At 43.6% G+C, this 57,671-nt stretch carries 45 protein-coding genes, 1 other RNA gene and 1 pseudogene (2 of these 47 cut by a window edge); 21 read left to right on the plus strand and 26 right to left on the minus strand.

The annotated features are described in order from the left end of the window. Positions 1–121, minus strand: a pseudogene (locus tag J5X94_RS01120) (SLC13 family permease); it reaches 1,305 nt to the left of the window's first position. 331 nt (positions 122–452) lie between these two features. Here J5X94_RS01120 and J5X94_RS01125 point away from each other — a divergent pair. Continuing rightward, positions 453–617 (plus strand): hypothetical protein, encoded by a 165-nt coding sequence (locus J5X94_RS01125; protein ID WP_189581845.1) that lies wholly within the window; start codon positions 453–455, stop codon positions 615–617. A 28-nt stretch (positions 618–645) separates the two neighbouring features. On the opposite strand, the gene J5X94_RS01130 is transcribed toward J5X94_RS01125, so the two are convergent. Together J5X94_RS01130 and J5X94_RS01135 are read right to left on the minus strand one after the other, a co-directional pair. After that, on the minus strand, positions 646–1,356 hold the full coding sequence (locus J5X94_RS01130; RefSeq protein WP_210539465.1) for a YoaK family protein: 711 nt from the start codon (positions 1,354–1,356) through the stop codon (positions 646–648). 178 nt (positions 1,357–1,534) lie between these two features. Then, a complete protein-coding gene (locus J5X94_RS01135) occupies positions 1,535–2,344 on the minus strand; it encodes an enoyl-ACP reductase FabI (protein WP_010196229.1) in 810 nt (269 codons plus the stop codon). Between the two features lie 492 nt (positions 2,345–2,836). Between J5X94_RS01135 and folE the strand changes: the two genes are divergently transcribed. Then, complete coding sequence (gene folE / locus J5X94_RS01140) at positions 2,837–3,433, plus strand: GTP cyclohydrolase I FolE (RefSeq protein ID WP_010196233.1); 597 nt, start codon at positions 2,837–2,839, stop codon at positions 3,431–3,433. Between the two features lie 112 nt (positions 3,434–3,545). On the opposite strand, the gene msrB is transcribed toward folE, so the two are convergent. The 12 genes from msrB to ffs form a co-directional block, all read right to left on the minus strand. Beyond that, a complete protein-coding gene (msrB, locus tag J5X94_RS01145; RefSeq protein WP_210539467.1) occupies positions 3,546–4,760 on the minus strand; it encodes a peptide-methionine (R)-S-oxide reductase MsrB in 1,215 nt (404 codons plus the stop codon). 181 nt (positions 4,761–4,941) lie between these two features. After that, a complete protein-coding gene (locus J5X94_RS01150) occupies positions 4,942–6,258 on the minus strand; it encodes an iron-containing alcohol dehydrogenase (protein ID WP_210539469.1) in 1,317 nt (438 codons plus the stop codon). 212 nt (positions 6,259–6,470) lie between these two features. Next, positions 6,471–8,135 (minus strand): ABC transporter ATP-binding protein, encoded by a 1,665-nt coding sequence (locus J5X94_RS01155; RefSeq protein ID WP_210540021.1) that lies wholly within the window; start codon positions 8,133–8,135, stop codon positions 6,471–6,473. A 7-nt stretch (positions 8,136–8,142) separates the two neighbouring features. Beyond that, a complete protein-coding gene (locus J5X94_RS01160) occupies positions 8,143–9,174 on the minus strand; it encodes an ABC transporter permease (RefSeq protein ID WP_373299613.1) in 1,032 nt (343 codons plus the stop codon). A 50-nt stretch (positions 9,175–9,224) separates the two neighbouring features. Further along, positions 9,225–10,295: a microcin C ABC transporter permease YejB gene (locus tag J5X94_RS01165; RefSeq protein WP_210539471.1), complete on the minus strand. Its 1,071-nt coding sequence runs from the start codon at positions 10,293–10,295 to the stop codon at positions 9,225–9,227. Positions 10,296–10,402: 107 nt separating this feature from the next. Beyond that, the gene (gloB, locus tag J5X94_RS01170) at positions 10,403–11,182 is read right to left on the minus strand and encodes a hydroxyacylglutathione hydrolase (protein ID WP_210539473.1); all 780 of its coding nucleotides are present in this window, start codon (positions 11,180–11,182) and stop codon (positions 10,403–10,405) included. A gap of 93 nt (positions 11,183–11,275) precedes the next feature. After that, positions 11,276–13,108 (minus strand): extracellular solute-binding protein, encoded by a 1,833-nt coding sequence (locus tag J5X94_RS01175; protein WP_210539475.1) that lies wholly within the window; start codon positions 13,106–13,108, stop codon positions 11,276–11,278. Positions 13,109–13,379: 271 nt separating this feature from the next. Beyond that, a complete protein-coding gene (serC, locus tag J5X94_RS01180; protein WP_210539477.1) occupies positions 13,380–14,489 on the minus strand; it encodes a 3-phosphoserine/phosphohydroxythreonine transaminase in 1,110 nt (369 codons plus the stop codon). A gap of 163 nt (positions 14,490–14,652) precedes the next feature. After that, on the minus strand, positions 14,653–15,531 hold the full coding sequence (locus J5X94_RS01185) for a hypothetical protein (RefSeq protein WP_210539479.1): 879 nt from the start codon (positions 15,529–15,531) through the stop codon (positions 14,653–14,655). Positions 15,532–15,662: 131 nt separating this feature from the next. Then, positions 15,663–18,497 carry a M48 family metalloprotease gene (locus J5X94_RS01190; RefSeq protein ID WP_210539481.1) on the minus strand — a complete coding sequence of 945 codons (2,835 nt, stop codon included), beginning with the start codon at positions 18,495–18,497 and terminating at the stop codon, positions 15,663–15,665. A gap of 40 nt (positions 18,498–18,537) precedes the next feature. Beyond that, a complete protein-coding gene (locus J5X94_RS01195; protein WP_010201928.1) occupies positions 18,538–19,134 on the minus strand; it encodes a LemA family protein in 597 nt (198 codons plus the stop codon). Positions 19,135–19,361: 227 nt separating this feature from the next. Beyond that, an RNA gene (gene ffs / locus J5X94_RS01200) (signal recognition particle sRNA small type) lies at positions 19,362–19,458 on the minus strand. A gap of 256 nt (positions 19,459–19,714) precedes the next feature. Here ffs and J5X94_RS01205 point away from each other — a divergent pair. Continuing rightward, a complete protein-coding gene (locus tag J5X94_RS01205; protein WP_189581806.1) occupies positions 19,715–20,431 on the plus strand; it encodes an SIMPL domain-containing protein in 717 nt (238 codons plus the stop codon). A gap of 312 nt (positions 20,432–20,743) precedes the next feature. On the opposite strand, the gene J5X94_RS01210 is transcribed toward J5X94_RS01205, so the two are convergent. Together J5X94_RS01210 and glnA are read right to left on the minus strand one after the other, a co-directional pair. Next, positions 20,744–21,508 carry a DUF4124 domain-containing protein gene (locus J5X94_RS01210; protein WP_210539483.1) on the minus strand — a complete coding sequence of 255 codons (765 nt, stop codon included), beginning with the start codon at positions 21,506–21,508 and terminating at the stop codon, positions 20,744–20,746. 203 nt (positions 21,509–21,711) lie between these two features. Beyond that, positions 21,712–23,121, minus strand: coding sequence for a type I glutamate--ammonia ligase (glnA, locus tag J5X94_RS01215; protein WP_010201934.1), 1,410 nt, complete (start codon positions 23,119–23,121; stop codon positions 21,712–21,714). 778 nt (positions 23,122–23,899) lie between these two features. Here glnA and J5X94_RS01220 point away from each other — a divergent pair. The 5 genes from J5X94_RS01220 to J5X94_RS01240 all read left to right on the plus strand — a co-directional run bounded on the left by J5X94_RS01220 (position 23,900) and on the right by J5X94_RS01240 (position 28,413). Beyond that, a complete protein-coding gene (locus J5X94_RS01220; RefSeq protein ID WP_026037396.1) occupies positions 23,900–24,523 on the plus strand; it encodes an anthranilate synthase component II in 624 nt (207 codons plus the stop codon). 83 nt (positions 24,524–24,606) lie between these two features. Then, the gene (trpD, locus tag J5X94_RS01225; RefSeq protein ID WP_210539485.1) at positions 24,607–25,728 is read left to right on the plus strand and encodes an anthranilate phosphoribosyltransferase; all 1,122 of its coding nucleotides are present in this window, start codon (positions 24,607–24,609) and stop codon (positions 25,726–25,728) included. Between the two features lie 72 nt (positions 25,729–25,800). Then, the gene (gene trpC / locus J5X94_RS01230) at positions 25,801–26,676 is read left to right on the plus strand and encodes an indole-3-glycerol phosphate synthase TrpC (RefSeq protein ID WP_210539487.1); all 876 of its coding nucleotides are present in this window, start codon (positions 25,801–25,803) and stop codon (positions 26,674–26,676) included. A 104-nt stretch (positions 26,677–26,780) separates the two neighbouring features. Continuing rightward, complete coding sequence (locus tag J5X94_RS01235) at positions 26,781–27,512, plus strand: Smr/MutS family protein (RefSeq protein WP_210539489.1); 732 nt, start codon at positions 26,781–26,783, stop codon at positions 27,510–27,512. A gap of 268 nt (positions 27,513–27,780) precedes the next feature. Beyond that, positions 27,781–28,413 carry a DNA-3-methyladenine glycosylase family protein gene (locus J5X94_RS01240; RefSeq protein ID WP_210539491.1) on the plus strand — a complete coding sequence of 211 codons (633 nt, stop codon included), beginning with the start codon at positions 27,781–27,783 and terminating at the stop codon, positions 28,411–28,413. A gap of 55 nt (positions 28,414–28,468) precedes the next feature. Here the strand turns inward: J5X94_RS01240 and J5X94_RS01245 are convergent, their stop codons facing one another. Then, complete coding sequence (locus tag J5X94_RS01245; RefSeq protein ID WP_228293101.1) at positions 28,469–30,412, minus strand: mechanosensitive ion channel family protein; 1,944 nt, start codon at positions 30,410–30,412, stop codon at positions 28,469–28,471. A gap of 406 nt (positions 30,413–30,818) precedes the next feature. Here J5X94_RS01245 and J5X94_RS01250 point away from each other — a divergent pair, with 406 nt between their 5' ends. The 8 genes from J5X94_RS01250 (at position 30,819) to J5X94_RS01285 (ending at position 45,417) form a co-directional block, all read left to right on the plus strand. Continuing rightward, complete coding sequence (locus J5X94_RS01250; protein WP_210539495.1) at positions 30,819–32,744, plus strand: TonB-dependent receptor plug domain-containing protein; 1,926 nt, start codon at positions 30,819–30,821, stop codon at positions 32,742–32,744. Between the two features lie 355 nt (positions 32,745–33,099). Next, positions 33,100–34,524 (plus strand): adenosylhomocysteinase, encoded by a 1,425-nt coding sequence (ahcY, locus tag J5X94_RS01255; RefSeq protein WP_210539497.1) that lies wholly within the window; start codon positions 33,100–33,102, stop codon positions 34,522–34,524. A 13-nt stretch (positions 34,525–34,537) separates the two neighbouring features. Further along, positions 34,538–35,386: a methylenetetrahydrofolate reductase gene (locus J5X94_RS01260; protein ID WP_194618616.1), complete on the plus strand. Its 849-nt coding sequence runs from the start codon at positions 34,538–34,540 to the stop codon at positions 35,384–35,386. Positions 35,387–35,591: 205 nt separating this feature from the next. Beyond that, on the plus strand, positions 35,592–36,464 hold the full coding sequence (locus J5X94_RS01265) for a 16S rRNA (uracil(1498)-N(3))-methyltransferase (protein ID WP_210539499.1): 873 nt from the start codon (positions 35,592–35,594) through the stop codon (positions 36,462–36,464). 195 nt (positions 36,465–36,659) lie between these two features. Beyond that, positions 36,660–38,372 (plus strand): putative bifunctional diguanylate cyclase/phosphodiesterase, encoded by a 1,713-nt coding sequence (locus J5X94_RS01270; protein WP_210539502.1) that lies wholly within the window; start codon positions 36,660–36,662, stop codon positions 38,370–38,372. Between the two features lie 399 nt (positions 38,373–38,771). Continuing rightward, complete coding sequence (locus J5X94_RS01275; RefSeq protein WP_210539504.1) at positions 38,772–40,565, plus strand: acyl-CoA dehydrogenase C-terminal domain-containing protein; 1,794 nt, start codon at positions 38,772–38,774, stop codon at positions 40,563–40,565. 307 nt (positions 40,566–40,872) lie between these two features. Then, on the plus strand, positions 40,873–42,657 hold the full coding sequence (locus tag J5X94_RS01280) for an acyl-CoA dehydrogenase C-terminal domain-containing protein (RefSeq protein WP_189581771.1): 1,785 nt from the start codon (positions 40,873–40,875) through the stop codon (positions 42,655–42,657). Positions 42,658–42,927: 270 nt separating this feature from the next. Next, the gene (locus J5X94_RS01285) at positions 42,928–45,417 is read left to right on the plus strand and encodes a site-specific recombinase (protein ID WP_210539506.1); all 2,490 of its coding nucleotides are present in this window, start codon (positions 42,928–42,930) and stop codon (positions 45,415–45,417) included. 53 nt (positions 45,418–45,470) lie between these two features. On the opposite strand, the gene J5X94_RS01290 is transcribed toward J5X94_RS01285, so the two are convergent. The 6 genes from J5X94_RS01290 to J5X94_RS01310 all read right to left on the minus strand — a co-directional run bounded on the left by J5X94_RS01290 (position 45,471) and on the right by J5X94_RS01310 (position 50,039). Further along, entirely contained in the window at positions 45,471–46,307 is an 837-nt protein-coding gene (locus J5X94_RS01290) for a symmetrical bis(5'-nucleosyl)-tetraphosphatase (RefSeq protein ID WP_194618627.1), read from the minus strand. 249 nt (positions 46,308–46,556) lie between these two features. Continuing rightward, positions 46,557–47,420, minus strand: a complete 864-nt coding sequence (rsmA, locus tag J5X94_RS01295; protein ID WP_201593554.1) for a 16S rRNA (adenine(1518)-N(6)/adenine(1519)-N(6))-dimethyltransferase RsmA — start codon at positions 47,418–47,420, stop codon at positions 46,557–46,559. A gap of 286 nt (positions 47,421–47,706) precedes the next feature. After that, positions 47,707–48,042: a hypothetical protein gene (locus tag J5X94_RS01300; protein ID WP_227669829.1), complete on the minus strand. Its 336-nt coding sequence runs from the start codon at positions 48,040–48,042 to the stop codon at positions 47,707–47,709. 12 nt (positions 48,043–48,054) lie between these two features. Then, a complete protein-coding gene (locus tag J5X94_RS13990; RefSeq protein WP_265087649.1) occupies positions 48,055–48,180 on the minus strand; it encodes a hypothetical protein in 126 nt (41 codons plus the stop codon). A 227-nt stretch (positions 48,181–48,407) separates the two neighbouring features. Continuing rightward, positions 48,408–49,730 carry an MFS transporter gene (locus J5X94_RS01305; protein ID WP_189581759.1) on the minus strand — a complete coding sequence of 441 codons (1,323 nt, stop codon included), beginning with the start codon at positions 49,728–49,730 and terminating at the stop codon, positions 48,408–48,410. A gap of 30 nt (positions 49,731–49,760) precedes the next feature. Continuing rightward, on the minus strand, positions 49,761–50,039 hold the full coding sequence (locus J5X94_RS01310) for a metal-sensing transcriptional repressor (protein ID WP_189581756.1): 279 nt from the start codon (positions 50,037–50,039) through the stop codon (positions 49,761–49,763). 196 nt (positions 50,040–50,235) lie between these two features. Here J5X94_RS01310 and J5X94_RS01315 point away from each other — a divergent pair, with 196 nt between their 5' ends. Together J5X94_RS01315 and J5X94_RS01320 are read left to right on the plus strand one after the other, a co-directional pair. Beyond that, on the plus strand, positions 50,236–50,976 hold the full coding sequence (locus tag J5X94_RS01315) for a HupE/UreJ family protein (RefSeq protein ID WP_194618631.1): 741 nt from the start codon (positions 50,236–50,238) through the stop codon (positions 50,974–50,976). Positions 50,977–50,992: 16 nt separating this feature from the next. Continuing rightward, positions 50,993–51,631: a transmembrane anchor protein gene (locus J5X94_RS01320; RefSeq protein WP_189581738.1), complete on the plus strand. Its 639-nt coding sequence runs from the start codon at positions 50,993–50,995 to the stop codon at positions 51,629–51,631. A gap of 220 nt (positions 51,632–51,851) precedes the next feature. Here the strand turns inward: J5X94_RS01320 and J5X94_RS13855 are convergent, their stop codons facing one another. Further along, a complete protein-coding gene (locus J5X94_RS13855; protein WP_227669830.1) occupies positions 51,852–52,241 on the minus strand; it encodes a DUF6122 family protein in 390 nt (129 codons plus the stop codon). 331 nt (positions 52,242–52,572) lie between these two features. Next, positions 52,573–53,661, minus strand: a complete 1,089-nt coding sequence (gene pdxA, locus J5X94_RS01325) for a 4-hydroxythreonine-4-phosphate dehydrogenase PdxA (protein WP_210539509.1) — start codon at positions 53,659–53,661, stop codon at positions 52,573–52,575. 334 nt (positions 53,662–53,995) lie between these two features. Between pdxA and dnaB the strand changes: the two genes are divergently transcribed. The 3 genes from dnaB to argF all read left to right on the plus strand — a co-directional run. Then, entirely contained in the window at positions 53,996–55,399 is a 1,404-nt protein-coding gene (dnaB, locus tag J5X94_RS01330; protein WP_010198448.1) for a replicative DNA helicase, read from the plus strand. Between the two features lie 151 nt (positions 55,400–55,550). Then, the gene (gene alr / locus J5X94_RS01335) at positions 55,551–56,657 is read left to right on the plus strand and encodes an alanine racemase (RefSeq protein ID WP_210539511.1); all 1,107 of its coding nucleotides are present in this window, start codon (positions 55,551–55,553) and stop codon (positions 56,655–56,657) included. A 204-nt stretch (positions 56,658–56,861) separates the two neighbouring features. Then, positions 56,862–57,671, plus strand: partial view of an ornithine carbamoyltransferase gene (argF, locus tag J5X94_RS01340; protein WP_210539512.1) — the 5' portion only. Its footprint extends 108 nt past the window's final position; 810 of the gene's 918 nt are visible here — the first part of the coding sequence; the start codon lies at positions 56,862–56,864; its stop codon lies beyond the right edge, outside the window.

Raw genomic sequence — 57,671 nt, forward strand, 5'->3', positions numbered from 1 at the left:
TAACAATGGCAGCGATAATAACCAGTATCAGCCCTTTACCCGTACCCTTTGGAAAGGTATCGGTAAACAAATACTCATTGCCATCATTAGGAAGATGGCTGTCTAACTTTTGCTCTGACATAACATATCCTTATTGTCCTCAAAGACGTTATAAAAAACTAAAATATAAAGATGATTTTGAATCGCGACTGTTTTTTAACGATAACCTTTTAACGATAACCTTTTAACGATAACCTTTTAAAGATAACGTTATCCTACTAAGAAATTTATGTGGTTGAATGGCAGCCCCAATGATATTCCGTTACATATCGTCACTAAACAAGCGCACATCGCATATGTACAACGAGGTAGCGCTATCACATACTTGATGGGTAGAATAAAAATGAAACGCCAATGAATATTTACTATTCACCTCTTCGTTGGCAGTCAATAAAAATAATCAGGAGCATGCTATGACAGACTCAAATAAAACAGACGCAACCACGAAGATGGCACCAACAGATATCAACCAAGATGGTCTCGATAAAAAAGACCAACAGCGTACGGATGATTCTGCCCTAGATATGATGCAAGGTATGCACGAACATGAAGACCATGATTCAGAAGACGATAAATAATTCGGTATAAATAGCTATAAAAAATAGCCTAAAAGCGCTTATCTGATGATAAGCGCTTTTTTAGTTGTGGTGGTCTCTGTTCTGGCAGATGATCTGAGGCATAGTTATAGACGAATGCCGCTGTCAGTACGATAGTGATCGGTACAAACAACGCGCCATAGCCGATCTTGGCATATAAAAACGCGCCCACTACCCCGCCACCGCAAAAGCAATACCAAATAATCGCTTGAAAACCCAATGTCGGTTTACTGATCGAGCGTCCTGCTAGCCAATTACCAATAGCAGCACCCATATCTGACGTTAGACCGGTTAAATGGGTGGTACGAATAACAGCGCCGCTATAGGTCGCCACCATCGCATTCTGTAATCCGCACGCCATTGCCGCCGCCAATTGTCCAAAGTAATCATGTTCTTTATACAGCAGATAGCTGATCAGCAGTAATGCTGCTTCAATATACAGCGCCCGCCCATAGCGCCTTCCTAACTTCAATGAGGTTTGCCCAATGACAAAACCGCTCAATATTGCCCCTGCCAAAAATGACAACAACGACGCGCCAATATATAAAATACTGCGGGCATCAAAATGAGCAATAGCAGCAGCAAACAGACTCACGTTACCTGTGACATGCGAGACAGACAAATTGGTAAATCCCATCAACGCTGCCGTATTGAGGCAGCCCGCACTGAACGCCAGTACAGCCCCGCCCCACAGTATCCACCTTGGTAATTTGGTTATCATATCCACCACCTAAAGGCTTGTTACCGAAAAGCCCGTAGTATAACCAAAAAAGACAGCCGGTTGGCTGCCTTCTCTGTCATTACGCTAAGGGTTTATTATAACCAATGGCTCTTATGGCTTTTATAGTTCTCAAGAATTCATAAAACACAATAAATGCCAATTAAGACTTTTTGAATAATTACTGCTGTGGCTCATCAAGCATCATTAATTGTTCACTGATGGCGACAGTATTGAACCCAGCATCAACAAACATAATCTCACCAGTGATACCTGACGCCCAAGGCGATAGTAAAAACAAGGCCGCGTTGCCCACTTCTGTTTGGCTGACATTACGCTGTAGTGGTGCGATTTTTTCGCTGATATCGAGCATCTTGCGGAAAGACTTAATACCACTGGCAGCAAGCGTGCGAATAGGTCCTGCAGATATAGCATTAACACGTATGCCTTCGCCGCCCATAGAGGTCGCTAGATAACGCACGCTGGCTTCAAGACTGGCTTTTGCCATACCCATGACATTGTAGTTTGGCAATACTGAAATACTGCCTTCGTAAGTCAATGTCAACATAGAGCCATGGCGCATTGCTAATAATTCACGAGCTTCTTTAGCCAAAGCAACAAAACTGTAGCTCGATATATCATGGGCGATATGACTGCCTTCACGCGTCGTGGCGCTAACAAAATCTCCGTTCAGCTGATCCATCGGTGCAAAACCAATAGCGTGTACCACGCCATCAATACCATCACCCCAATGGGCAGTCACTTGCTCAAAGCAAGCAGCAATAGACTCATCAGAGGCAACATCACACTCCAGTACCAAATCTGCTTCGAATTTTTCAGCAGCCATATCGACGCGCTTCTTAATTTTGTCATTTGGGTACGTTAGGATTAGCGAAGCCCCTTCACGGTGTAACGCTTCTGCGATAGCCCAGGCGATAGAGAGCTTACTTGCGATGCCAGTGACGACGAATCTTTGTCCTTGAAGTAGCATAATATTTCCTTTTTGAATCGATAGAAATTATCTAGAATCGATATTTATTTAGAGTTTTTAAGTGAGAAGTAGCAAGTGATAAAAAATGTAAACCAGAAGATGGCCCATTATACATGAATTGATTTAAGTAAACAGTCGTAAACTGTACTTGAATGCCGTTATTCAAATACACTCATATCAAAATATGATGCTGACAATGATGGTCAGTATATTTTAACAGGCAACATTGATAATAAAACCCATATACCGTTATCTTTTTACTGCTTATTTTCAAAAATTCAGCCATTAGACACAATTGCCATAGTGGCTTCGATGGCACAATCGGCACCCCTCTTGCGATTAAACGCTTAACTGCTCGCCACAGCAGTATGAAGTTAAGCAGATTTCGAGTATAATCACAGCCCTTCCCAGCTTGCATAATTTTTATAAGAATCCTTACATGATAGGATTCAACGTTAAGCTACACCCACATTTTGGATGGCTGCCAAACCTATGAGTAACACTCCCATCATAACCCCAGATTATAAAGAAAGTACCGAATCTTATCGCCAACTGATTGAATCAACTGGCGAAGACTTAGATCGTCCTGGATTGCAAGATACGCCTATTCGGGCGGCAAAAGCCTTTGCTCATTTAACCCAAGGCTATCATCAAAGCTTAGATGAAGTGGTCAATGACGCAGTATTCCCATCGACCAACCGCGAGCTGGTGCTGGTGCAAAACATTGAGTTTTATTCGTTATGTGAACATCATATGCTTCCTTTTCATGGGGTTGCACATATTGGCTACCTACCGAATGGACAAGTATTAGGACTGTCAAAGTTTGCGCGTATCGTAGACATGTTTGCCCGTCGTTTACAAATTCAAGAAAACTTAAGTGAACAAGTGGCACAAACCATTATGGACGTGACGGGCTGCCGCGGTGTAGCCGTGGTGATGGATGCATCGCATATGTGTATGATGATGCGCGGTGTTAATAAGCAGCATTCAACCACACGAAGCACGGCGATGCTGGGCGAATATGTTCATGATAATCAAGCACGAAATGAGTTTTTGGGTGCTGTGCCTAAGCGCCAACCGGCATTTTAAAATGGTATTTTAGAATATTAAACATAAAAAAAGGACACTTATCAAGTGTCCTTTTTTATGCAATTTAGATATTTTTAAGACAAAAATACTGTTAGCGCGTAGTAAACCAGCCTTAGCTAACTGGTTTTACATCATCTACCCAGTTGCCATAACCAGCAGCTTCCATCTCAGCTAGTGGAATAAAGCGCATTGCCGCTGAGTTCATGCAATAGCGTTTACCCGTTGGGGCTGGACCATCGTCAAATACATGACCCACGTGCGAGTCAGCGTAGCGGCTGCGAATTTCGGTACGGGTTGAAAAAATACCACGGTCTTCTTTTTCGACGACCACGTCAGCGCTCAACGGACGAATAAAACTAGGCCAGCCTGTGCCAGACTTGAACTGATCACGAGAAGAATACAGTGGCTCGCCCGATATCACATCGACGTATAGCCCGGGCGCTTTATTGTCCCAATATTCGTTATCAAATGCGCGCTCGGTACCCTCTTTCTGAGTGACTTTATACTGAAGGTCACTCAGCGAGTTTTTCAGCGTTTCCTGTGTTGGCTTCACAAATGTCTTTGGATTGAAGCCAGCACTTGCTTTAGTAGTTGATGACTTATTTGATGTTAGTTGCTGTACGCTACTAGCAGTGGGTTTGAACTGGTTAAAATCTAGCTCATAATCTTTGCCATAGACGCTTTCGATAAACTGGTATCGACCAGAATTAAAAGTATAAGCCTTATAGCGTAGCGGATTCTTTTTGTAATAGTCCTGATGATACTCTTCTGCCGGATAAAAGGTGCTGGCAGGAACAATCTCAATCACTACTGGTTTTTCATATACACCAGAGTCTTGCAATGATTGCTTGGCAGCTTCTGCTATCTGCTTTTCTTGGGCATTATTATAGAAAATAGCGGGGCGATATTGCGTGCCTCGATCGACATACTGACCTTTATTATCAGTTGGATCAGCGATTCTCCATAGCGCCTGTACTATACCGTTATAGGTAATCTTCTTAGGATCATAATATACTTGCGCCGCTTCCGTATGACCTGTGCCACCTGCTGATACCTCTTTATAGGTCGGATTTTCAGCACTGCCACCTGTATAGCCAGACACTACTTCTACCACACCAGGAATTTTCTCATAGCCTGCTTCCACACACCAAAAGCACCCACCAGCAACCGTAGCCACTGCCAATCCTGGGGTTGTCGGTGCATAAGGATTAGCAGCAGTAGTGTCTTTCACAGTGGGGCTGGTTTCAGTCGAGGCACAGCCTGCATAAAAAGCACTGCTCGCCATGATTACTAACCCAATGACTTTAGACGGTAATATACGATTCATAACTATCTCCTAAAAGGACTTCATTCAACTATCATAACCTTTAGGTCTCACCGAAGTATTCCTATATTGTTATATATATATGTACAGCACGTCCAATTATTTTTCAAAAAAAGTCTACTACCTTATGGTAATAGACTTTTTTTAATTTATCAGTCGATGATTATAAGCAAACTACAATAGTCTATGCTGCTTTATCGCTACTTTTATTTTTACTAGCACGACCTTCACTGGCTTGCATAATCTTAGTCAAGATTTCCTTGATACCAGACGCTGGCATATAAGTCGGAACTGCATAAGTATCGCTGACTTCTTTTGCAGCAGCTTTAGCAATACTGTCAAAATCACTGGTTTTCATGCCTTTAACCGTTGGATCAATGTTTAAACTTTTGATCAACTCTCGTACTTGGGCGATTAAGTTATCTGCTATCGCACCGTTGCCACTGCTGGCTTGACCATGTTTGACCATGCCTGTCTTCTTTGCCAATTCTGCCAGTCGTTTTTCACTCGCTTTACGATTTAGGTCAAGCACATAAGGCAAAACGATGGCATTCGCGCGACCATGAGGAATACTATAATATGCCCCTAATTGGTGAGCAATAGCATGAACATAACCTAGGCCTGCTTTGTTAAAGGCAATACCACCGTAGTGAGCTGCGATACCCATCTCTTCTCGTGCTTTTAGATCGCCGCCATCTTTATAGGCCAGCGGTAGATAGTGCATGACTGATTTGACAGCTGAGGCCGCATAGTAATCAGTTTCTACACTTGCGTTTACGCTCATCCATGCTTCGAGCGCGTGTGTCAACACATCGATACCAGTATCCGCTGTGATGTGCGCGGGCATACCTTTCATAATAACTGGGTCTATAGCTGCAGCTAATGGCACCATTCTTGGGTCGATAGACAAGGCTTTCTGATGGGTTTTATCGTCTGATACCACTGCACCAAGCGTTGCCTCTGAGCCTGTACCTGCGGTAGTAGGAATGCAATACAATGGCATAGAAGGTTTTCTTGCTTTGAGAATACCGATAAGTTGTCTAGGTTTACAGTTATTACCTTGCGACATTGCAATCATCTTAGCCGCATCAATGACTGAACCGCCACCGATGGCCAGTATCGAGTCACACTTAGCGTCAACTGATTTGCGTAGTCCTTCTTCGACGACCTTAAAAGTAGGGTCTGGCGTGATACCATCATAGAGCTGGTAGCTGATGTTTTTACTATCTAAATAATCGGTGACTTTGGCAGGTATACCAAGCTTATTTAACACTGCATCAGTGACGATAAATACATTGGTACTGCCTTCGTTAATGAGCATATCACATATCTCATCACAGGCAGTCTCACCAACGAATAGCATTGGTCTTCTTATCGGTATCACATAAGAAAAGGCTTTTAGCACTTTGGCTCGCGTTTTGGCAACCGCCAAGTAACCAGCGTGCTGTAATGGATTGTTATTTACTAATTTAGAAAGACTGCTTTGCTTTTTACTGGGCATAAAAAATCCTTTTTTAATAATGCTTTAATGGCAATGATGACCATTTTGATCCGCTAACGATAAGCGATGCCAAAATAGGTAAATATATGGGTCACAAAAATATATCGATAGAGCAAACGAGTGTCTAAACTTATTGTACCACTGCATTTTTTAGGATGTCGCTATTATTATGAACTGGTATGTTCTGATTTTTGAGCCGTTTTTAGTTCCTGTTAAGTGGTACTCGCTTTTAATAACTGCTGAGCATATGGATGCTGTGGGTTATTAAATATACTTTCGGTGTGACCATACTCCACGCATGTGCCTTCTTTTAATACCATAATGTGCTGACACAGTGCGCGTACTACTTTTAAATCATGACTGATAAAAACATAGCTGATTTGCAGTTTGTCTTGGATTTCACGTAGTAAGCTGACCACTGTTACCTGCGTGGTACTGTCCAGCGCCGAGGTAGGCTCATCCAATATGAGTAGACTCGGCTTCATAATCAATGCGCGCGCCAATGCCACGCGTTGACGTTGTCCACCTGACAGCTCATGCGGATAACGCTGCACAAAATCCGCCGGCAAATGCACAGTAGCCAGACTCTCCATGACTGCCTGCTGGCGCGCGACCTTGTCCACGCCTTGTACCAATAGCCCTTCTTCAATAATTTGCATAACTGTCATGCGCGGGTTGATACTGGCAAATGGGTCTTGAAACACCATCTGAATCTGTGAGCGGAACTTACGCAGCTCGCTCTTGGACAATGCTGAGAGGTCTTGCCCATTGACGACTATCTGCCCATCCACACGTGCTTGGTTGCTCAGTAATTGACTGAGTGCGAGTGCGATGGTGGTTTTGCCAGAGCCAGACTCACCGACGATGCCCAGCGCCTGTCCTTTTTGTAACGTCATATCGACATTTTTTACCGCATCGAACCAGTGTTTTGTACCACCGAATAGGCTTTTTTCAATCGGGAACTGTACTTTCAGATTCTTCACTTCTAGTACGCTTGATTGCTTATCTGCATTATCATCGACTAAAGTTAAGGCTTGACCAAAGTCTTGCTGAATAAGCGTAAGGGTATAGTCGGCTTTAGGCTGACTAAATACCGCTGACGTTTGCCCCTGTTCAATCGTTTGGCCTTGGCGCATGACGACGACATCATCACTGTAACGCCTGACTAAATTGAGATCATGACTGATTAATATCATCGCCATATTATGCTGGCGCTTAAGATCATCTAATAGTGCCAAAATCTCGTGCTGCAAAGTGACATCAAGCGCGGTAGTCGGCTCATCGGCAATTAAGATATCAGGCTGCTGAGCTAATGCCATGGCAATCATCACTCGCTGACGTTGACCACCTGATAGCTCATGTGGATAACGGTTCAACTTGTCAGCAGGATCCGTAATATTGACATCATCTAGCAAAGCGATGCTGGTTGCTCGCCATTGCTTTTTTGGCACGCCGCTTAGACGCAGTGATTCGGCAATTTGTTTGGCGACCGTATGTAATGGATTCAATGCGGTCATCGGTTCTTGAAACACCATGCCAATACGCTGCCCACGAATAGGTCGTAGTGCAGCATTACGCCCTTTGTCATTGGCTACCGGTAATTTAGACATGCCTGCTGTGCCTGCCAGCTGAACCGCACCCGTGATAGTTAAACTATCTGGTAGTAGACCTAATAGCGCAAGACTGGCAATCGATTTGCCAGAGCCAGACTCACCAACGATGGCCAAGGTTTGCCCTTGCCGCAGCTCATAAGACAGTTCGTTGACCAGTTGGACGCCTGTAGCAGTTGTGATACTTAGACTATCTACTGTCAACATGAGCTTATCTTGTACACGGTCGAGCTTTTCATTCGACGTGCTATTTTTTTTATTAATCATGGTCATATTAAGAGCGCCTCGGATCAAACGCATCACGCAGCGCTTCGCCTACAAAGATGAGCAATGACAAGATAAAAGTCAAACTAAAGAAGCCTGACAAAGCCAGCCAAGGCGCATCAAGGTTGTTTTTCCCTTGCACCATCAGCTCACCTAGAGACGGTGAGCCGGGCGGTAATCCATATCCCAAAAAGTCCAGCGCGGTCAGAGCAATAATATTGGCCGTTAAGATAAACGGTAGTTGCGACAAGCTTGACGCTAAGGCATTGGGCAAGATATGTCTTAGCATAATCTGACTGTCCGACACCCCAAGATTGCGCGCGGCTCGCACATAGTCAAAGTTGCGGGCGCGCAAGAACTCTGCCCGCACCAAACCAACCAGACCCATCCAGCCAAATAACAGCATTAACCCAAATAACATCGTAATACTGGGGCTGAATAAGCTAACCAAAATAATAATCATAAACAGTTGAGGCATACCGCCCCACACTTCCATGAAGCGCTGCCCTGCTAGATCCACCCAGCCACCATAATAGCCTTGTATTGCACCGACGATAATACCAATTAATGCGCCCGCGAGCGTCAGTGCTAGACCGAACAATAACGATACCCGCATACCATAAAGTATCCGCGCCAGCACATCACGCCCCATGTCATCAGTGCCAAGCCAATTCTGAGCGTTTGGTGCTGCTGGATAAGGCAGACCCAACTCAACATTCGGCGTCTGATCGGCAAACGGAATAAGCGGCATCACATAAAAGCCCTGCTCATCAATCAGCGTTTGCACCGCAGGATCTTTATAATTGGTTTCGGTCTCGAACACACCGCCAAACGTCGTTTCAGGATAGGCTTTTAATACAGGAAAGTAATAGTCGCCTTGATATTGCACCAGCAGTGGCTTGTCATTGGCAATGACATTGGCCGCCATACAAATGACAAATATCACCGCAAAAACAAACAGTGATATCACCCCAAGCCTATTTTGGCGAAAGCGGTTTAGGCGTGCTTGCCAGATAGGGTTCAGCCGACGTTTTTTTGGCATAGAGACAGGAGATGCAGATGAAGGCGTTGAAGGTAATGGATGACTTGACATTAGCGCCCCTCAAAATCAATACGAGGATCGATTAAGTGATAACTCAAATCACTGATTAACTGTAATAGCAGTCCGACCAAAGTAAAAATAAACAGTGTGCCGAATATCACTGGATAATCGCGCTGTTGAATGGCTTCGAAACCTAACAATCCCAAACCATCAAGCTTAAAGATAATTTCAATGAGAAAATTACCGGCAAAGAAAATCCCAACGATAGCAGCTGGAATACCTGCGATGATAATTAACATGGCATTACGAAACACATGCCCATACAACACTTGCCGCTCTCCTAAACCTTTGGCACGTGCAGTAAGTACGTATTGCTTGCCGAGCTCTTCTAAAAAACTGAATTTGGTTAGATAGGTCAAGCCAGCAAACCCACCAACCGTACTTGCCAACAGCGGTAAGGCCAAATGCCAAAAATAATCTTTCACTTTACCAAGTGTGCTTAATTGGTCAAAGTTTTCGGACGTTAGCCCCTGTAGAGGAAAAATATTCCAGTAACTGCCCCCAGCAAAGAACACCAGTAAAATTACTGCAAATACAAACACGGGTATCGCATGTCCGATAGCAAGCAGCATGGCAGTGACTTTATCAATCCCTGAGCCATGATGCATGGCTTTATAGACTCCAAGCGGAATGGCTATCATATAAATCAGCAGCGTGCTCCAAAGCCCAAGCGAGATTGAGACTGGTAGCTTTTCTATGATGAGATCAGTCACCGATTGGCCTTTAAAAAACGACTCACCAAAATCCAGTTGGGCATAGTTTTTTAGCATAAGCCAAAATCGCTCGGGGGCAGACTTGTCAAAGCCATATTGGGCATTGATCGCAGCAACCATCTCCTCAGAGAGACCACGCGTCCCTTGATAAGTGCTGTCATTACCACCTGCACTGCCCGCGCCAATATTACCACCGAGCGCATTGTCTTTTGCACCTTGCTCGATAAGCGCCATTTGCTGCTCAACAGGCCCTCCAGGTGCCGCTTGCACAATCACAAAATTCGCCAGCAATATCAAAAATAGCGTCGGTAATATCAACAGTAATCTTTTTAAGATATAACGACCCATAATGGCAGCTTCCTAAAATAAACAAATATCGGAACAGAAAAATGAGCAGCTAACACTTAGTTAAAAAGCAATGATCTAAAAAACAGCTATCAAAGATGCATGAGGCTTTAAAAGTTGTTTTTCAGCTCACGTAGCGCCGCAAATACCGTCAAAGACTTGTCATCATCGATCGTCACTTTGGATTTAACTCCTGCTATCACGCTCGGTTCTTGTGTGCGTAAAAATACATTTATTGCGCGCTCATGCTCTAGGGTCACTGGTAATGTCGGCACATTTTGTGCGGTTTTCGACTCTGCTTGCGCCAATGCTTGCTGCATCGTTTCGTTGTCAGGCTCAATAGATAGCCCAAAACGTAGATTGCTGGCTGTGTACTCGTGTGCAGGATATAGCAATGTCTCGGCAGGCAGTTCATTTAAACGTTTAAAGCTATCATGCAACTGCTCAATCGTACCAGTAAAAACACGCCCACAACCGCCACTGAATAAAGTATCCCCACAGAAGCAATGTTTTTGCCCATCAATATCCAAGATATAAGCCATATGGCTGGCGGTATGCCCTGATATATCCCAAACTTGTGCAGAGCAGCCCCACGCACTGACTGTACTACCGTCTTTTATCGTTTGATCCTCATCCACTGTATGTTCACTATGTGCGACTAAATGCGTCATCGGGTAGGATTCTTGCAACTCTGCAACGCCCCCAATATGATCGTGGTGATGATGAGTCGTCCAAATCGAGGTAAGTTCTAACTGGTTGTCTTCTAGATAGCCAACGACAGGTTCAGCTTGACCGGGATCAATGACAATCGCTTGCTTATTGTTTTCATTGATTAATGTCCAAATATAGTTGTCGCTAAATGCTTTAATTGGGTGAATACGAATACTCATATTAAATCCTTACAGATGATTGTCTTTATTGCAAATATCTTTTATTGATTCTCTTAACATCAAATAAAACTTCAAGATTAAGCGTCATATCATTTATTGTTTTAAGTACTGATTGACGCGTGCTTCTGCTTCTTTATCAACCCACCAGTAGTCAATACCGACGGCATTGGTTGGCAGTTTTTTAGTATGACGATATTGATCCCAATAGGCGACATTGGTGCCAGATTTACCATATAGCGGCACTAAATAATGCCCTGCGCGTAGCAAGCGATCAAGTACCTGAGTATACAACACAATCTCTTCACGATTTTCAGCGCCGCCCAACGCTGCTACCACTTCGTCGATAGCGGCGTTTTTTATACCAATCGTATTATGATTACCAGGCTCATCGGCAGCAGCGCTGCCCCAAAATGCTGCTTGCTCAGCACCAGGAGACAGACTTTGGGCAAATACATCGACAACCATATCATAATCGAAACGTCGCATACGCTCATAATATTGTGGCCCATCGACTTGGCGCAAAGTCGCATCAAATCCCAGACGTTTTAGATTACGAATATAAGGCAGCAATACACGGCCCATGGTCTCGCCTGTCATCAAAATCTCAATCTGAGCAAGCGATCCATTAGGTTGATACAGTTTCATATCGTTATAATAAAACCCAGCATCTAACAAAAGTTGCCGCGCTTTTAGTAACCCTTCACGGTTAAAGCCGTTACCATCACTGGTGGGCAGCTGCCATTCTGCTAATACGGCTTTACGTTGAATCGGCTCAAGTTTAGATAATAATGGACTTAGCACCTGCATTTCTTGACTAGACGGCGTACCCGTTGCCGCTAGTTCTGAGCCATGAAAAAAGCTCTGCAAGCGCTCATACTGCCCATGAAATAAGGTCTTATTCATCCATTCAAAGTCATAAGCGGCGGTCAGTGCTTGACGAACTCTAATGTCCTGAAAGATTGGGCGGCGCATATTCATGACCAAGGCTTGCATCGGTACTGGGTTTTGACTGGTGATCGTTTCTTTATTAATAAGACCCGCTTTTACTGCTGGAAAATTATAACCCGTTGCCCAATTAGAGGCTTTGTTCTCAGGGCGGAAGCGATATTGACCAGACTTGAAACCCTCAAAAGCAATCTCATCGCTTTGATAATAGACAAACTTAATCATATCAAAGTTATAACGACCACGGTTGACCATCAGATCACGTCCCCAATAATTGGGATCACGTACATAGCTCACCGAACGCCCTGCATCGACCCGACCTAGCTTATAAGGCCCACTACCCATCAATGGCGTTAAGCTTATCTTTTCAAAATCAGCATCGATAGACGACTTTGAAAAGATAGGAAACTGTCCAACCGTCAGTAAGATTTCTTTGTTTTCAGTAGAAGCAAAGACAAATTTGACTTGCTGATCATCAATGACTTGAATGTCTTGGATATCACTTAGATAACTGCGAATGTACATCGGGCCTTTATTCAATATTGCCTCATAAGTCGCTTTGACATCGCGACTGGTCACTGGCGATCCATCCCAAAAACGGGCAGCAGGATTGAGGTGATATATAATCCAACTGGTGTCATCAGGATCATACGTTACCTTGCTTGCCAACTGCGGATACATCGTAAAAGCTTCATTTAGTGAGCCCGTCATCAAAGTATCATATAGGTAATCGGTACCAATCATCGCCACACCCGTGGTCATCCATTTATTGGCAGCATTAAAGGTGCCACGCGCATCGAGCGATAGCGTACCCCCTGTCGGCGCGTTTGGATTGGCATAAGGCATATAAGGCGCGTTGACATATTCAGCAGTACTATTATGTGCAAGCGCAGTAATGGTAATTGGTGTCGCCATACTGGCTGGTATCCAACTCGCCATTGCCACTAATAGGACGGTTTTTAGCATGGTATTTTTTATCATAATAAAGTTATAACAAACCCCTCTGCTAAACCAAATGGATGTATAGAGAATTTACCTAATGACTGAAAACTCATCGCAGCTTAAATGAGACGCAAACAAAAACATAAGCTATCACAACAGCTGAAAATTTTATCATAACAAACTTAGGTTTTTTAACCTAATAGTTTGCAGTGTTAGGTATAGCGCATCATCTGCCCTAAAACAATAATAATTCTCATAAAAAAAGACGCAGCTCATAAGGTTGCGTCTTTTTTCTCAAACCCGTACTGACTTAGGCGTGTTTTTTTTCAAATTCAATCATAAAGTCGACCAGTTGCTGTACCCACTCAAGCGGTACAGCATTGTAGATACTGGCACGCATACCGCCGACATCACGATGACCTTTTAGATGCAGTAAGCCTGCTTTTTCTGACTCTTCTAAGAATACTTTATCAAGGCTACTGTCTGCTAAAGTAAACGGCACATTCATGATAGAGCGATACTTAGGCGCAACTGGATTGTTATAAAAACTGCTGTCATCAATCGTTTTGTAGAGCAGGTCTGCTTTTTGCTGATTAATTTTGCCGATAGCAGCAACGCCACCCTGCTCTTCCAACCACTCAAATACCAATCCCGCCAAGTACCAAGAATACGTCGCTGGCGTGTTTGACATAGACTCTTTGTCAGCTTGATGCTCATAGTTCATTAGCAGCGGACACCACTCGCTTGCCTGCCCTAATAAATCCTCACGGATAATCACAATGACAAGTCCTGCTGGACCGATATTTTTTTGCGCACCCGCGTAAATCATCCCAAATTTTGAGACATCAATTGGCTGTGACAAAATGCAAGAAGACATATCAACGATAATTGGTGCAGCAACGGTTGGCGGCTCAAATATCTGCAAGCCATGAATCGTTTCATTGGCGCAGTAATGGAAGTAAGCTGCATCTTCACTCAGATTCCAATCGCTTTGATCAGGTACATCGGTAAAGTTGCTTTCTTTGCCTGTTGCAACCACATTAGTCTCGCCAAGACCTAGTTTGGCATAGCGCGCTGCTTCTTTGACTGCTTTACCTGACCAAGCACCTGTCGTTAGATAATCTGCGCGCCCACCGTTTAATAGGTTTAGTGGAATCGCTGAAAACTGTAAGCTAGCGCCGCCTTGTAAAAATAGCACCTTATAATTATCTGGAATGTCCATCAACGAACGCAATTTAGACTCAGCTTTTTCAGTAATCGCCAGATACTCTTTACTGCGATGGCTTACTTCCATGACCGACAGTCCACGTCCTTGCCAATCCAGCAACTCTTCTTGAGCGCGTGATAATACGGCAGTTGGTATCGTAGCAGGTCCCGCTGAAAAATTAGGTACACGGTTAGGAGCAGCTTGGGTAGTCATAATCATTATCCTAAATATGATGAAATCATCGTTGTTTGTTGGAGCGTAAAAGTTGCCTATCAAAATTATTTTAAAAGTAATTTTAGTTGTCTTTATTTGCTAATGGTTATTTTATTTATACAAATAATTTACCGGCATACCAATGAGCAATTGGGCAGATAGCTTAACCAGATAATTTCTCCCAAAGCTGCCGCTTTAAGCTGCTATCAGCAAGCATTTCCTCTAACGTGGGCACAGTCGTAAAGTGAGGATGCTCAAGCCCTTCAGGCAATGCGGTTAATGCTGCTACTTTTATCTCCTCGCTACGACCAATCTTAAAGACATATCCAGCAAGACTGGCATTGGCAAGTTCGGCGGTGTCCATACCTTCACAGATAGGAAAAGAGGTAGTCTCACAAGTGATTGATAGCGATTGAGTGATATTTTTCCATAGCTTTTGACTGTCATTATTAAGTGCTTGGATATCAACCAAAATCACCCAATCGCCATAGCGACCACCTTGCAAATCAAATGGGGTGACTTTTTTAAAGCTATCATCACTATTTATATGAGCAATAGGACTTTGCCCGATAGCGGCAGTAGTTTGCTGAGTTATCTCGTCTACGAGAGACTTAACAGGTACGTCACCTACAGCTTTGACACTAGTATCAAAGCTATAGGTAACGGGGCTTTGTTCGTTGGGTTGTTCTATCTCTATATTACTAGCATCATGGTGATAGTGACGAATAGGCTCATCATTGACGAGCGCTGATACAGAATCAGCAAACGATATATTCGACATATCAACGTTCGCAGCAGCATTACCTTGCTGTTCTATACTTGGTTGTTCGATGTTTATATCAGATGGTACAGCCTGAATGCTAGTATTATCTTGAGTGCTAGTATCATCTGTAGGATCAGGAATAATAGGCACAGAGATATCTGCCATATTAGTAGTAGCTGAGCTTGGCTGTACCCATTGATTGATACCCATCATTGCTAAAATTTGACGCTGCTGCATACGATGTTGCAATACAATTAGCGGGTCTTGGATATCACTCATTCGACTCTACTATCCTACTTATCTTAAATGGGTTTACAGATTTTTAATGCTAAAAACACGTTAAAAAAGAGTTTCAAACATCTCGCTCTTTGTCAGCCGCATAGACATAGCGCTTCAATCAATTCAATTTATTAGAAAAGCTGCCGAACGCCTAGCCAATGCTCTGCTAGTAGCATCAAGCAATCGTGCTCATCTTGACTGACTATCGTATCGTGTAACATCACCGTATGCAATGTACTCAGCCATTGCCGATATTCATTATAATCTATTTGACTGCTATCCTGTTGCTTCTCTCGATAATTATCCTCAATCTGAGTATCTGTGATGGACACCCTAGAGGTGGATTTTTGAAAGCTAGGTACAGCGTCAATGATGGCCAGTAGCTGGACGCTATTCAAACCTTGTGCCGTCAATAATAGCCATTGCAAATTTGCATCACTGACTTCGGTCAAAGTAATGTCAATCAAGCGCGCATGTCGTCTCAAATCCACAATATAGTGGGCAACACTGTCATCATTATAACCAAATAGCGAGCTATCTAGCCTCGATATCATTTGACCTTTGACATCTTTCGTTAAGCGATAAGCCAACAAAGTAAGCATCGTTGTATCAGAAGCCCTAAGACCATCAAACACCTGACCTGACGGATCAAGCTGAGCAACGATACTGTCCGTGCCAGCCTGCAATGTTTGCTGCCATGCAGTCTGTCTATCTGTACTTTTATCATTTAAAACTTTAGACAATATCGGCAACAGTTTCTGTAAATGCAGCGCCTGCCATAGCGATAAAATCGATGGTACTTGAGACACTGCATTCTCTGAGTGGGTGAATCCTGACTTAGCTGTATCAGCAGAACCATCATCATTGACGATACTATCAGCAAAATTTTGGCTTAAATCAGCCGTCAAGCAGCCCTGAAATAACTCAAATATGCCCTGCTGATAGCGCAACAACATCGTACGGCACTTTTTTTTCTGGACATAATGCTGGTAACTTTGATTGCTATGGCTGCTCTCATGCTTCAGACGTAGCTCTGCAATCACGCTTTCTGATAGGTCGTGCTGACTCAAGTTCTTTATGGCAGTCGTGATTAGAACACTGTCCAATCGTCGATCAACACTCGCCACGGTTTCTATCAATTTATGGTCGATGGCATGCGGTAGAATTTGCGATTGGCAATTATTATCGGCTTTGTTAGTAGAAATCTCGTACCAAATGTCAACCAAGTCATAAGTACTTGTCGTTGCTAGAGCTAGAGCTTGACCCTGATGACAAAGCATCACAGCTTCGATCAATGCTTGTGCGCCTAAAGGATGATGACTGTGATCAAGAATGTACTGTGGCAATGAGATTTTTTGCATATCATCAGTGCTAATGAGCGCTGCCAATGGCAAATCGCTATCAGGTTTTGCCTGCCAAGGTTTTAATAGTTGATGAGTGCCAGCATCTTGCGACTTTACCTGCAACCGTCCATCAATGATTACATCTTCTGCTACAACAAAATCTAGCCCTTTTTCTTCTTCTTTCTCTACTCGACTATCCAAGGCTTGAGTAGAGAGTGGTTCTGCGTAGAGCGATTGTTTGTTAGCATTTTCCTTTTTATTAATGCTTAGGCTATTTTCTTTTACTTTCCCCACATCCCCGAGTCGACGCTGCTCATATATTTCTTTTATTTTTTGCTGATTTATCTGTTTATCTTTAGCGACTTGTACCGAAAATTGATGATACGCATCAGCATTAATAGCACCCATACGCTCAGTCAAGCTTGGATGGGTAGCAAACCATGACACATCGCCCAAATCCGCCCCACTACTGGCAAAGAAAAAATGACTGAGTCCATTGATATCAGCGATGCCAGATAGACGCGAGCCAAGTGAGTCTTGATGGATGGCTTTTAAGGTTTCTACAATCGCCGGCGAACGTGTCAATTGCACGCTAGTGGCATCAGCAAGTAGCTCACGCTGGCGGTTGAAGCTGTGCTTAATCAACTGAGCACTTGCCATACTAGAGAAGCTCAAGCCATGTAATAACAATGTCCAAACACTACGCGGTGCTTGACGATCTATCACAGGTCTATTTTGCACCCATTTCGACTGACGCTTGGCTGAGGACTGCTTTTGTTGTGGTTGCTGCTGCCAGTAAGCGACCCACTCACTATGCGTGGTAAAACTGGCGGTTTGCGCCTCGGTACTGCGTGCAAAATTATCAACTTGTCTCTGTGATAGAGACTGATGGGAAGTGATATCAGTATCAAAGGAACGATGATTGGAAATTGGATCACTCCAGTCATATAGTATTTGCAAGCCTGCCAATATCACCATCAGCTGTAGATTGAAGGTGGCATCACCATGCAGTATATGACCATATTCATGACCAATGAGACCATACAACGCTTCATCAGACAATTTATCTAGCGCGCCTTGGGTAACGACCAGCACCATATCTTGGCTATGACGACCAGCGACGAAGCCATTGATACCCTGCTCATCAGGTAATACATATAAGATCGGTGTATTCAAGCCCGAGGCAATCGCCAACTGCTGGGCAATTTCACTATAACGACGATAGACTGGTGGAAAGTCACGCTCATCACGCACGGCTATATGGCGTGAACTATAGCGAACTTTCTCCTTAGTTTCGTGTTGATGCGCGACCCCGTGGCTGTGCTCCCATGCTTCTTGACTATTATCGATGAACAGCCTAACCGCTCCTATTCGCTGAGCAATAGCGCGGCCACCTGCTCTCAGGCGGCGATACTCTAAGAAACTACCACCAATGAAACTACCTAATATCAAGATAATGACCAGAACCAATACCCAGTGAGATATACCGCCCGTAAATACAGTTAATAGTAGCCCCATGACAGCCAGTCCTACCGCCATATGAGCAAGTACAATCAGCAAAAAAAGCCCATAAAGGAATAGACTGCGCCGCGTACGTATCCGCTGTTCACCGAAAAAATCCATCAGTTTAGGCTGCCTAAAGTTCACCAAATTTATCTAAACCTCAGCCCATATTGACAATCGGTGCCTGAGCAATCGCTTCTCTATCTTCGAACACTAAAGGACTGAGTGGACGAAAGCCAAAAGTCGTACTGACGAGGTTATTGGGGAATATTTCGCGGTCGTTATTATAAAACATCACGCTATCATTATAATGCTGACGAGCAAAACCAATACGATTTTCCGTATTGGTTAACTCGTCCATTAATTCCTTGATCATACTATCGGCTTTTAGCTCAGGGTATGCTTCAACGACAGCAGAAAACTGACTCAACGCTTTAGACAACATACCTTCTGCTTTTGCAAATAGCGCCATATGATCAAGCGATTCTGGCTGATGCTTATTAGAGTCTTGTAGCTCTTGAGCATGATTACGCGCACTGATGACGCGAGTAAGTGTTTCTTGTTCATGGCTCAAATAACGCTTGGCTGTTTCGACCAAATTAGGAATCAAATCATGACGACGTTTAAGCTGTACATCTATCTGTGCAAAACCATTCTTTGCTTGGTTACGTGCGCGTACCAGCTTATTAAATATCGTGATGCCAAAGACTACTGCCAACACTACAATAATAATGAATAGCCAAACAAACATCTTCATAATCGAACCCCAGAGTGTCTAGAATGTTAATAAAAGTTAATACATTGTATTTTAACCTATATTAATCAATGAAGCTTTGAAATTAAAGAAATTAAAGAAATTAAAAAGTAAATCGAATGAAATTTTGGACAAAAAAAAGCCCTTTACAATGAAGGGCTTAATACATCATAAAAGCGTCTTTGATACTTCGTCAAAACTAATATCAAATTTTAGGCAAAAAAAAGCGACTCCATCAGCACATCCTCGGCACACATCATAACTATTACCGTTGCTACCTTCCGGTCCTGGCGGGATTCATAGAACAATGTTGCGAGGCTACCAATGGAGCCACCAGATGCAAATTATACAAGGATTTTTTAATTTTACAACCCCTATCTTAAAACTGTTTGTTTTAGACGGGAAAATGACCCTGTAACTTAAGTCAGCAACTTAGCCCAGTAACTTAGGTCACAAAATTCTCACAGCAACTCACAGAAATTTTGCTATTTTAGTGAATGAAGTTGCACACATATCAATATTTAGAAAATAAGAGGTACAGCTTCTCATATAAAGACCATTAAAATAAACTTAGGAGATAATAATGAAAAATACTTTACTTAATAAAGCAGCACTGGCTTCTGGTACGGTTTGTCTCATGACCGCAATGATGGGTAGTGCCCATGCAGAGCCAACAGGCTATGACCAGCTAACGTTTCAAACAGAAGTAAAAGAAGAGATCCAAAACGATGAAGTAAGAGCCAGCTTGTACAAAAAAGCACAGGCAGCAGATTCTAAAACTCTAGCCACAACGCTCAATACATCCATTAATAATGCTATGAAAATTGCCAAGCGCTACCCTAGCGTCACTGTCAGCACCGGACAGCAACGCACTTATCCACGCTATGACAAAAACGACAAAATCATTGGCTGGACAGGTCAGGCAAATATAGATTTGAAGAGTACAGATTTCTCAGCGACCAGCCAGCTCATTGCTGATTTACAAGAAACATTGGTTATGGACAATCTGAACTTTGGTGTCTCGGATACCAAAAAAGATGCTTTAGAGCAAAAGCTAATGACCGAAGCCTCTCGCGCTTTTCAACAGCAAGCCAAGAGCCTCACCCGTGCTTGGGACGCTCGTGGCTACCGCGTCGTTAATGTTAACCTGAATACAGGTAGCAACTATCCACGTCCAATGTATAGCGCCATGAGTATGAAATCAGGAATGGCAGACGAGGCAGTGCCAAGCCAAAGCTTTGAATCTGGTAATAGTACTGTATCAGTCACTGCTAACGGTACCATTGAGCTGACTAAATAATTGAGCAAAGTTCGTCCAATGTAAGATGACTGAACAAAAATAAAGGAGCATTCACTTATCACAGTGACTGCTCCTTTTTTAAATTCTCAACAACAAAATAGCTTAAATAGTTTTATTACTCTAGGGCGTGTCTTCATTTCAAAAATGGCGATAAAAATGCGATAAATTGCCGTCAAACAAGAAAAATAGCGTAGATAATATCGGGATATTAACCAGCTATTTGACGATGTTTGGCAAGATTTAGCCATTTTTAGCCCATTTAGATGACTATCGATTGAATTGAAGACACGCCCTAATCAGCACCTATACAGATTATTTGGTAAAAGCATCGTTAGCGATAGATTGACTGCTCTGTACTTTTTGTAGACTACCGTCCTGTTGGCGCAGTTTTAACATCACTTTTTGATGCCAAGGTAAATTCTGATAAGCCAAAAGCTGTTTTGCAATCTTCTTATTGTTTTGCAAAGTTGTATTGTTTTGAATCACATAAACCGTGCGCGCGGCTTGTTGCAGCGTTTGACCTTTCACGCTTTGAATGACCGCCGTTATCGTATGAGCGCCTGGCAACGCATCTATCGTAGCAATCGTCGCATTTAGACCTTGAGCGACTTCGTTGCCGTCAAAATAAATACGGACACTATCACCTGCTTGCAGCGCAGGCTTAATTTGTAGTGCTACATTAATACTTTGCGCTGGACGCCGATAAGCACGTTCTTCGCTGGGCTCAGTGATAGCCAGTTGATAGTTGATTGGTGCTTTGACCGTTGCATCGTTGGTAGCAGGTATAGAGGCGGTTTGCGTGGCATTCGTAGCAGTCTGATTATCTCTAGTGCTATTATTTGAGCCACTCGTTTCATTACCTGTCGTCACTGTCGTCTGACTGACTTGTTTACCCACCTGCTGCTCATAGCTTTGCGGGCGATCAGTGAAGGTCACCTGACCTGTTTGCTCGTCGACCACTTTATAAATGGGTGCAGCATTTGCTAAAGGCGCACAGAGACTGGCTATGGCAGTGATCGTCAATAGCCCTACCTTCGCATGGCCTTTCGAAACATTCAGTTTTGATGATGAAATCATAGTCAGTCAACCTAATTAGTGTCTACTATTAATATACTTTTACAGTAACCATTATGCGATACTTTCAAGTCGAAATCAGTAGTGATTTTGGAGAAATGTTATTCATTTATCTTGTGCGCTTTATCCGCAGACATAAAAAAACCAGCTAAGAGTTACTTAACTGGTTTTTATTCATTAAAACAATATTGAGTCTATGCTATAAATTAGCAGCTGTAATACATGTCAAATTCAACAGGATGTACAGTCACGTTCAGACGTTGTACTTCTTCTTCTTTCAAAGCAATAAACGCTTCTAGCATGTCTTCAGTGAATACATCACCTTTTAATAAGAAGTCATGATCGTCACGCAACGCTTGTAACGCTACATCTAAGCTTTCTGCAACCGTTGGGATTTGTGCTTCTTCTTCTGGTGGCAAGTCATATAAGTTTTTGTCAGCGGCTTCACCTGGATGCATCTTGTTCTGGATACCGTCAAGGCCAGCCATCAACAATGCAGCAAACGCTAGATATGGGTTAGCCGTTGGATCAGGGAAACGGGCTTCAACACGTACCGCTTTAGGGCTGCTCACGTGTGGAATACGAATAGACGCTGAACGGTTAGACGCTGAATAAGCAAGTTTAATAGGTGCTTCATAATGCGGCACTAGGCGCTTATAGCTGTTGGTTGATGGGTTGGTAATGGCGTTCAATGCACGAGCATGCTTGATAATACCACCGATGAAATACAATGCTGTTTCAGACAGACCCGCATACTCATCACCTGAGAATGTGTTTACGCCGTCTTTTGAGATAGACATATGTACGTGCATACCTGAACCGTTATCACCAACGATTGGCTTAGGCATAAAGGTAGCTGTTTTGCCAAACTGATGCGCAACGTTATGAACAACATATTTCAATTGCTGAACTTCATCTGCTTTACGAACCATGGTGTTGAATGCCACACCAATCTCAGACTGGCAAGAAGCAACTTCATGATGATGCACTTCAACTGTGCCTTCGCCAACGATTTCTTCGATGCGTTCACACATGACAGCACGCATATCGTGTGAGCTATCGATTGGTGGTACTGGGAAATAGCCGCCTTTAACACGCGGACGATGCGCCATGTTGCCCCACTCGTAAGTCTCGCCAGTCGACCATGCTGCTTCTTCAGCAGTGATTTTATGACTAACGCCAGACATATCGATTGACCATTTAACGTCATCAAATACAAAGAATTCAGGCTCAGGACCGAAGTAGGCAGTATCACCAATACCAGTAGATTTCAAATACTCTTCAGCGCGGCGAGCGATAGAACGTGGGTCACGATCGTAGCCCTGTAGCGTTGATGGCTCGATGATGTCACAAGTGACCACAACAGTGACCGCATCAAAGAACGGGTCTAGAAAAGCCGTTTCTGGATCAGGACGCAAGATCATATCTGACGCTTCAATACCTTTCCAGCCAGCGATAGATGAGCCATCGAACATTTTGCCATCTTCCATCACATCTTCGTCAACGCTATGCGCTGGGAAGCTGATGTGCTGCTCTTTACCGCGTGTATCGGTGAAGCGAAAGTCAACCCATTTAGCATTAGAGGATTGGATAAGATCTAATAGTTTATTCGACATGAATAGTCTCCGTTGTGTTGATCACGTTATTGCGATTTAAAATTATGAGTGCAGTATTCTTGTTCAAGAATGTTAGATGTGCTTTTGAGACTGAAATAATGCATACGATATTCTGCTTATTATCAGCACTATTCAGCGTATTAGTCAAGATACTCATCTAAAGCGTTTTTTCAATCAGACCAACAGTCATCTCAATGGTCTAAAAATACGCCAAGTCAATTCTAACGTTATTCTAGCAATATATAACTCATAATGCTGAACTCTTCAGGCACTTGTTAATAATTATTTTTAGACCTGTCTCTTTGTGGTCACAAATAATCATAACAGCATAACTGCAAGGGCTATGCCAACTCTCTAAGAACCGAATGGTATTAATGGCTAAGGCAACAGCATTACTGATAGCAAATACAATAACTTATCATAAAAAATACACACATATGAAGACTGTTATTCCGATGATTATCTTTTTAACACTCCTTATATAGAGCAATGAACCGCACTACCATTGCACCAAATTAGTGTGATTATTAATGTAATGGTAATAACTCGCTCTATTTTGGTGCGATTTAATATCTAGAGTTATTTAGTAATCTCATCATCATGCGCCATATTTGATAGAGCACGAAATAATGGTAAGATAACGGCATCCCACAGCAGCAGCTGTCACTCTTATAGCGGTATGGCATCATGCATGGACAGTAGCCCATAGCAGTGCAGGCAATAGTAGCGCAGACAAATTCAACTATAGAAACACCTAAAAATCAATAAGTTGAACACAATGATTCTAATGATCGATAATTACGACAGCTTTACGTACAATATTGTACAGTACTTCGGTGAGTTGCAGCAGGACATCACTGTGTGGCGTAACGATCAGATCACCATCGATCAAATTAAGGTCTTAGCTCCCGATGCCATTGTCATTGGCCCAGGACCGTGTGACCCATCCCGCGCTGGTATTTCGTTAGCCGTCATTGAGACTTTTAAAGGCATTATCCCTATACTGGGCATTTGCTTGGGACATCAAGCCATTGGGCAGGCATTTGGCGGACAGGTCGTCAAAGCAGGTGAAGTGATGCACGGACGTTTATCCGCCGTTTACCACAATGGCACAGGCGTATTTTTAGGCCTACCTAATCCCTCACAAGTCACGCGTTATCATTCACTCGTCATTGATAAAATCAGTTTACCCGAGTGTCTTGAGCTGACCGCATGGACACAAAATGTTGATGGCAGCATTGAGGAAATCATGGGTATCCGTCATAAAAAACTTGCTATAGAAGGTGTACAGTTCCATCCTGAGTCTATCTTGAGCGAAGCTGGTTATCAGCTACTCAACAACTTTTTGCAGACTCATAATCTGGCTGTACTAGCCTCAGACAAGCTACCGCAAGTCGGTTAGTTTTGACTAAAGTACTTGCTTTGATTACTCTATTCCAAATTCCTTATAGATCCATATAAAAAATAAAATTAAGCGAGACCATAATGAGTACGACGAAAATAGAAGAAACGCATACGCCAGATAGTATTGAGAGACTGTCCGATACAGAAACGCACAAGCTGCTGACGACCGCATTGGGTAGAATCTTTCAGCACATTGATTTGACCTTTGATGAGATGTATCAAGTGATGCTGATTATTATGCAAGGCAGATGTAGCGACGCTATGATGGGCGCTATTTTGACTGGTCTACGCATGAAAGGTGAATCCATCGATGAGATCACGGCATCGGCCAGCGCCATGCGTGCATTGGCGGCAAATATCGAACCAAGGAATTGTGACCATCTAGTCGATATCGTTGGTACTGGCGGTGATGGCGCGAATTTATTCAACGTCTCTACGGCATCGGCTTTTGTTGTGGCAGCTGCGGGAGCACAAGTCGCTAAACACGGCAATCGCGGGGTCTCTACTAGGTCTGGTAGCTCAGACTTACTTGAGCAGGCAGGTATCAGTCTGTCGCTCACCCCAGAGCAAGCAAAAGACTGTATCGAAAACCAAGGCATCGGCTTTTTGTTTGCGCCCAATCACCATAGCGCCATGCGTTATGCCAATCCTATACGTCGTGAGCTAAAATCGCGTACTATCTTTAATATTTTAGGGCCATTAACCAACCCTGCTGGCACACCCAATTTGGTCATTGGTGTCTTTACCGCTCAACTGTGTGAACCTATCGCCAAAGTCATGAAAAACCTAGGCGCACGTCATGTCATGGTGGTTGGCGCAAAAGATGGCTTAGATGAAATCAGCCTTGCCACCTCTACCACTGTCGCTGAGTTAAAAAACGGTGAGATATCCGTTTATGAGATGATGCCAGAAGATGCTGGCATCGAATCACAGACGCTGATTGGGCTCGATGTAGATTCACCAGAGCAAAGCCTTGAGCTGATACAGGCCGCTTTATCAGGCGCAGAAACCAACGACCGCTCAGTACTCAAAGCCCGCGATATGATTGCCCTGAATGCAGGCGCAGCGATATACACCGCAGGACTTGCTAGCAACTATCCTAATGGAGTTAGCCGTGCTCAACAAATCCTCCAAAATGGCGATGCGTTAATCAAGCTTGAGTCTTTAGCCAAATACACACAGCAGCTAGTGGCGCAGGATTAATTTGCAAGCACTAATATAGTGCATTCATTACCATCACTGTCTATTTTCATCTAACGATATTCGGATACCAGCATGACCACAACCCATTCAGACATACCTTCAGTGCTACAGCGCATTGTCGCTACTAAAATAGAAGAAGTAAAAAAGGCTCAAGAGGTACTATCTCTTGAAGATTTACAAGCCAAGGTCGCAGCTGATAATAAACCGCGTCGAGGTTTTGCTCAGGCATTGCGAGCTATCAGCACTGAAGAGAACGGTATTGGTATCATTGCTGAAATTAAAAAAGCCTCTCCCTCTAAAGGCGTTATCAATCATAACTTTGCCCCAGCGTTATTTGCTCAGCAGTACGAGCAAGCTGGTGCAAGTTGTTTGTCAGTACTAACTGATCGCGATTATTTTCAGGGCGATGACAGCTACCTTATTCAAGCAGCTAATACCTCAAGCCTGCCGATACTGCGCAAAGATTTTATGATTGATGAGTATCAAATATATCAATCCTATCTAATGGGTGCAGATTGCATATTATTAATCATGGCTTGCCTCGACGATGAGCAAGTACAAGAGCTCCATGCCTTGAGTATCAAACTGGGCATGGACGTATTGATTGAAGTACATACCAAGGCCGAGCTTGAGCGCGCCTTACAATTGCCACGCTCTGATCATAATATCTATGGTATTAATAATCGTGATTTGAATACTTTTGACGTTGATCTACAAACCACGCTCGACCTAAAAAATATTTTGCTCGAAGCATTGGCTACCGATGCTGATAGCACAGCACAGAAACCCCTTATCGTTACCGAGAGTGGCATTCATAGCAGCGGTGACATCCGTTTGATGCTGGAGCAAGGCATTCAGCACTTCTTGATCGGTGAACAATTTATGAAAACCGATCACCCTGGACAAGCGTTACAATCCTTACTTGCGGGCAGCGCAGCAGACGGGTAAAGTAATTCAAGCTTCAATAGACACTAGATCGCTTGAACAATGCGTGTGCTATACGGATTGTTCAAGCCTTTATTTATTCATCAATCAACGATACGTTAACTTTTATGTCAAATTCTCTATTTTCAAAAGAAATGCAAGACCAACTCAAAGAGTTAAAAGGACAGCTGACCAAAGGCCGTGATACCGATTCACCTGAAGGTGAAGATCAAAAGCCTACAGAACCTGTCTCGTTACTCACCCAAAAGCAAGTCAAAAAGACTGTCAAACAGTTGGACAGTGAGCATATCGACGACGATAAAGTTCTGTTTATGCAAGCGATGCATGGCGTCAATCAGCTCGATGACAAAAACGTCCGCTCCCCTGCCAACGCCGCAAAAGCGCGTAAACCTGATGCCGCCACACTTTCGAAACGTGCTGCCGCGCAAGGTAGTGAAGCTAGTGATTTAGGCGCTGGCTTATCAGATATGCAGGCGCTACTCAATCCTGTGGCTGGCGAAGCTTATTTGTCTTATAAGCAGCCGACCCTACAAAATAAAATTTTTACCCAGCTCAAACAGGGCAAGCTGCGTTGGTATGATGCGGTAGACATCCATGGCTGCACCATTGATGAAGCACGCGCTGCCATGACTCAACTGTTGAGCCAAGCGAAGCAAAATAATGAAACCATGGTAAAAATAGTCCATGGTAAAGGTAGCGAAGCTATTTTAAAAACTTGCGTCAACGGTTGGCTACGTCAATTGCCAGAAGTATTAGCATTTTGCTCTGCCCCGCCAAAAGATGGTGGAAACGGCGCGGTATTAGTACTGCTTAAAAAGCCTAAAACTGATGGTGAATAAGCTGCATCGTTAAACATAAAAAGGACTGCTTATTGGCAGTCCTTTTTGTTATGCTCATTATCAAAACGACTATTTATAGTCAGTGAAAAGTAATATCGATACATCATGCACTATTGATATCAATTTTTCTTGCTTGCTGTGCCTACGCAAACAGAGGCTACAAAAAATTGATATCAATAGTGCAGTAGCGTTTCTAGGGTGTTTTGACTATACATCATTTTCAGCGTCCAACTTCAGCGGCAAGGTACTCACTTAGGATAAGACATTTATGAGCCTACAAACTATTGAAAACACTGAAGAATTAGAAGAGCATATCATTGCTTTGATTGCCATCGAACCAAGATTTGCTCCTGTTTATGAGCAAGTTGGTGTGCCCAGTCTCAGGCACAATGCAGGTGGGTTTGAGCAACTAATGAGAGCGATGGTGGGTCAACAGCTATCAGTAGCAGCCGCGGCCAGTATTTGGAAAAAGCTGGTTGCGGCAGGTTTGACAACCCCTCAGGCTATTGCTGAAGCGCAGGACGAAACGTTACGAGCACAAGGCTTATCTAGGCAAAAGATGCGCTATATCCGATCCTTAGTAGCGCATGATATAGACTTTGCTACCTTAACAACCATGCCAAATGAAGCGGCTATAAAGACACTCACAGCCGTCACTGGCATTGGCCGTTGGACGGCTGAGATGTATTTATTGTTTTCTCTAAAACGCGATGACATACTGGCAGTCGATGATTTAGCGATTAAAGTCGCAGCGATGACAGTATTAGGTCTGGCAGAACGCCCGACACCGAAACAGCTAAAGGGATTGACCGAAAGCTGGTCACCACATCGTAGCGCCGCCAGCCTGCTTCTATGGTCATATTACGGCTTACTACGTGATAAAACTGCCGTACCTTTATAGTTCCCTATAATAGCTCTCCATACAGAATATCTGCCCATATAGAGAAAACTCATTTTTAAGGCTGGTTCCATATAGAAAAACCAAATTTTCTTTTGGTGTGCTTAAACTTACTTTTTCTTAGCATACGACTTTTGTGTTTCAGTGCTTTGAGTGCACCTTCCCTACTTACTGTTGCCATCGATGATTTCTGGTTATCACCTCTCGCTTTGTTGCTGCTTTTATTAATATCAACACTGCCGTTGCTACTAGAGTGATCATGATTGTCTAAGCTTACATTCGTTTCACCATCATCCGTATTGCTACTGCTGTGTGATGTATCTTCTTCTACCGATTCAACTGTATTACTTTCCATATGATGTTCAAGTTCAGCTTGATTGACAATCAACTGCTGTGTTGGCAAAGCATGCTCAACCTTATATTTTGCAACTTGGTTTAATACATCAACGAATACCACGTTTTGCTTGTCGTAAAACTCCATCACGTCGTTGGCATTAATATAAGCTTGTAATTGAATCACATAGCAGTCTTGGCGCAGCTCTAAAATGTTCACTTGGTTCCATTCATTATTGGTTAAATAATGCTCATTCAAAAACTCATCCAAATCCTTGACCATCTTAAAGACCACGTCGATATCAGCGGTACGCTTAAGATACAACTGATGAAAGAAGCGGAACATATCGCGTGAGGTAAAGTTCTCAATTTGCATGGACGAGAAGTCGCCATTGGGTACGGTGACAATGGTGCGGGTCAATGTGCGGACGCGTGATGAGCGAATACCAATATCGATAACGGTGCCTTCATAAGTACCGAATTTACAATAATCACCGATACGTACTGGCGAATCCGCCACAACTACAACGCTACCAACAAGGTTCTCAATGGTTTTTTGTGCACCAAGAGCGAAAGCCAGTCCACCCACACCCAATGCAGCAATACCGGTCGTTAAATCAAAACCCAAATTACCAAAGAAGACAATGACCGCAAATATAAGCAGCAATGCTTTGACGACTTTGCGTAGCAGTCCTAAGATTGAGACACGTTCAGTATGGTTTTTCTTATAGCTTAAGTTGACGGCACGCGTGAATATCGCATCGATGACACGCAGTAATAACCACGTTGTCGCTAGCCATGATGCAACCTCGGTAAACCGATTGATAGGCTCACGTAATGTGACTGACACGCCTGCATAGACCATGACTTCGGATAATATCAACGCCATAATGACGACAGCAAGTGGCAATATCACCTTATCAGGTAATGGTAACGGTACACCGCGTATGTGAGGATAAGTGATTCTCAATAGATGGTACAACAGCCAAACCATAATATAAGTGAGTACAAAGCTGCTCACAATCATGGTTAGCGCTGCAACCAAGTCAGCCAATTGATAACCAAAAACCTTTTTGCCGTCCAGTGAATCAACCGTATAGCGAGATACCAAGGTCGGCTCAGTATTTTCTATCACTTCTGGCACTGAACTGAGCGTATCACTTGAGAATTGCCAGTACTGATCATTGTTATTAGACACCACTCTTTCTAATAATAACGGCACGCTTTTTTCACCGATATTGATGACACCGACGTTTTCTTGGCTGGGTGGCAATTGATCGGTTAAATTGCCTTCAAGCGTATTATTGAGCTGCAAGTCAGGTAAAAAACGCCCACCAGCATCGAGTGCTTGCTTAAATTGACGCACCACGGTAGTTGGGTTGTCAGACTTTGATAAGTTAAGGTAATTGCTCGCCAATAAATAATCGTTTTCGCTTAAAGCACTAATGAATCCTTGCACCGTATGTCGAGGCGTATCTCGCCCAAAGGAATCAGGTATCGGCTCACTGCTCGCCTCACTAGTCCCGCCAAGTCCCAACACGCCAGCTTCAGCCGCGAAGGCAGCATTCGGCAGTATCAGGCTACACAATAAAGTCAGCAACAAGGTGGCCACTACCATGACTCTTGATAATGATGCTTTTAAGGGTAAAGGTAAGCTAGTAGGACTCATACGACGCTCAATAGACAAAACAAACCTCTTAATTTATAGATAGACATAGGCATAAAGAGAAAATTGCCTAAATAGCCAATGATCAACACAACCTGCCGCCATGATAGCAATTATAACTAACTGTCGTGTTTTTGATTACAAATTTTTATACCGAAGAATGTTTCTATTGATAAGCAATTATTGATACTGAGCACGGTTGCTAAGCAATAAATACCCTGTACATCGCTTTAGAATGGTTCAATGATCAGTCATCATGAAAATTCCTCAGCTTATCATGAATAAATATTGGCTAAAACTGGTTTATAAAGCGCGCATATTTATAGATAATGAACCCTGTGTAACTTGTCTACTGTTTTTTGTAAATTTTACCTTCTTAACTTTTGCTTTTGTAACCTTGGGAATCATTATGTTGTTAACACGCTCTTCTTCGTCTACTTATTTGCGGTGCTGTATTTTAAGCGCACTTGGCGTATTTGCCGTAAATACAGCCATGGCTGTCACGCCATCTGACCCTGACTTAGAGACAGTCAATGATAGTGAGCTGCCACAAGTCGAGCTTGATAAAATCGTTGTGACAGCGACGCGTACGCCTACCAAAACCAGTAACGTAATCGCCCAAACTCGCGTGATTGATAGCGAAGAATTGCGCCGTTATCAAGGGCAGACAGTTTTAGAAGCACTGAAGCGTCAGCCTGGCATCAGTCACTATACAAGCGGCGGCATGGGCACCGTTTCCAATCTTTATATGCGCGGTTATGATGGTAAGCAAATCTTGGTACTTATTGATGGCATACGTTATAGCTCGTTAAGCACAGGTAATAGTGCCCTAAATTTACTACCAGCCGACCAGATCGATCGTATCGAAATACTATACGGTGCGTCAGGATCTAGTATTTATGGTGCAGACGCGATGGGTGGTGTGATTCAAGTATTCACCAAAGGCAGCAATGTAGATCAAAGCAGCATGTCGGTTACTGCTGGTGTTGGCTCAAATGATCAATATTTATACGGTGCTAGCGCACAATTCGTCAATGATACTGGCACCGCTTTGAGCCTTTCAGCCAGCCACAACGAAACAGATGGTATCAATGCAACGCTACCCGATCCTAGTAATGAATACGCCCCTTACAACAAGGACGATGATGGTTTCGAAAGTGATAATTTTAGCATTGCTCTAAATCAGCGTATCAATGATCAATTGTCAGTAGGGGCTAGCGCTCTGTATAGCGAGTCAACGACTTATTTTGATAATGGCGCTGCAGAGAACGTGTATTCTGATCAAGAAACGGGTGCGGCTCAAGCGTTCGTTGATTGGCGCTACCAGCCAGGCGCTTCGGTGAAGCTACAGTATGGACACTCTATCGACAACATAGACACAGAAACCTATAGCAGTAACTATGATACAGAGCAAGATCAAGTCAGCCTAGTCGGTCAGTATGCTCTACCTATCGGTACAGGCATTTACGGTGCAGAGTATTTAAACCAAAGTATTGATACGACTGATTATGACGTTGATGACCGTGATGTGACCAGTGCATTTTTGGGTTATATATTGGCTAATGATCAATTCGATGCACAAGCAAACCTACGTTATGATGATAACTCACAGTATGGTGATGAGACTACTTACAACCTAGGTGGTGCGCTACACATCAATCCTAATCTACGTATCGGCGTTAGTTATGCTAAAGGTTTCCGAGCGCCGAGCTTCAATGACCTATACTCACCTTTCGGTGGCAATGCTGAACTAACACCAGAAACCAGTGATAACTATGAAGCTTTTATTGAATACGATACTCCTATTCAATCTACTCGTTTGACAGGCTATCACAACAAAGTTGACGACTTAATCAGCTATGTCGCAAGCCCCACGCCTAGCAATCCTTATGCAGGCTCTAGCGAAAACGTCGATGAAGCCAAAATCGAAGGACTCACACTAACATCAGATTGGATAGTCGATAATTACTTATTTGGTGGTAGCTATGACTACCAGCAGGCAGAAGACAATAGTGGCGGGAACAACGATGGTAATTTTCTTGCCATTCGTCCTGAGCATAAAGGTCTGATTTACTTAGGCTATCGCTTATCAAGCTTTGACATTCGTGCCGAATATGAATATGTCGGTGACTACTATAGCAACGTTGCCAATGCAGAATCGCAGTTTGTCGATCATTATGGATTGTTTAATATCAGCGGTAACTACCAGCTAACAGACAGCCTAACCATGGCAGCACGTTTAGACAATATTACTAATGAAAAGTATATTACTCTACCCGGTTACGACACTGATGGTATCAACTATTTCACCTCTTTGACCTATAACTGGTACTAGGTTTTTCTTAGTACCCTTCAGACAGTCTGAACTGAGAATAAAAAAGGTCATCAATATCGATGGCCTTTTTTTAGTGCTTTATATTACCGCTCGACATTTTACAGACCTAAACCGTCAGCTATTTATGTTATCCAACAGGTGACAATTCATGGATCATCTATTACAATAACGACCTCCGAGAGGTGTTGCGCCATGACCATAGATATTGCATTGAGAGACTAAAATCATGCAAATTATAAGTTATGTTAGGCTCGGTTAACTGTCGAGCGCCCTATTTTGGTCGCTCACAGCGCAAACAACGGCACCTGCGTTTTTATTCTTTTTATCATACGTTAACCACTGATAGGAGCATATTATGGACGCAGTGTCTACTACACCATCTGCCCATACGATCGATCCCTCTTTCACTGACTATAAAGTCGCTGACATCAGCCTTGCTGATTACGGCCGCCGTGAAATCACCCTTGCCGAAGCTGAAATGCCTGCCCTTATGGGTCTGCGTCGTCGCTACGAAGCCGATCAACCGCTTAAAGGCGCGAAAATCGCTGGCTGTATCCACATGACCATCCAAACTGCCGTACTTATCGAGACATTAGTCGCGCTAGGTGCTGAAGTACGTTGGACGTCATGTAACATTTTTTCAACTCAAGATCATGCTGCTGCGGCGATTGCTGCTGCTGGTATTTCTGTCTATGCTTGGAAAGGCGAAACAGAAGAAGAGTATGAATGGTGCTTGCGTCAACAAGTTCACGTTGGCGGTGAAACCTCAGGTCAGCTTTGGGATACTAACTTAATCTTGGATGATGGCGGTGATTTAACTGCATTGATCCATAATGATTATGCTGAGCTTCTTGATAGCATCCACGGTATCTCAGAAGAAACCACTACTGGCGTGCATCGCTTAGTTGAGATGTTAAACAAAGGTACGCTTAAAGTACCTGCCATCAATGTCAACGATGCCGTTACTAAGTCTAAAAATGACAACAAATACGGCTGCCGTCATAGCTTAAACGATGCGATTAAACGCGCTACCGACATGTTCCTTGCTGGTCGCCGTGCTTTAGTCATCGGTTATGGCGATGTGGGTAAAGGCTCTACGCAAAGCTTACGTCAAGAAGGCATGATCGTACGTGTATCAGAAGTTGATCCTATCTGTGCCATGCAGGCATGTATGGATGGCTTTGAAGTATTGTCACCTTACATCAATGGCGATAACACTGGCGGCGCAGAAAACATCAACACCCGCTTGCTAGAAGATACGGATATGATTGTTACTACTACTGGTAACTACCATGTATGTGATAGACATATGCTTGCAGCACTGAAACCTGGTGCAGTCGTTTGTAACATCGGTCATTTTGACACCGAAATCGACACCCAATTCATGCGTGACAACTGGCGCTGGGTTGAGATTAAACCACAAGTGCATCAAATCTTCCGCTCAGACGACGAGAATGATTATTTGATTTTGCTTGCTGAAGGTCGCTTAGTGAACCTTGGTAATGCCACTGGTCACCCATCACGCGTGATGGACGGCTCATTTGCTAACCAAGTATTGGCGCAAATGTATTTGTTCGAAGAAAAATTCGCTGACTTGCCAGCTGATGAGCGCACTGACAACTTATACGTCAGAGTATTGCCGAAGAAGCTCGACGAAGAAGTCGCTGCTGCTATGGTTGCCGGTTTTAACGGTACATTGACGAAGCTGACGGATAAACAAGCGGAATATTTGGGTGTACCTGTCGAAGGTCCATTTAAGCCTGACGCTTATAAATACTAAGAGGAGCCAGACTGTGACTAAGCCTGCTTTTTCCTTTGAGTTTTTTCCGGCCAAAACCGAACTGGGTCATGAAAAGCTACTCAGCACTTATGATGAGCTGAATAAGCTATCACCTGCGTACTTTTCGGTGACCTACGGTGCTGGCGGTTCAACCCGTAACCGCACTTTAGATATCGTTCAAGCACTATGTGCACGCGGCGATACTGACATTGCGCCGCATATGTCTTGTATTGGTGATGATAAAGCAGAAATCGCTGAATTGCTTGAGCACTACAAAAGCTTAGGTATCAAGCGCCTAGTCGCGCTACGTGGTGACTTGCCTTCAGGTCAGGTGGGTATGGGTGAACTACCATTTGCTGTCGATTTGGTAAAATTCATTCGTGAGCACTCAGGCGATCACTTCCATATTGAAGTGGCCGCGTATCCTGAGATGCACCCACAAGCGCGTAGTTTTGCGTTTGATGTTGACAATTTGGTCAATAAATATCAAGCTGGCGCCAATGCGTCGATTACCCAGTTTTTCTATAACGCTGATAGCTACTTATATTTGCGTGATACCTTAGAAAAGCGTGGGATTGATACAGTGGCTCAGCCATTGGTGGCTGGCATTATGCCCATTACCAACTCAAGCAATTTGGTACGCTTTGCTGATAGCTGTGGCGCTGATATTCCGCGTTATGTGCGTAAGCAGTTGGCTGACTTTGGTGATGATCGCAAAGCCATTCGCGAATTTGGTTTTGATGTGGTATATCGTCTATGTGAGCGTTTAATCAATGAGGGTGTACCTGCCATGCATTTTTATAGCATGAATAAGGTTGAGCCGAATAAGCGTTTGGTTGAAGCGTTGGGACTTACCGCTTAGACCTTTGTTGAACTTCTTGTTAAATGACTGGCATTCTTCGGAGTGCCAGTTTTTTCGTTTTACTTATTATCTATCTTGTCTTAACAACTGCTCTACACGACCTGTTTTACTTCCCAAATACCTGTGACAATACCTTTCCCTCCACCACTCATATTCTGCTAACATGTTGAGAGGGATTATTGTTCAATTAAAGGACTAAACGACTGTGCGACGTTTTTTTTATGCTATCAGTAACGATCTGAACACCACCTTTCCTACCCTTAGTACATTATCTATTGGTGCTAGTGTCGAATTAACAGACAGCATCGTTCATCATTGGTGCCGAGTATTACGCGCAAATATCGGTGATCAAGGTATTTTGTTTGATGGCTTTGGCGGCGAATATCAGGTAGAGCTACAAGCGATTAGTAAAAAAAATGCAACGGCTACTTTGCTCAGTCATTCAACGGATGACCGCAGCGCCCCTGTATTGACTAAAATCGCCCTAGTGATGAGTCGCGGTGAACGAATGGATTATGCCATTCAAAAGTCCACTGAGCTTGGTGTCACTGCTATTCAGCTCCTCAGCAGTCATCATGGTGAAGTCAATCTCAAACCCGCCCAAGTCGAAAAAAAGCTGGCACATTGGCAACAAATCGCTATCGCTGCCTGTGAACAATGCGGCCTCAATCGCCCTCCTCTTATCCTTGCACCACTGTCTATCAATGACTGGTTACGTGATTCAGCGACCAACGCTACAGACACAGCAATATCTGTCAGCGCTGCGGTTAGCCCTATTGTCGTGGCCCTCAGTGAAGCCCCTTATTATCAAGTATTAAACCAGCCAGCAGATAGCCGATTAATGATGAGTGTGCCAGCAGCGGGACAACCTCTGCAACCAGAGACACTATCAACCGCACTAACACAAGACAAACCCTACATTGAGCTGCTAATCGGTCCTGAGGGTGGTCTCAGTAATGACGAGTCAGTGCAAGCACAAACAGTAGGCTTTGCGCCTTGGCAGATCGGTAATCGCGTGCTACGAACAGAGACCGCGCCTGTCGTCGCATTGGCAACGTTGCACGCGCTTAGCCATTAATCACCGAACACCATTCTGTATATATGCTGATGGCTAGGTTAAATGAAATGCTCTGATACAACGCTTCTTATTGCTTTGCAAACTGGGAGATAGCTTGAGCCGCGGCACCTAGGTGATACATATGACTGACGGTGGTTATTGCTAGCAATAACTGACCAATTTTTTAGACTTGACGTTGACTTAGTGAGTCCAATTATGACTACTTTTACCACCCTACCGCTCTCAGATAAGCAGCAACTGCTGACACAATTATGTGAGCAATATGAAGACGCTATCTTTATTTTAGACGCAAACTTTCGTTATCTATCGGTCAATGCTATTTACGAAATTATGATTGGTTACAGTGAATCTTTTTTGCTGGGGCGACCACTTGGTATATATGCGGCTGAATTCTTATCAAAAGAAGAGCAAGCTATTTTAAATGATCTTACCAAAGCATTAGACAGCGAAGGATTTCATGAAATCGATTTTTCGATGGCGACTCGCTATGGACAAGTTCTGAATTGCCATGTCACTTACCGAAGCATCTACGTGGGAGAAACGGGTTATTATATCGGTGTGGTTCGCGATATGTCATCGGTCGTGAAAGATAGAAAACAAATGACTCATCTACTCAATTACGATCAACTAACAGGGTTGCCCAACCGCAAGGTTTTTTTGAGTCAAACCAGTGAGCTATTGTTAGAGAGTTATCAAGAAGTCGTGATTGTACGCCTCAACATTGATCGTTATCGTAACCTCGCAAGCCTACTCGGCCCCGACGGTATTAATACTCTCATAGAAAGCTTCGTACTACGGATCAAAACCCTAAAGCTCGAAAATTTGCATTGTTTTTCACACTTTGGTGGTGATGACTTTGCCTTATTATTTGAATGCACTGATGCCAATTCCGTACGTAATCAGTTAGACCTCTTGATGCAAATGTGTGAGCACCCTTTTTTCGTCAATAATGAGCCAGCAGAAGATACAACCATTTATTGTCATATCTCAGTTGGGGTCAGTTTTTTCCCTGAAAATGATCACGAAATGATAGGGCTGTTGACCAAAGCTGAAAAAGCCCTACAGTATGTTAAACAGCAAGGTGGTGACGACATCTGTTGGTACAACAAGACCATCGATGAAGCGACTGCCAATAGTTTACAGTTGGAAGCAGAGCTTAGAGCTGCCACCAATGATGTTCAGTTTGTACCCTATTATCAACCGAAATTTTCCTTAGATACTGGGGCTATTACTGGCTTTGAGGCGCTGGTACGCTGGCAGCATCCCACTCGCGGGCTGCTAAAACCTGTCCACTTTATGAATGCCATCATCACGCACAAACTGTCATTTGAGCTGTTCTCACAAATGGCGACTCAAATTGCGGAACAGTTGTCTATTTGGCAAAAACTTGGCTTTGATCAACATATTTGTATCAACGCCGATGCTGCTGAATTTAGCCATCCTGATTTCTTTGAGATGGTGAGCAACTTATTTGTGCAGCACGACATCCATGCCCATCAATTGCATATCGAAGTCACAGAGTCCTCATTAATACAGCGCCATGCTAATGTCAAGAAACAGCTCAACTTACTGAAAGAGTTGGGGATTTGTTTAGCGCTGGATGATTTTGGTACGGGTTATGCCTCTTTAAGCTATCTACAAGAGTATCCTTTTGACTTTATCAAAATCGATAAAAGTTTTATCTCTAAGATTGAAATGGATCGTACCCAATATGCGATCGTCAAGGCTATTTTAGAGTTAGCGGTGGCGCTTGATATGCAGGTCATCGCTGAGGGTATCGAAACCAAGCAACAACGCGATTTACTGTTAGACATGGGTTGTAAATATGGACAAGGCTATTGGTTTAGCAAACCCGTGACTGCTGATATCGCAACTGAAATGTTAACGCAGCAATATTTGTCTAAATGATAAGACTCAGTTTTTAATTGCAACTGACTAATCAGTATTTTAATCGAGAATCAGCCAATCATTTTTTAGTCGATCATTATCATTATTTTTTTCGCCTAACGTCGATTGCATAACGGATGCAAGGTAGGTTCATGACTTATCAGTGCTGTTACCAAACTTGTATAATCGCCTATGAAAGCCTATCTTTTATAGTGAATTTGTTAGAGCTTACTAAATATCAAACTGACTCTAACAATCACCATTCTTTTCAATACTATTTTATGCAATCGATACCTTAGATAGGTCTGCGACTTCAACAGACCATCTGGATATAGTCAATCCTGCATCATGCGCTAAACCCTAGCGCTGTCATAGGACGACCAGCTATTATTGATTGCATTACAAAAAGGACAGGAAGTTATGCAATACAAAGCACCTTTACGTGATATTCAATTCGTTATGCATGAGCTGCTCGATAGCGAAAGCCATTACAAAACGCTACCTGCATTTCAAGAAGCAGACCGCGAGCTAATGGATAGCTTGTTTGAAATGGCTGCAAGCTTTGCTGAAAATGAGCTGTCACCATTGAATCAAAGCGGCGATGCGGAAGGCTGCAAGTTTGATAACGGCAAAGTAACGACACCAAAAGGCTTTAAAGAAGCCTATAAAGCGTATTGTGAGCTTGGCTTCCCTGCTTTATCTGCTGAAGAAGCGTTTGGTGGTCAAAACATGCCGTTTTCATTATCAACGGTCATCAATGAGATGGTTGGTACGGCTAACTGGTCATTCTCAATGTACCCTGGCCTATCGCATGGCGCTATCCAAACCATTGAGCATCATGGTACTGATGAGCAGAAAAACATCTATTTAGAAAAAATGATCAGCGGTGAATGGTCAGGTACGATGTGTTTGACCGAAGCACACGCTGGTTCTGACTTGGGTATTATCCGTACCAAAGCTGAGCCAAAAGAAGATGGTAGCTATAGCATTACTGGTCAAAAAATCTTCATCTCAGCTGGTGAGCATGATTTAACCGACAATATTATTCACATTGTATTGGCGCGTTTACCAGGCGCACCTGCTGGCACAAAAGGCATCTCATTGTTTATCGTTCCTAAAATGACGGTTCAAGAAGATGGTAGCGTTGGCGAAAGCAACAATGTCGTTTGTGGCTCTATCGAGCATAAAATGGGCATTAAAGCCTCTGCCACTTGTGTCATCAACTTTGATGGCGCAACAGGTTACCTAATTGGCCCAGAAAACCGCGGCCTACAGTGCATGTTCACCTTTATGAACGTTGCCCGTATCGGTACTGCTGTTCAGGGCTTGACTGCAGCAGAGTACGCATTCCAAGGCTCATTGACTTATGCCAAAGATCGTTTGGCCATGCGCTCTTTGTCAGGTACCAAAGCACCAGAAAAAGTAGCTGACCCGATCATTGTACATCCAGCGGTTCGCAACATGCTATTGACCGAAAAAGCCTTTGCTGAAGGTGGCCGTGCATTGGTCTATTATCTCTCACATTTTGCGGATACTGTCGCAAAAGGTGAAGGCGAAGAGCTTAAATTTGCTGATCAAATGCTGTCATTGTTGACGCCTATTGCCAAAGCATTTTTGACCGAGACTGGTCTAGAAGCTGCCAACCACGGTATACAAGTTTATGGTGGTCACGGTTTTGTCAGCGAATGGGGTATGGAGCAAAACGTGCGTGATACGCGTATCGCTTGTCTATACGAAGGTACGACTGAAATCCAAGCACTTGATCTATTGGGTCGTAAAGTATTGGGTTCACAAGGCAAACTGCTTGCAAACTTTGTCAAAGTCATCCAAGACTTCTGTGATGAAAACAAAGAAAATGATGAGATGGGTCAATTTATCCGTCCACTGGTCAAGCATCTAAAAGAATGGGGCGATTTAACAGCGCGCATTGGCATGCAAGCCACTGAAAGCCCTGAAGCAGTAGGCGGTGCAGCGGTTGATTACATGTATTTCAGTGGTTACGTGACTTTGGCTTATTTATGGGCACGTATGGCACTTGTAGCACAAACCGCTATTGCTGATGGCAGCAGCGAGCCTGCGTTCTATGATGCTAAAATCAAGACGGCTCAGTTCTATTTTGCCAAATTACTTCCACGTACCACCACACACGTAGAGCGCATCAGCACTGGTGTTGAGCCGTACATGAGTATGGATGTTGAGCAGTTTGCCTTTTAATTAAAGACTTTGTAAATTAGCTAAGATACATGATCGGCAACATACCACAGTATGTTGCCGATTTATTTTGTAGCGCTGTTCATCTTGTTAGCACCATGCGTCAATGGTGGCTTTAACACTTGAGATGTATTTCAGCATCACAATAGTCGCTACTAACTTTTGGTGCACGCACAATTCACGAAGAAATACACAAGCTAAGCCTCTAATTTGCTAAACTTTAGCTATTAGCCATTAAGGTTAACTCAAAAAGAACAACCGATAATCTTAATGTATTTAATTTTTATTCATTTGAACTAAAGGACTGCTGATGGCTGTTTATAATGCCCCTCTTAATGACATGCGCTTCATCTTAAATGATGTTTTTAATGCAAATGCATTTTGGCAAAACAACGATAATTTGGCTCATGTTGACATGGACACTGTCGATATGATTTTAGAAGAAATGGCAAAACTGACCAAAAACGTTCTGCTGCCCATCAACCGTAGTGGCGATGAAGAAGGCGCTACTTTTCAGGGTGATGGCGTTGTCACTACCCCAACAGGCTTTAAAGAAGCATATAAGCAATATGCTGAGTCAGGCTGGGTTGGCTTAAGCGGTAACTCTGAATACGGTGGTCAAGGCTTTCCAAAAATGGTGACCATGCTCACCGAAGAGATGGTTTTTACCGCTAACCAATCGTTTGCCCTTTACCCTAACTTGACTGTAGGCGCAACGCTTTGTCTAAACGCAGCAGCCTCTGAAGAGCAAAAGCAAACCTATCTAGAAAAAATGTACAACGGCGAATGGGCTGGCACTATGTGCTTAACAGAGCCACATGCGGGTACTGACTTAGGTATCATCAAGACCAAAGCCGTACCTAACGATGATGGCAGCTATGACATCTCTGGTACTAAGATTTTTATCACGGGCGGTGAGCACGATCTAACTGAAAACATTATTCATTTAGTATTGGCAAAAACACCCAATGCACCAGAAGGCTCAAAAGGCATTTCGCTATTTGTTGTACCAAAATTCTTGGTCAATGAAGATGGCAGCTTGGGTGAACGCAATACATTGGCTGTCGGTTCTATCGAACACAAAATGGGTATCAAAGCATCTGCTACTTGTGTGATGAACTTTGATAGTGCCAAAGGCTGGATGGTAGGTGCCGAAAACACAGGCCTGTCTTCTATGTTCATTATGATGAACTATGAGCGTGTCACTATGGGTCTACAAGGCCTTGGTGGTGCTGAGCTTGCCTATCAAAATGCGGCACTTTATGCCAATGACCGTGGTCAAGGTCGTAGTGATACCCAGTTGCAAAGCCCAGAAAAACCTGCGGATGCGATTATCCATCATGCCGATGTACGCCGCATGTTGTTAAATGCTAAGACCAATACTGAAGCGTCACGTTGCTTTGCCATGTATGTTGCCAAGAACCTTGATGAAGAAAAGTTTAGTACCGATCCAGAAGCAGCCAAAGCGGCTTCCGCTCGCGTTGCTCTACTCACGCCAGTTGCCAAAGCATTTTTGACTGACAAAGCATTAGAAGCCACTATTGATTGTCAGCAAGTATTTGGTGGTCACGGCTATATCCGCGAATGGGGTATGGAACAAATCGTTCGTGATACGCGCATTGCCCAGATTTATGAAGGCACCAATGGCATTCAAGCCCTTGACCTACTAGGTCGTAAAGTGGCGCGCAATAACGGCAAGTATGTCACTCATTTCTTAGGTGAAATTCGTGATTTTGTAAACAATATGCAAGCCAACCATGGCATCAAACAAGCCACACTGGATGCTGCTGATACGATTGAAGCATTGACTAAAACTGTGCTTAGCAACATTGGCGAACGTAAAAATGAAATCAATGGCTGTGCCGTTGACTACATGCATGCCTTTGGCTACCTGTGCTACTCGTATATGTTTGCGTTGATGGTTGAAGCTGCTGACGGTCAAGAAGGCGAGTTCTACACGAACAAAGCCAAGCTTGCTGACTACTTCGTTGGTCGTGTATTGCCACGTATCGATGCGCATGCGCAAATGGTGCAAGCAGGTAGCGATCCTATGATGAACTTTGATCTTGACTACTTTGATGTACCTGCTAACTAATCAGCGATGTTTAATAATTAAAATATCATGACAAAAGGGACAGTATCGCTACTGTCCCTTTTTTTGCCAAAAATATTTTTTAAATAACTGCTAACAAAATAATTAACTATCGATGCATCGTTCCGATTAGAATAACGCAAAGCAAACTATCGCTTAAGTTACTTCATAGTATTACCAAGCTTTTAGTCATAACCTATATTGTATACCAGATAATAATATTCAAAATCTAACAATAAAAACGGTTGAAACCACCATGATAAAGGATGCGACGTGCCAGAATTAAAACGCATTTTACAGCAGATTACGGCGCTAAGTGATGTACCTGATCCTGCGGTACTAAAACGCTTAATAGATGAGCTACGGGTCACTGAAAAAGAGCCTGTCTTGGCCAATGATAACATTCAGAACCTCATTGATGTCATTCGTCAGCATCCAGAATATGGCGACGGCCTTGCCAGTTTTGTACTAAAGCTTATTATCCAGTACCGGCAAATTGCACTCTATACCGATACTGGCATTATGTCGGATCAGGGATTTTTTAATAGTTTGCGTCGTTTAGTTGGCCATCGACTTTTGCCAATACTACCGCAAGAGGACTCCGTGGTTGAGTTGGTTGGTTACCTATTTAATAAGCGTTCTGATGAGCGTTGGTTGGCCAATATCGACAAAGAAAAATGGGATGAGCTGGTTGAATTATTGAGAGTCAAAGAAGAACACTTAGATCTAGTCGCCACGGCGAAAAACAGTATTTTAAACGCGATTATCATTTTATCTTATCGCATCAGCGGTCTTGGCTTGCATCCTGACTTGATGGATTCTTACCCGCAAATGCTGAACTACTCAGCCTCTTTTGTGGCACAAAATCAAGAAGCGGTCTTATTTGTCAATCAATATAGGCAGGCGCATGAGCTTGATACTTTGACTGATATCACCCCCGAAAAAGCTGTCGATCCAGCGCCGTTGCTTGTCATGATTGAGCAATGCGAAGATATCGTTGCCACGGTTCGCAAACGTATTTATAAGACGGGTATTTCTATTCGACTGACCAATATGATGCTGCGCCTCGACCAAAGCTTGCAGCGTATGCGTATCTTGACTGAACTGGTGACTGATGATTATAACAAGCGTGATCTGGCCGTCATTGAACTGATACAAACGCTGATTACCACTGCCAATCGTCGCTATAGTATCGGCTATTTGATTGATAATAATACCAAACTGCTCTCGCGCAAAGTGACTGAAAACGCGAGCCGTGTCGGTGAGCATTATATTAGCACCGATAAATCTGGTTATCAGAAAATGTTTAAAAAGGCCTCTATCGGTGGCTTTATCATTGCTTTTATGGCGACCACCAAGATATTGGCTTATCATTTAGCCCTCGCACCAATGGGACGCGCCTTTATCAACAGTATGATTTATGGCTTGGGTTTTGTCTTTATCCATGTCATTCGCGGTACCGTTGCTACCAAGCAGCCTGCCATGACGGCGGCGGCTATTGCCTCCACTATATCAGATGGCTCTGGCAAGAAGTCTCATCAGCTAACCAAGCTGTCAGAATTGGTGGTCGATATTTTACGTACCCAGTTTGTCGCTATCATGGGTAATGTAATGCTAGCGGTACCGGTCGCTCTTATCATCTCTTTTGCTTGGCTGCAATATACAGGCACGCCGATGATTGATACTGAGAAGGCTGGGCATCTCCTACATGATCTTGATCCTTTTCGCTCGCTCGCCCTTCCCCACGCTGCCATTGCTGGTGTCTATTTATTTTTATCGGGTCTGATCGCTGGTTATTACGACAACTTAGCAGTTTATAACCATGTGGGCGCACGTATACAGCGGCATAAGTTGCTCAAAATTCTACTGCCTAAATCATGGCTACAGCGCTTTGGCGGCTTTGTAGAAGCGAACTTGGGTGCCATCATGGGCAACTTTTTATTCGGGGTGTTTTTAGGCAGCACTGCCACCATCGGCTTTATCTTCGGCTTACCAATTGATATTCGCCACATTGCTTTTGCTTCAGCCAACTTGGCACATGGACTGTTTAACATGTCCGCTGATGATATAAGCTGGAACGTCATCTTACTGTCCATTCTTGGTGTTGCTCTTATCGGTATCGTCAACTTGATGGTCAGCTTTTCCCTCGCCTTGTTCGTCGCGCTACGCTCAAAAGAAGTGCGCTTCTTTGAATGGGGACGTCTCACCAAATTGGTTTTTGGTCATATTATCAGTCACCCATCTGACTTTTTTTGGCCACGCGACAAACCGATGAAATATGCGCGCATCGATAGCCAAGGTCGTATGATATTTGATGATACTTCAGGGCAAAAAGGTGGCAAGCCTATACCTGCTAATTACGTTGTGCGCCGCTTATCGGACGTAAAAATATTGCCCAAATCCATGCAAGGCAGTATGAAAAATGATCCAGCAGTGACTGACATACAGTATGACAATCAAACATCAGACAGTAGTTTTGATCCTGAGATGACTAGTCGTGAAGCGTATAGCACCGTCCATCCAACCATGGCCAAACAAGTGATCGATCTCGATGATGGTCTGATGGATGACAACCTCAATAGTGTGCCGTACACCGATGATATTCAATATGATAGAAGCACTAATACGCTTGATAGCTTTGCGACTAGTAGTAATGACATAAGCCGCGATGAGGCAGACAATACTGACTCTGATAGCAAAGGTGCTGGCGATGCCAAAACCCCACTGCCAAAACCGAAAAAACCACCCAATCTGCCCAGTTAAATGGGCAGTTTTGGTGGTTTTGATGACACGCTTCAGTTAATGAGCTGCCATAATTATGGCGGATGACAATGCGCACTTGACGTTATTACCGCTTCATCACCCAATCGATAGGCTAATAAATGATTTCCCCAAACACAGCCGCCATCCAAAGCGCGCGCATGTGGCAGATCAACCTCACCTTTTAACGCTGCCCAATGACCAAATAGTATCTTACGCTTGCGCGGCACTTGCCACTCAAACCACGGCAAAAAATCCTTTGGCATCGAATCATCTAAGCTTGCCGTAAAACTAAATTCGAGCGTGCCATCCTGCTTGCATAAGCGCATACGGGTAAAGTAGTTGGCAATCGCGCGCATTTTGGTAAAGCCGTTGATACCTGTATGCCAATCATCGGCCGTCTTGCTATATAAGTGTGGCAACAACCGATCAAGCTGCTTTAAGCTGCCTCGTAATTGCGCCTCTAACTGCTGGGCATAGTCCGCTGCTGCTTCAATAGTCCAATGCGGCGGGATGCCAGCATGTACCAGTACGGTATTGGCATCAGGATAAGCCAGTATCGGCTGCTGACGTAACCAATGTAATAGCTCATCACAATCATCGGCAGCAAAAATTGGTGCGGTCTTGTCTTTTTTCTTAATTTTAGCGGCACCGCGCCAAACAGCGATCAGGTTAATATCATGATTACCCAACACCGTAGCAGCCGCGCCTTGCTCACAGAGCGCCTTGACATCGCGCAACGTATTCAGTGAGTCTTCGCCGCGTGCCACTAAGTCACCTGCAAACCACAATTTATCTTGAGTAGGGTCAAAATCCAATGTTTCGAGTAGATGAAGATACGCCGCATAACAACCTTGCAGATCACCGATGACGTACTGGTGGCGAAAACTCATAAATCCTCTATCTTTTATGTGATGACTTTTATACGATGATTTTTATTCATATCTAGGGCGTGTCCTCAATTCAATTGATCATATCTAAACGGGCTAAAAATGGCTAAATTTTGCCAAACATCGTTAAATAGCTGGTTAATATCCCGATATTATCTGCGCTATTTTCCTTGTTTGACTGCAATTTATCTCATTTTTATCACCATTTTTGAAATGAGGACACACCCTAGATAACTATTTTTGGATGATGAATTAATCTGCTACTTTGCCTGCCTGATTGCTCAAATTGACAAAATCTTTCACACTCAAGACTTCAGGGCGTGCTTGTGGATCAATACCACAAGCGGCAAAGTCATCCTCGCTCAACGTCGGCAACAAGGTTGATTTTTTAAAAATAGCACGTAGGGTCTTGCGACGATGGTTGAAGGTTTCGCGTACCACAATCGCAAAATACTCTTCGTCTTCTGCGACGATAGGTTTGTTGATATGCGGCGTCAGGCGAAATACAGCGCTGGTGACTTTTGGTGGCGGATTGAATGCGCCACGTGGCACAGTTAATAAATAATCCGTATCACAGTGGTATTGCATAATGACCGACAAGCGACCATACGTCTTGCTGCCAACGTCAGCAGTAATACGCTCGACGACTTCTTTTTGCAACATAAAGTGCATGTCTTGAATCACATCGGCATAACTGAGCAAATGAAAAAGTATCGGCGTAGAAATATTATATGGCAAGTTACCCACCACGCGTAGCTTACCGCGCTCGTCGCTATACAACTCACGATAATCGACATGCATAGCATTGTCTTTGATAATTTCAAAATTTGGATGGCTATTGGCACCGATACGAATACGCAGGCTATCCGCCAAATCACGATCCAGCTCTACGACCGTCATCGCATCCACTTCTGCCAATAACGGCTCAGTCAGCGCACCCATACCTGGGCCAATCTCGATTAAATTGTCATCGCGCTCTAAGCGAATGCTCTCAACAATCTCACGGATAACACTGCGGTCATGTAAGAAGTTTTGACCAAAGCGTTTACGCGGTTGGTGTTTGGCAGCCCGTAGGCTATTGGAAATGGTTTGGGCATCAAACGAAGTTTTGGACATAAAAGAGTCTTAATGTATAAAAGAGAAATGGGCTATGGCAGCAATATGCTGGTATTATAATGGCAAATTATACCACAGCTCATAATTAGGCTGTGTTTTTGAGACGTTTTATCGATAAGTTACTCACACCTTAGCGCAACCGACCCGAGACTTTTTATCCTCATAATCATTTGTCATAAGACCCGTTATGGGAATAAGATAAAAGTTATTAATGTGAAAGGTCAGCTTAATCTTTAGATTAAGCTGGGATGGTCTCGCGGTTTTTATTGAAAAACATTCTTAGTAATTATTGTGGGTAATTATGAGTCCAACCCTCTGCTACAATTTCCTTAACCGCTTGATCATAATGCTCTGGTAATAAATTATTTCTGTAGTAAATACTGTCTATGAGCTCTTCTGTAGTTAACCCACCTTTCAAACTATTAATCATTCTCTGATACGGCTCGCGAACTTCAGGCCATGACAACTCATCGCCCAGTACTCTACCAACATAAGTCATCATATAACTTTGAAAGGAAAAAGGTTTCTCTATTTTACCCTGTATAGCTAGACGGTATACAGGCTCGAAGGCTTCTAATACTGGTTTAATAACTTGTGTTTCCTTACTTACAGCTTTACTCACATCTTCGTCTGTCTATTGATCACGATATGTAGAGAAAGCCCCTATAATACCTTCTCTTGATTTCCAATTTATCAGCACCGTTTTAAACTCAATAGCAGCTTGCTCTATTTCTGGTTTATTCATATTAAATGTTGTCATGTTATTTCACCTCTATGACGATATAGAAATAAGCATGGTTTCCTAGTGAGGACTTGAACACTAGGCTGTAGGCTGTAGGCTGTAGGCTGTAGGCTGTAGGCTGTAGGCTGTAGGCTGTAGGCTGTAGGCTATTTATATCAGTAGTCAAAGTCATTTATAGTAGCTCAGTGTACATAGCAGTGTACTTTTTATTATAAAATAGCGAACCCCCATGTACAGGATCTATATCAAGAACCAGAGCTTGGCCAACGCGGATGATAGTCATCAACTATGAAAGGATGGGTATGGCGTAAGCCGTTAGGTGTAGGAGATCCTGTAGCATGAACATGACCTTCTGGTAGATTGGCATGTTCGTGCTCAATCTCTTTTAAATCAATAGACGGCCATACTCTAAAAGCCGCCCATACCGCTAGTGCAGCAGCACCGCCTAATACCGCAAAAGCTACGGTCATACTGTAGCGCGCACCTAACCAACCCGCTAATGGATAGAACACTAACCAACTGACGTGAGACAAAGCAAACTGAGCAGCAAACAATGCAGGACGATCTTCCTGATGTGAGGATCGCCATAGCAAGCGTCCAGCAGGTGTCAGAGCAGCAGAATAACCCAAACCTAGCACGAACCATAAGGCCATAAGCGAGTTTTGTCCCATCATCAAGGTACCAGCGAACATACCCACCACAAGCAACCCTACACCGCTTAACATGACGCTGCGATCTGTCAGCTTACCCAATAAACTTGGCAAAGCCAGTGCCGCAATCATAGAACCTGCGCCAAAGCTCGCCAATGCTAATGCGACTGCACTCTGAGTGAGTCCCATACCACCTTGGATAATCACCACGGTATTTACAAAGACCATAGACGCAGCGGCAGAAACGGCAACATTAACAGCGAGTAATCCGCGCAGTCGAGGGGTCGCTAAATAGATACGAATGCCGCGCGTGGTTCTATCATAAATGCTACGGCGCGCGGGCATTGCATGCGCTGGTAGCGTGACCGATACGACCAATATGGCAGACGCTAAAAATCCCAGTACTGTTCCCGTAAATAGATTGTGAAAGCTCATTACTGTCAGCAATGCTGCCGCTAACATGGGACTGACTAGACTTTCCATATCGTAAGCAAGGCGTGAGAGCGACAAAGCTTTGGTGTAATCCGCTTCATTAGGCAGAACATCAGGAATAGTGGCCTGAAAAGTAGGCGTGAAAGCTGCTGAGGCGGCTTGCAATACAAAGATCAACACATAAACCTCCCAGATTTGGGAAACAAATGGTAAAAGCAGGGCGACACCGGCTCGTATCACATCTAGTGTCACTAGCAGCGTGCGTTTAGGCAACCGTTCGGCAAAGGCCGCTGCAATGGGTGCCACGCCAACATAGGCAATCATTTTGATGGCCAATGCCGTTCCCATGACGACCCCAGCATTATTGCCTGCCAAATCAAATGCCAAAAGGCCTAGCGCCACCGTAGCTAGACCAGTACCAATCAGGGCAATCACTTGCGCGGCAAATAAATGGCGATAAGTTCGGTTTGCAAAGATACTAAGCATGGAGTGTCTCTTTAGATCAGTCGGTTGATCTTATAAGTAACGAGTTATTTCCTTGAACTCCTCTATAGAGTCCTGCTGATCTTTGTCAACAGCCCCTAATAAGTCTTCAAGGCAATGATCTAAATGGTCTTGAATTAACACTTTTTTAGCTTGATGAATGGCATTTTCTACCGCTTGCAGTTGCTGCGCTATATCAAGACAGGTTCGACCCTCAACCAACATCTCTATCGTGCTGCTTAAATGACCATTCGCTTTTTTGAGGCGTGTGATTACGGCTGGATGAGATGCGTGTACGTGTGGTTTTTTCATAATGACAGTGTCCTTTCTCTAGAGAGCGCCATTATACCTCACAAGACTTGAGATTTTATGGTTGACATTATCCCCCCCTAGGGGATAGTATCTTACTCCTTAAGTATTCGATTTGCATTTAAAATTTTCATAATTTTAGAGTTTTTTCTAAAAAGCACATACACGTATTCATCACTCTTACACTATAGGATTCTTAATGTATAGCCATGTCTACAATAGGCTTCCAAGATCGCCATGGGCGACTTGGCAGACCCGTCTGTTAGTACTCTCAATACTGCTTATTTGTCTTGTTACTGGTAGCAATGAAGCGCTTGCTCATGCGGTAACCGCAGGGGATAAAGGGTATATTCAGGAGATTTCAGGAGTCAATATTCTGCCCTTCATGTACTTAGGCGCTAAGCACATGATTACGGGATATGACCATATCCTGTTTCTCTTCGGGGTCATCTTCTTTCTTTACCGTATGAAGCATATTGGTGTCTATGTGAGCCTATTTGCATTAGGTCACTCCGCCACGATGATTTTAGGCGTGTACTTCAACATCGGTATGAATAGTTACCTGATCGATGCGATTATTGGTCTCTCTGTCGTTTACAAAGCGTTAGACAATATTGGTGCCTTCCAGAGATGGTTTGGGTTTCAGCCAAATACTAAAATAGCGGTGCTTGTCTTTGGTCTTTTCCACGGCTTTGGGTTATCTACTAAGCTCCTTGAATATGAGATGTTGCCTGACGGTCTACTCCCTAACTTACTCGCCTTTAACGTCGGTGTGGAGATTGGGCAGCTACTGGCTCTAGCCATCATATTAATTGGCATGAGCTATTGGCGTCGTACGCTAAGTTTCATCCGTAACGCCTATACCGCCAACGTGGCTATGATGAGCGCAGGATTTATTTTAGTGGGCATGCAGCTCACTGGCTATTTAATGTCTTCTTAATTCAAGGGTTTTTAATATGTATAACAGTGATACTCCTTTACAAGCTGAACTTCCCACTTCAAAGCAGCTCGTCAAATCTACTATTTTAGCTGGCATCGCAGCAGTCGTTCTCTTATTTACGGTGGTTCTTCCCGCTGAGTATGGTATTGATCCAACTGGGATTGGTAGTGTTCTTCAATTGACAGAAATGGGACAAGTTAAGCAGCAATTGGCAGATGAAGCTGCCGCCGATGCAGCGGGTTTACTAGCAACTGACACAATGACGTCTGAAACACCAAATATAGATGGTGTGACTGAGCAAGCAATGAGTGCCACACCCGCTGATACTGCCATCGCAAGTGGTGAATGGCGCGATGAAACTCCCTTTACCTTGACGCCAGGGGAAGGAATAGAGATTAAAATGAAAATGGATTCAGGTGCCAAGACTGAATACTCTTGGGTCGTGACAGGCGGTGAGGTCAACTTTGATACTCATGGCGATGCATTAGGCAAGGCTATTAGTTATGAGAAAGGTCGCGGCGTTGCCGCTGATGAAGGGGTTTTAGAAGCCGCATTTACAGGCAATCACGGCTGGTTTTGGCGCAATCGTGGCGATTCAGATGTTGAAGTTATTCTGCGTACCCGTGGCGATTACAGCAGTATTAAAACGATGTGAAAACAGTAGTGGTTAGTGCGATCTTACTGTTGCCTACTTAGAAACTGAATTGTTTTATCAAATGTGTAGCAACACTCTAAATAAATTCTAGTGGTAGAACACATTAGGTCTGCTGCTAGGTTTATTTAAAATTGGATAGCAAGGGCATAGATGCTGCTACTAGAAGTTATGAGAGAGTCGATTGGTAGGATAAATACTAGACGATATTCTTATAGCTGCATCAAGTGCTTGTAGCTCTGACTAACCATTCCACCAACTCACGAGCAGGAGCGTCATTCAAACACTGTGGGCAATTCAGATAGGTCATTACGCAGTCGTTCAAATCAGTGAGAATATGCAGTAATAATCCCAAACCAATTATTTTATACGGCTTAGGTAAAAACAACATAGCTGCATATACTGCCATCGCATAATAAGTATGGAGTGGATGAAAGTTAATACTGCATCGATTGGGCGAGAAAATAGGTGTGGCTAGTAGGTGATCTAGATCCACTAGCATAGTTGCTAACAAGATCAAATATACGCGTTTATAGTCATTACGAAAAAATGTATAGGCGATAATCAACGGCATACCGAAATGTAGAAAATAATGGATAACGGTTTGAATCATCGTTTTTTCCAGCTCAAGATAGTTTGCAGTGGCACATCAATCTCAGATAAAACATAAGGCATTTTTCGCCTTCCGAATGCATATGAAATATATTCATCATACACTCACTTCCTCTTTATCGTACCTGTCCAGAAAACAGCTAGTCCTGTTAGGGTATACCCCAAGGGAACCAGTCATTTCACCCTTTAAACCTATTAACAGACCACTTAAAATAGACCGCTATAATGGAACCACTTATATTAGAGTGTTTTTGATGATGCATAGACAGATAGGCATTGCTGGCACTAAAGTGACCCAATACTGCGTGACAATTCTCGCTAAGGCACCAGTTTTATACAAGAGGTCTATTAATAAGCGATTTATCCGCCATCTCATTTGCCATCAATAATGCTTGGTATAAGCTAGTGGCACTTGCACCTCCACGTCCCGCTAAATCAAGCGCCGTACCATGATCGACCGAGGTACGAATGTAAGGCAATCCCAAAGTTAGGTTGACCGTATCACCAAAGCCATGCGATTTTAGCACCGGCAACCCTTGGTCATGATACATAGCAATCACTGCATCACAGTTTGCTAAATGTCTTGGGGTAAATAACGTATCCGCTGGCATCGCCGTTGATATATTGACGCCTGCATCAATAAACGCTTGTAATACCGGATTGATAATCTCAATTTCCTCGATGCCCAAATGCCCACCCTCGCCTGCATGAGGATTAAGACCACAAACCAAAATGCGTGGCTGCATTAAGCCAAACTTCTCTCGCATATCATCGATGACGATTTGTACTGTTTGGCGGACATTGTCAGCAGTGATGGCGGCAGGAATATCTTTTAGTGCCAGATGCGTGGTGACAAGCGCCACTTTCATGGCTTGATTAGCAAGCATCATGACGACTTTCTCACAGCCACTTTGCTGCATAAAAAACTCAGTATGACCGCTAAACATCGTGCCATCGAGCAATTTTATACCAGCATCTATCAAGGCAGATTTTTGCAATGGTCCTGTGACGATAGCAGCAACTGTTTTGTTGGTTGCCAACTGATGGGCAACCGCTAATTGCTTGGCGACCATCGCTGAATTACTGATATTAATTTGTCCGCAAACGACTGGCGCAGTACAAGGCGTATTCAACAGAATAAAAGCACTATCCCTGTTCAAAGTTTGCTGTGATAGTTGACTTAAAAAATCATCAGCTTCTATGTTTACATCCATCGTTTGCCAAGCTGGACAGCTTTCGATTACGCCTGCCATTACAAGTGTATCTGCGCGCTTTTGCATAGCAGTGCTATCTGCCGTAACCCAAATGGGACGTTCAAAATCTTGCAACTTGCCTTCAGCCGCTAATAGCAGTACGACGTCCATACCAATACCAGCAGGCTCACCTGTTGTAATAAGCAGCGGCAGTCTTTTATTCGTCATAACAATGACCTTATTTTAAATTAAGTAATTGATTTTATTCTATTTATAATTAAACTTATCATATTCTGTATCTGGGCGTTATATTCTGTTTCACAGTCTAGGAATTTCTATAGCTACGGATTTAGTTATTTATCTCGTCTAAAAAAAGCACATAATGTGTTAAACTTTCGCCTCTGATTGTAGCATTTACAAGCAAGCGCAAGACCGCCTTTTATTACTTTTTGCGTTTTAGAACTTCTTATATTCTGGTATTTTTACCATAGAGTATGCCTGACTTGTTTTGCTACATGACCAACTCACATTCTTATACCGATTTTTAACTCATTAGGCACTCATGGCAGATACTGAAAAAACCGACGACTTACTCAATCAAACTCCGCCGCACAATATCGATATTGAAAAGGCTTTGCTTGCGTCTTTGATGAGTATCGAAGAGGCGTACGACAAGATTGCCGATATCGTCACAAAAGATGACTTCTACGCTGGACGACATCAATATATTTTTGATGCCATTGCCCATTTGGCAGCCGTCAATGAACCTTATGATACGGTCATGGTACACGACTGGCTAGAAGCGCAGAAGTTACTCAAAGGTGCAGGTGGTGACAGTTACTTAGCAGATATTTTGAGCCAAAGTCCCGCCACTTTATTTAACCTCACCGCTTACGCTCAGCGTGTACGTGAGCTATCTACTCTACGCCAACTGATCACTACTGGCAATGAGATGCTAGCGCTTGCCTATAATCCTAAAAGCCAAAGTGTTAGTGATATTTTGGACAGTGTCGAGGGCAAAATATTTAGTATCAATGAGCAGCACAATAAACGTGCCGAACAACGTGGCCCTGTGGGCATCACCTCTGTGCTGACCAATGTCATCGATAAAATTCAAGAGCTTAAATCCAATCCCGACGGCATGATTGGGTTGCAGACGCCATTCGCTGAATTGAACAATAAAACGCAGGGGCTGCAAGCAGGCGATTTAATCATTGTCGCTGCACGTCCCTCTATGGGTAAAACCACCTTTGCCATGAACTTGGCAGAAGGGATTTTATTTAACGAAGATTTACCAGTTGTGGTGTTTTCGATGGAGATGCCCGCAGAGTCTATTGTCATGCGCTTGCTGTCATCGTGGGGCGCAATCAATCAGACGCACTTGCGTTCGGGGCAAATGAATGAAGATGAATGGGCAAAAATGATGAACGCCATTCAACATCTGCAATCAAAACACTTGTATATCGATGACAGTACTGCCCTGCCACCGTCTGAGATGCGTTCACGTTGTCGCCGTATCGCCAAAAACCATGATGGCAAGCTTGGTGCTATCGTGGTCGATTATCTACAGTTGATGAAAGTACCCAATCTCGATGGCAACCGTGTGGGCGAGATTTCTGAGATTTCTCGTAGTCTAAAAGCACTGGCACGTGAGCTTGAATGTCCCGTCATTGCATTATCGCAGCTTAACCGCAGTCTAGAGAACCGCCCCAACAAACGTCCTATCATGTCGGATTTGCGTGAATCGGGTGCGATTGAGCAGGATGCCGATTTGATTATGTTTATCTATCGTGATGAGGTCTATAATGAAAACTCAGACCATAAAGGTGTGGCTGAAATTATCATCGGTAAACAACGTAACGGCCCTATCGGTACGCTACGGTTAGGCTTTGAGGGACAATTTACCCGCTTTATCAACCTAACTCCAGAGTACTATCAAAATGCCAGCTTTGAAAATGATGAATAACCAATCTTATAAAGTTTAAGTTTGATAAAGACGTAGAGGCTCGATCATCAATTAACAAATAATTTTTTAGAAAATAGCCAGTATCGCATCAATCCAATCGATGTAGTACTGGCTTTATAACTTCATAATTCTACTCATAAAGAAGGCGATTATGCGCACCATTACTATAAAACCAAAAGCCATTACCCATAACCTCAATCAAGTAAAACAACGTGCTCCCCAATCTAAAGTGTTGGCTATGGTCAAATCCAATGCTTACGGGCATGGCGTGGCGGCAGTCTTGCCAGCATTACAGCAAGCAGATGGCATTGGTGTCGCCACCTTAACTGAAGCGCTAGAAGCCAGAAAATTGGGGTGGAATAAAACCATAGGATTGGTAGAAGGTGCGTTTACCGCTGATGAATGGCAACAAGCGATTGATCATGAGATTAGCTGCGTGATTCACCACGGACCACAGCTAGAATGGGCCCTGCAAAACATTCCGCCAACTGGCAGTGCAACTAGAGTGGCTTGGCTTAAATACAATACGGGTATGAACCGTTTGGGTTTCAATGCTGAAGGCGTATTATCAGCAGCCCAGCGTTTACATGAAGCAGGCTATCGGCTAATACTAGCCACGCATTTTGCCAATGCTGATGACCACGACCACCCATTAAATGCGATGCAAATTCAGCGTTTCTCAGACGTATTATCGACTTTACAAAGTACTATTAGCCCAGATATCAAAGGCTCATTATGCAATTCTGCTGGTATCGTTAATTTTCCAGAGCACCATTATGATTGGGTACGTCCAGGCATCATCTTATATGGTAGCTCCCCTGTTACTGACCAAAGCGCACAGGAATTAGACTTGCAAGCAGCGATGGATTTTAGTGCTCAAATCATCGCGCTACAGACTGTCAGTGCCAATGATGCTATCGGTTATGGTAGTCGCTGGCAAGCTCAGCAAGACACTAGAACGGCCTTAGTAAGTGTAGGCTATGGAGACGGCTATCCGCGTGTGATCAGTGACGACGCTTATGTCACTGTCATCGATGCTAATAGCCGTCAAAGCTACCGTTGCCCCGTAATCGGACGTGTGGCAATGGATATGATAGTCGTTGATATCAGTAGCGCACCCGAGAGTCTAGCCATAGATAGCAAAGTGGTTCTTTGGGGCGATGCGCCGCGCGTCGATGAAGTCGCAGGACATGCGGGTACGATTAGCTACGAGCTACTGTGCCGCCTCAGCATACGTCCAAACCGTGTACTGGCGTAGTCATCGAAACCTATCAGGATTTAACGGCTGACTACTCTGTTTTAACGGATTTGGTGAGCCATTGAATCTTGATAAAATTGCCCGTTTACATTGAAAGTAAATACGCTATACTAAAAGTTTGTTGTCAACCCCGCATACGCACTGACGCGATGCTATTGAACACTGATGACGTTTCACTGACTGCGATCGACTGCTAGGATTACTATGAGTTTGCGCCATTTTTTGACCTTATCTGATTTAACCAAACAAGAACTAGAAAACCTAATCAAACGCGCAAGCGAGCTGCGTAAGATGCAACACGCAGGCGAGATATATCAGCCTTTTGTGGGTCGTACGCTTGGCATGATATTTGAAAAGTCCTCCACTCGTACGCGCATCTCGTTTGAGACTGGCATGGGTCAATTTGGTGGCAATGCCATATTTTTATCACCGAACGACACACAGCTAGGTCGCGGTGAGCCGTTAGAAGATTCAGCACGTGTGATCTCTAGCATGGTTGATATCATCATGATTCGTACCTTTGGGCACGAAAAAGTTGAGACTTTTGCTGAATACTCCAGTGTGCCTATTATCAATGCGTTAACCGATGAATATCATCCCTGCCAATTACTGGCAGATATGCAGACCTACTATGAGCATCGCGGTAGTATCGAAAACAAAATCGTGACATGGGTTGGTGATGGCAACAATATGTGCTCATCATTTATGCAAGCTGCCAATCAGTTTGGCTTTGAGTTACGTGTGGCAGCGCCTTATGGGTTTGAGCCTGATCCGAAACTTATGGAACGCTTTTCACATTGCGTCAGTCTAGTAGAAAACGTGCAAGATGCGGCAAAAGACGCTAATTTAATCGTCACCGACGTGTGGGCAAGTATGGGGCAAGAGTCAGAGCAAAACACGCGCGCGCGTCGTTTCGCGCCTTATCAAGTGACACCTTCTCTATTGGACAAAGCTGATCCTGAAGTGGTGTTTATGCACTGCTTGCCAGCCCATCGCGGCGAAGAGATTTCCCAT

It is taken from the genome of Psychrobacter sp. K31L, assembly GCF_017942195.1.
In the GTDB taxonomy this organism is placed as follows: Bacteria; Pseudomonadota; Gammaproteobacteria; order Pseudomonadales; family Moraxellaceae; genus Psychrobacter; species Psychrobacter glaciei.

Coding starts and splice junctions, on each gene's coding strand:
- J5X94_RS01125 (WP_189581845.1), top strand. CDS start 453: ATGACAGACTCAAATAAAACAGACGCAACCACGAAGATGGCACCAACA.
- J5X94_RS01130 (WP_210539465.1), bottom strand. CDS start 1,356: ATGATAACCAAATTACCAAGGTGGATACTGTGGGGCGGGGCTGTACTG.
- J5X94_RS01135 (WP_010196229.1), bottom strand. CDS start 2,344: ATGCTACTTCAAGGACAAAGATTCGTCGTCACTGGCATCGCAAGTAAG.
- folE (WP_010196233.1), top strand. CDS start 2,837: ATGAGTAACACTCCCATCATAACCCCAGATTATAAAGAAAGTACCGAA.
- msrB (WP_210539467.1), bottom strand. CDS start 4,760: ATGAATCGTATATTACCGTCTAAAGTCATTGGGTTAGTAATCATGGCG.
- J5X94_RS01150 (WP_210539469.1), bottom strand. CDS start 6,258: ATGCCCAGTAAAAAGCAAAGCAGTCTTTCTAAATTAGTAAATAACAAT.
- J5X94_RS01155 (WP_210540021.1), bottom strand. CDS start 8,135: ATGATTAATAAAAAAAATAGCACGTCGAATGAAAAGCTCGACCGTGTA.
- J5X94_RS01160 (WP_373299613.1), bottom strand. CDS start 9,174: ATGCCAAAAAAACGTCGGCTGAACCCTATCTGGCAAGCACGCCTAAAC.
- J5X94_RS01165 (WP_210539471.1), bottom strand. CDS start 10,295: ATGGGTCGTTATATCTTAAAAAGATTACTGTTGATATTACCGACGCTA.
- gloB (WP_210539473.1), bottom strand. CDS start 11,182: ATGAGTATTCGTATTCACCCAATTAAAGCATTTAGCGACAACTATATT.
- J5X94_RS01175 (WP_210539475.1), bottom strand. CDS start 13,108: ATGATAAAAAATACCATGCTAAAAACCGTCCTATTAGTGGCAATGGCG.
- serC (WP_210539477.1), bottom strand. CDS start 14,489: ATGACTACCCAAGCTGCTCCTAACCGTGTACCTAATTTTTCAGCGGGA.
- J5X94_RS01185 (WP_210539479.1), bottom strand. CDS start 15,531: ATGAGTGATATCCAAGACCCGCTAATTGTATTGCAACATCGTATGCAG.
- J5X94_RS01190 (WP_210539481.1), bottom strand. CDS start 18,497: ATGGATTTTTTCGGTGAACAGCGGATACGTACGCGGCGCAGTCTATTC.
- J5X94_RS01195 (WP_010201928.1), bottom strand. CDS start 19,134: ATGAAGATGTTTGTTTGGCTATTCATTATTATTGTAGTGTTGGCAGTA.
- J5X94_RS01205 (WP_189581806.1), top strand. CDS start 19,715: ATGAAAAATACTTTACTTAATAAAGCAGCACTGGCTTCTGGTACGGTT.
- J5X94_RS01210 (WP_210539483.1), bottom strand. CDS start 21,508: ATGATTTCATCATCAAAACTGAATGTTTCGAAAGGCCATGCGAAGGTA.
- glnA (WP_010201934.1), bottom strand. CDS start 23,121: ATGTCGAATAAACTATTAGATCTTATCCAATCCTCTAATGCTAAATGG.
- J5X94_RS01220 (WP_026037396.1), top strand. CDS start 23,900: ATGATTCTAATGATCGATAATTACGACAGCTTTACGTACAATATTGTA.
- trpD (WP_210539485.1), top strand. CDS start 24,607: ATGAGTACGACGAAAATAGAAGAAACGCATACGCCAGATAGTATTGAG.
- trpC (WP_210539487.1), top strand. CDS start 25,801: ATGACCACAACCCATTCAGACATACCTTCAGTGCTACAGCGCATTGTC.
- J5X94_RS01235 (WP_210539489.1), top strand. CDS start 26,781: ATGTCAAATTCTCTATTTTCAAAAGAAATGCAAGACCAACTCAAAGAG.
- J5X94_RS01240 (WP_210539491.1), top strand. CDS start 27,781: ATGAGCCTACAAACTATTGAAAACACTGAAGAATTAGAAGAGCATATC.
- J5X94_RS01245 (WP_228293101.1), bottom strand. CDS start 30,412: ATGAGTCCTACTAGCTTACCTTTACCCTTAAAAGCATCATTATCAAGA.
- J5X94_RS01250 (WP_210539495.1), top strand. CDS start 30,819: ATGTTGTTAACACGCTCTTCTTCGTCTACTTATTTGCGGTGCTGTATT.
- ahcY (WP_210539497.1), top strand. CDS start 33,100: ATGGACGCAGTGTCTACTACACCATCTGCCCATACGATCGATCCCTCT.
- J5X94_RS01270 (WP_210539502.1), top strand. CDS start 36,660: ATGACTACTTTTACCACCCTACCGCTCTCAGATAAGCAGCAACTGCTG.
- J5X94_RS01275 (WP_210539504.1), top strand. CDS start 38,772: ATGCAATACAAAGCACCTTTACGTGATATTCAATTCGTTATGCATGAG.
- J5X94_RS01280 (WP_189581771.1), top strand. CDS start 40,873: ATGGCTGTTTATAATGCCCCTCTTAATGACATGCGCTTCATCTTAAAT.
- J5X94_RS01290 (WP_194618627.1), bottom strand. CDS start 46,307: ATGAGTTTTCGCCACCAGTACGTCATCGGTGATCTGCAAGGTTGTTAT.
- rsmA (WP_201593554.1), bottom strand. CDS start 47,420: ATGTCCAAAACTTCGTTTGATGCCCAAACCATTTCCAATAGCCTACGG.
- J5X94_RS13990 (WP_265087649.1), bottom strand. CDS start 48,180: ATGACAACATTTAATATGAATAAACCAGAAATAGAGCAAGCTGCTATT.
- J5X94_RS01305 (WP_189581759.1), bottom strand. CDS start 49,730: ATGCTTAGTATCTTTGCAAACCGAACTTATCGCCATTTATTTGCCGCG.
- J5X94_RS01310 (WP_189581756.1), bottom strand. CDS start 50,039: ATGAAAAAACCACACGTACACGCATCTCATCCAGCCGTAATCACACGC.
- J5X94_RS01315 (WP_194618631.1), top strand. CDS start 50,236: ATGTATAGCCATGTCTACAATAGGCTTCCAAGATCGCCATGGGCGACT.
- J5X94_RS01320 (WP_189581738.1), top strand. CDS start 50,993: ATGTATAACAGTGATACTCCTTTACAAGCTGAACTTCCCACTTCAAAG.
- J5X94_RS13855 (WP_227669830.1), bottom strand. CDS start 52,241: ATGATTCAAACCGTTATCCATTATTTTCTACATTTCGGTATGCCGTTG.
- pdxA (WP_210539509.1), bottom strand. CDS start 53,661: ATGACGAATAAAAGACTGCCGCTGCTTATTACAACAGGTGAGCCTGCT.
- dnaB (WP_010198448.1), top strand. CDS start 53,996: ATGGCAGATACTGAAAAAACCGACGACTTACTCAATCAAACTCCGCCG.
- alr (WP_210539511.1), top strand. CDS start 55,551: ATGCGCACCATTACTATAAAACCAAAAGCCATTACCCATAACCTCAAT.